The following is a 57,671-nucleotide window of genomic DNA, read 5'->3' on the forward strand; positions in this document are numbered from 1 at the left end:
CCCTGACAGGGGCCGGGCCGAGGCGCGCCATTCGAAGGAGCGACCGCGGGCGGGTGACGCTGCACGCGTGAGGTGTGCGGCGGCACCCGCCCGCCGGCTGCGGACACGCGCGCCCGCGGTTGTCTTCTTGATACGTGTGCGGCCGGCGGCCGTGCACGGCCGCCGGCGCTCGGGCCCAGGACCCGGCCGCGTCACCGGCCGCCGGCGGTGGCCGGGCGGCCGCCGTCGACGCCGGTGGGCACGGGCAGCACAAGGTCACGCCCGCGTGGGGCGCGGCGGATTCAGGCGCGGCGGTAGCTGTCGACCGGGCCGCCCCAGCCGCCGGAAGGCCCGTCGAACGCGATGGCGAGCTTCGATGCGTCGTCGCTCAGCTTCACGTGCCCCAGGCCGCGATCGCCGTCCTTGCCGCCCTCGCAGGTGTAGGTGATGGTCGCGGTTTCCTTGCCGTCCTTCTTCTCCGGCTTCAGGGTGCCGGTGCACGACAGCTTCGTGCCCTTCGCGGTCACCTTGCCGTCCTCGACGACGAGCGTGTCCAGCGAGTTGTCGCTGGGAGAGACGATGCTCTTCCAGGTGCCGGCGGCTCGCTCGACGAGTGTGCCCTGAGCCGGAGCCGTCCGGGCGGGCTTGTCCGCCACCTGTGTCGCGGAACTCTTCGCGCCGTCCGCGGCCTTGTCGTCCGCGTTCTCGCTGCCGCACCCGGCGGCCAGCATCACCACGGCGAACGTCGCGACCGCTGTCCATCGCGCCTTGCGCACAACACCACCCGTTCCGTATCTGCGTCGTGTTACGCCGGTAACCTAACAGGTGACGGAGGGTGAGCCGCCCGGTCTTCCCGCGGCCGGACCGTCGGCGCGGACCCGTCCGGTGCCCGGTGGTCGCACGCACGGTGCGGAAGCCCGGCGGGGCGGTGTGCGCGGTCGTGGCGTCAGCCGGCCGAGGGGATGAGGCAGGTGCGCTCGAAGGGCCCGCCGTGGGCGGCGGCGTGGGCGACGGCGTCGTTGACGGAGCCGAGGCCGAAGGTGCGGACCCGTTCGGGCGTCAGATCCACAGCGCCCGAGGCGAGCAGCCGGATGATGCCGGCGTTGGCGGTGCGCGGGTACATCCACTGCCCGCGCACGGTGACCGAGTTGCGCATGATCCACGGGTAGGGAAGGGCGAGGTCTTCGCCGCCGAGCATGCCCACGCCGCCCATGAGGACCACGCGGCCGTACTCCCGCACGGTCATGGCCGCCGCGCGTGTCACCGAGCTGGGTGCGCTGGGCGGAAGCAGATCGATCACCAGGTCGACCGGTCCGTCGGCCGCCGCGGACATCGCCGCGCGGTCGGTGGCCTCGTCCCCGGTCAGCTGAACGGGACGCAGCCGGGAACCGAACCGGTCGGCGAGAAGACCCAGCGCGGCCTGGTTGCGGCCCGGGGCGACGACGCGACCCGCTCCCATCGCGAACGCGACCGCGACCGCGCTGCTGCCGAGGTTGCCGGTGGCCCCGCTCACGAGCACCGTCTCCCCGGCCTCCAGTCCGCCCGCCAGCAGACCGCCGTAGGGGATGGAGTGCACACTGAGTGCGGCCCAGCGCGCCGGATCGTCCTCCGCCGCGGCGGGCAGCGGGAAGACGTTCTCCGTCGGCACCCGCATGAGTTCGGCGAAGGAACCGTCGTGCAGGTACCGGGCGAGGCGCGCACCGCCTTCACCGCGAGAACTCCAGCCCTGCAGGGCGATGTCGGGTGTCAGGGCGTCGTCGCGGGCACGCACCGTCGAGTCGCACCACACCAGGTCGCCGGCGCGCAGCCGGGTGGCGTCCGGGCCGACGTGGACGATCCGGCCCACCCCGCCGATGCCGGGCACGACCGGGGGAACGAGAGGGTACTTCCGCGTGCCGTCGAAGACCTCGGCCGCATAGGGCGCCACGAGGGAGGCGAGGACCTCGACCACCACCTCCCCTCCCCCGGCTACGGGATCGGGCACCTCCCGCACCGTGAGCGGGGCGCCGAACTGTGTGAGAACCGCTGCTCGCACGTGTGACCTCCGGGTTCGTCCGTGCTGATGGGCCGTGCCGGCGGGTTCGACCCTAGGGACCGGGACGGGTATGCGGGAAGCGACGGTTGTGCATGTGTGGTATGCGTATGCCGCATGGACCTCTCCAGTGCGGGACTGCGCGTCCTGCGGCAGATCGCCGAGTCCGGCAGCTTCACCGCGGCGGCCGCCCGCCTCGGCTACACGCAGTCGGCCGTGTCACGTCAGGCCGCCGCTCTCGAACGCAGCGCCGGCACCACCTTGTTCGAGCGCCGCCCGGACGGGGTGCGGCTCACCCCCGCCGGCCTGACCCTGCTGCGGCACGCCCACACGATCCTGGCCTCGCTGGCAGCGGCGGAGCGTGAACTGACCGGCGCCGCACCGCGGACGGAACGAGTACGGCTGGGGGTGTTCCTCAGCGCGGGCGCGGCGATCGTGCCCGCCGCCCTCGCACACCTCGCCGCGTCCGGCTCGCCGGTCTCGGTCACCACCCGTGAGGGCACGACGCCCGGTCTGATCCGGGCGCTGCGCGCGGGCTCGCTCGATCTCGCGCTGCTGACGTCCCGCCCGCCGCACCGGCCCTTCGACAACGACGCGCCCCGCCTGCACGTCGAGACCGTCACGGACACCGAACTGGTCGTGGCGGTGCCGTCGGCCGGTGCGTTCGCCGGACGTACCACGGTGCACGTCGACGAGCTGGTCGACGCCGCGTGGATCGCCGCCCCGTCGTCGCGGGCCGAGCCGCTGCTCGGTGTCTGGCCCGGGCTGCCCGGGCGGCCGCGTGTCGTCCACTCCGTGCGGGACTGGCTGACCAAGCTCCAGCTGGTCGCCGGCGGTTTCGGGGTGACGACGGTGCCGGAACGGCTCTCCCCGCTGCTGCCGCCCGGGGTGAGCCTGCTGCGCGTCGACGGCGCTCCGCCCGAGGTCCGCCGGGTGTGCGTGGCACGCCTCGCCGGCCGTCCCGCCGCCGCGGTCACGGCGGTCGCCCGGGCGATCGTGGCGGCCGCGTGAGCCGCCGCGCTGGCTCGCGCCGCACACCGCACGAAGGCCGTTCCTGGCGGTCGCCTGCCAAAGCCGGACCGAGCCGGGTACGACGAGCCCCAGCATGATCACCACGGTGGGGGCCGCCAGGCCCCGTCCTGTCGGGCCGGCCGCCGGGAATCGGCGAGCTGATTCCCGGTGTCGAGCCGACAACCGCGCGCAGTGTCGACGTGCCGGCGGATGACAGTCGACAGGGCGGACACCGAGCAGAGTGATACCTGTTGACCGTTCGAGCCGCCCGGCCGGGTACCGGCCGAAGAGAGGGGAGCACACCGTGCACGAGGTCGTGGCAGAGGTCTGGCGCGGAGATTTCCTGGAGTCCGTGCACCACGGAACGGTGTACGCGGCCGGCCCGGACGGCGAGACAGTGCTCAGCATCGGCGACGTGGACCGCCCGATGTATCCGCGGTCGTCCAACAAGCCGATGCAGGCGCTCGGCATGCTGCGGGCCGGGCTCGATCTGGACGGCGAGCTGCTGGCACTGGCGTGCGCGAGCCACTCCGGCGAGAGCTTCCACCTCGACGGTGTGCGCCGCATCCTCAAGGGTGCCGGACTCACCACGGAAGCTCTCCAGTGCACGGCCGCCCTCCCCATCGGTGAGGACGCGCTGCGTGCCCACCTCGCCGACGGCGGTGTTCCGACCCCGCTGACGATGAACTGCTCGGGCAAGCACGCCGCCATGCTCGCCACCTGCGTCGTCAACGGCTGGGACACCGAGACGTACCTGGACCCGGAGCACCCGCTGCAGCGCGCGCTGCGGGCGACGCTTGAGGACCTGGCCGGCGAGAAGGTCGCCTCGACCGGTGTGGACGGCTGCGGTGCGCCGCTGTTCGCCGTCACCTGCCGCGGCCTGGCGAGGGCGTTCGCGACGCTTGCGACCGGTGAGGCCGGTTCGCTGGAGCACCGGGTCGCCCAGGCGATGAACAGCCACCCCGACTACGTGGGCGGTACCGGGCGGGATGTGACCCGGCTCATGCGCGCGCTGCCCGGGTCGGTGGCCAAGGACGGCGCGGAGGGTGTGTACGCGATGGCTCTCCCCGACGGGTCGGCCGCTGTTCTGAAGATCGCCGACGGTTCTGCCCGTGCGCGCTCCGTGGTGATGATGGCCGCGCTTCGGCGGCTGGGCATCGACACGGCGGCCGACGAGACGCTGGCCAGCATGTCCACGACTCCGGTGCTGGGCCACGGCAAGCCGGTCGGGGCCGTGCGCCCCGCGGAGCGTCTGCGGTGACAGCAGCCCCGTCGGTGACGGTCCGTCTCCTTGCCGAGGGTGCCCGGTGCCGGACGCCTGGTCCGGCACCGGGCGGTCCGCCCCGCCGGGGCCTGCACGGGGCGCCGCCTGCCGCTGGGGCAGGCAGCGCCGCCCGGTCGCCGCTGCCTCAGCCGAGCCGGACGGGCGGCAGGGTGAGAGCCGTATGGGCCGGCCGCCCCTGGTCGACGGGGAGGCTGCTGAGGGTGCGCAGTCTGCTGTTGCGCCGCTCCAGGTCCTGGCGGGTGACCGGGAAGAGTGCGGCTTCGCCCTTGCCGACCAGCGCCTGGTTCTGGGTGACGAAGTCACGGGTGTCGCGCTCGTAGGCGGCGAAGCCCGCGACGTGGTCCCCGTCGGCCAGGGATGCCGCGAGCATGTAGGCGCCGACGAGCGCGATGCTGGTGCCCTGGCCGGTGAGGAACGACGGCGCGTAGGCGGCGTCGCCCACCAGGGCGACCCTGCCGCTGGACCAGCGGGGCAGATGGATCTGGCCGACGGTGTCGAAGAACGCGTCGTCGGACTCCCGCAGGGCGGCCAGCAGGCTCGGTACCTCCCATCCGGCGTCGGCGTAGACACTCTCGAACAGCTTCTGCCGGGCTTCCCTGTCGCCCAGGACGTCGACCGGCGGCTCCGGCCGGGCGAAGTTCAACAAGGCGTGCAGCTCCTCGTCGTCCTCGACGGCGTAGAGCGCCGCGGCTCTGCCCGGGCTGTTCCACACCACGCTCTCGCTGGAGAGCCCGAAGGTGTTCGGCACGTCGAACACGGCGAAGCAGTAGCCGAGGTAGCGGTGGTACTGCTCCTCGGGGCCGAACAGGAACCGCCGGGTGGGCGAATGCACGCCGTCCGCGCCGAACACCAGGTCGAACGTGTGGGTGGCACCGCTGCGGAAGGTGACGTCGACTCCGTGGCCGGACTGGTCCAAGGTCTCGATGGAGTCGTCGAACACGATCTCCATGTCGTCGCGGACCGCCCGGTACAGGATCTGGGTCAGGTCCCCACGCCGGATCTCCACGTCCCGCCCCGCGACGCTGCCGGTGACGGTGTGCGCAGGGACGGAGGCGACCTCGCTGCCGTCCGCGTCGAGGAAGGTGCTCCGGCGTATGTCGACCTGTGCCTCCCGCACGTTCGGGAGGATCCCCATCCTGTCCACGACGTCGAGTGCGGTGCCGCGCACATCGATGGGCTAACCACTGGCGCGGAGTCCTGCCGCCCTCTCCACCACCGTGACGGCGTATCCGCAGCGGTTCAGCCAGTACGCCAGGGTGAGGCCGGCGATGCCGGCTCCGGACACCAGAACACTGCGGCCCGCCGCGATGCGGCCGCCGGACCGCTGGTCAGAACGGTTCATTTCTCGACTCCTCGGTCATGTGGGGTGACGAGCAGGGCCGGCGCCGTGACGACACCGGACAACAGGAAGGAATGGGACGGTGGCTTCGGCCCCGGATCCGTGTCCGTCGTCGCCGAAGCATGCGTGGCTGGATGGCCGGAGACGCCGCACGCCGTTTGATGACCACCCGTCCCATGGTCCATGCGACAGGTGACATGACAATGCGGCGCGCCCAAGACGTCCGGTGACGCGTACGGCATCGGCACGGGTGCGGCACGCGACGCCGTGCCGGACACCCGAGCCGGCACCGGGCTGTGCCGACCGGTGCCTCACAGCGCGGCTCACAGCCGCAAACCCGGCCGTGGCGGACGCCACGGTCGCGCATATCGCCCAGCGGTTACGTGCGCCGGGGTCCCTTGTCGCTGCCGTCACCGCTCTCCCCCACGGTCACACGTGACGTCACGCACGACACCACGTGCCGCGGCGGTGCGATCGCGCGAGGAACGGCGCAGGCCGAGCACACCCGCTGAAGCCCTCTTCGCGTGTGCGCGTCCGCAACGCGGGCACGCCCGAGGTCCACCACGCCGGCTCGGGGACGAAGGCAGAGGCCTTGACAGGGGCCTGCGATCACCGCAGCCTATGGCTCGCCATGGCAACGTTGTCATGCCGCCCGCTCCGCACTGCGCCGGGCTCCTTCTCCCACCCCGTCAGCTGTGATTGGACGACTCATATGCCCGCTCAGGCGAGTCCCTCGCATCACCCGTCCCGGCGCTCCGTCGTCGCCACCGGTTCGACGCTGCTGGCCGGGCTCGGCCTCGGCACGGTCCTCGCCCCGGCGGCCGGTGCCGTCCAGCGCACGGCCGGCCGGACACCGGCCAAGGCCTCGAAATCCGCCGAACTCGCCGCGTACCGCCCGGTCGCGGTGTCGTCACAGGCGTACGCGCCCGCTCCGCCCGAATTCGTGGTCGACGGCATCCGCGCCCAGGGAGTGCGCGGCACCGGCTGGCGGGCCGAGGCGGGCGATCCGCAGTGGATCTCGGTCGATCTGCAGGCGGTCTGCCAGGTCGACCGTGTCCGGCTGACGTTCGAGGCCGATGCGAGCGACCCGGTGTTCACACCGCCGTCGACCGGCAATCCCTGGGACGGCACCACCGGCAAGGAGATCCTGTCCAGTTACGCGACGGAGTTCGTCGTCGAGACCTCCCGCGACCACACGTCCTGGAGCAGTGTGTACCGGACCACGGCCGGCACCGGCGGCGTGGTCGACATCCAGCTGCCCGACCCCGTCGAGGCGCGCTGGGTGCGCATGACCGCGCACCGGCGGTCCAGCGCCAACCCGCTGGGCGTCAACGGGTTCGAGGTGTACGGCACCGTCCGGGGGCATCGTCCCGAGGTCACCGGCTGGACGGACTGGGGCCGGCACCGTGCCGAGGCACCGAAGCTGACCGTCGACGCCGACGGCACCGTGCCGCTGGAGTCGGGGTGGACGCTCACCCTGGACGACTGGGCCGGCGGTGAGGGGGCCGAGCTGTCGGAACCCGGTGTGGACACCAGCGGTTGGCTGCCCGCGACCGTGCCCGGCACCGTCCTGGCGTCACTGGTCGAGCAGGGCAAGCTGCCCGACCCCGTGGCCGGTCTGAACAATCTGCACATTCCCGAGGCGCTGTCCCGTCACGCGTGGTGGTACCGTCGGGAGTTCGAGCTGCCGCGCGGTCTGCGCACGGGCGCCGGACGGCATGTGTGGCTGGAGTTCGACGGGGTCAACCACACGGCGGAGATCTGGCTCAACGGGCACGAGGCCGGGACGCTGACATATCCCTTCGCCCGTTCCGCGCACGACGTCACCGCATTCCTGAACGACCGGGGCGGCAACGCGCTCGCGGTGCGGATCACGCCGATGCCGGTGCCCGGCAGCCCCGGTGACAAGGGTCCCGCGGGCGAGTCGTGGGTGGACGCCGGCGCCCAGCAGATGAACCTCAACTCGCCCACGTATCTCGCCTCGTCGGGCTGGGACTGGATGCCGGCCGTGCGGGACCGCGCTGCCGGCATCTGGAACCATGTGCGGCTGCGGTCCACCGGTCACGTCGTCATCGGCGACCCGCGGGTGGACACCGTGCTCCCCGGCCTGCCCGACGACCTGTCGGTCGCCGAACTGACCATCACCGTCCCGGTCCGCAACGCCGACTCCGCCGGCCATCAGGCCACCGTCACCGCCTCCTTCGGCCACGTCCGTGTCTCCCGCACGGTGACGGTTCCGGCGGGCGCGAGCACGGAGGTGACCTTCGCACCGGACGCCTTCGACCGTCTGCGGGTGAAGAACCCCGCCCTGTGGTGGCCCAACGGCCTGGGCGAGCCCACCCTGCACGATCTCACCCTGGTCGCCGAGGCCGGCGGCGCCGTCAGCGACCGGCGCACCGTCCGGTTCGGCATACGGCAGTTCGGCTACGAGTACGACACTCCCCTGCCGTTCGTCCCTTCCTCCGACGCCTTCACCCAGTCCGTGGACCTCGGCCCACAGCACGCCCGTCACGTGCGGATCCGCTGCCTGACCCGGGCGACCGACTGGGGCTGCTCCCTGTGGAGCCTGTCGGTGTCCGACAGCTCCCGCCCGGGGGTCGACCTCGCCCTGCACGCCGACGCGGAGGCCTCCTCCGTGGACGAGGACGACCACCAGGCGGGCAACGTCACCGACGGCGACCCGGACACGCGGTGGTCGTCCACGTGGCAGGACGACCAGTGGATCCGGGTGGACCTCGGCTCCGCCCAGGACTTCGACCGGGTCGACCTGGTCTGGGAGCAGGCCTACGCCGCGACCTTCGTGGTGCAGGTCTCCCAGGACGGCGACCGGTGGACGGACGTGAAGTCCGTGGACAACACGGCGGTGCCGCTGCCGTTCGGCAACGGTGACGCCAGCCTGCGCGTGACGGACTTCGACCCGCTCACCGCCCGCTATGTCCGCATCGACTGCGGTGTGCGGGCCACCAGTTGGGGCAACTCCCTGTGGCAGCTGAGCGTCGTCGACAGCAGCGCCCCGGGCACCGACCTCGCCCTGCACCGGACGGCCACCGCGTCCACCGAGGATGCGGACCACCCGGCCGCGCACGCCACCGACGGCGACCCGCGCACCCGCTGGTCCTCGGCCTACGAGGACCATCAGTGGATCCAGGTCGACCTGGGCTCCGCCCGGCGCTTCGACCGGGTGGCCGTGCTGTGGGAGCAGGCGTACCCGAAGACGTACACCATCCGGGTCTCCGACGACGGCGACACCTGGACCGACGTGACGACCGTCTCGAACACCCCGGACCCGTTGAAGATCAGCGTCAACGGGGTCCGGGTCCTGGTCCGCGGCGGCAACTGGGGCTGGGACGAGCTGCTGCGCCGGATGCCGGCCGACCGGATGGACACGGCGGTGCGGATGCACCGCGACATGAACTTCACGATGATCCGCAACTGGGTCGGCAGCAGCAACCGCGAGGAGTTCTACGCCGCCTGCGACGAGCACGGCATCCTGGTCTGGAACGACTTCCCCAACGCCTGGAGCATGGACCCGCCGGACCACGACGCCTTCCTCTCCGTCGCGCGGGACACCGTCCTGCGGTACCGCATCCATCCGTGTGTCGCGGTCTGGTGCGGCGCCAACGAGGGCAATCCGCCGGCCGCGGTCGACACGGGCATGCGCAAGGCCGTCGAGGAGCAGGCCCCCGGCATCCTGTACCAGAACAACTCCGCCGGCGGCATCGTCACCGGCGGCGGCCCCTACGGCTGGGTGGAGCCGGCCCGGTACTTCGACCCGGCCACCTACGGCAGCAAGGACTTCGGCTTCCACACCGAGATCGGCATGCCGGTCGTCTCCACGGCCGCCGCCACCCGCGCCATGGTGGGCGACGAACCGGAGTGGCCGATCGGCGGGGCGTGGTACTACCACGACTGGAGCGAGCACGGCAATCAGGCGCCGCAGACCTACAAGGCCGCCATCGAGACCCGCCTGGGCACCGCACGAGACCTGGACGACTTCACGCGCAAGGCGCAGTTCGTCAACTACGAGAACCTGCGCGCCATGTTCGAGGCGTGGAACGCCAACCTGTGGGACGACGCCAGCGGTCTGATGCTGTGGATGTCCCACCCGGCCTGGCACAGCACCGTCTGGCAGACCTACGACTACGACTTCGACGTCAACGGCGCCTACTACGGGGCGCGCAGCGGTTGCGAGCCCCTGCACGTGCAGGCGGACCCGGTGGACTGGCGGGTCCTCGCGGTCAACCACACGCGCGCCGCGCTGAAGCAGGCGACGGTCACGGCGGAGACGTACGGTCTCGACGGCCGCCGTCTGGGCCGCGGGAGGACCGCCCGCGTCGACGTCGGGCCGGCCGCGACCGCACAGGCGTTCACGGTGCCGTTCACCGACGACCTGCCCGGCCTGCACCTGCTGCGGCTGACCCTGCGCAGCCGTGAGGGGCAGGTGCTGTCCGCCAACACCTACTGGCGGTACCGCACTCCCGAGGAGATGCAGGGCCTGAACCGGCTCGAGGCGGTGCGGCTGTCGGCCTCCGTCGGCCACGTCTCGCACGACGGCGACCGCCGTACGCTGTCCGTGACGGTCCGCAACCGGGGATCCGCCGTCGCCGCGATGGTCCGGCTCTCCCTGCTGGACGCGCCGGGCGGCGAACGGGTGCTTCCCGCCCTGTACGGCGACAACTACCTGTGGCTGCTGCCCGGCGAGAGCAGGACCCTGACGGTGTCCTGGCCCGCGAAGGCACTGCCGTCGGGCAGACCGGCGCTGCACGTCGAGGCCTACAACGCCGCCACGATCACGGTGCGCGCCTGAACCGGCCATGCTGCGTCGCGCCGTCCGCGTCCTCGCGGACGGCGCGATTGCGGGCCCGGGGCGGCCGTCACGCAAGCCTGCGGTCCGGCCGTCTCCCTACTTCTCGTTCCTCCCGCCGCCGGCTCGGCCTCCTGTGCACACCGATCTCGCGTTCAGACCTCTCGCACGGACCGCAGTCATGCGAGCATCGATGCGTCCTGAACCCTGGCTGACGGCATCGTCGCAGCTCACACGGCTGCATAGCGGTCCGCATCGATGCATGGGCCGACAATGCCCGCAGACCGTGGCGAGTCCTGTGGACCTTCCTGCACGCTTCTGGTGCGGTCGGCGATCACGCCCCGCACTGTTCGCATTCCGACGCCCGGCCGCGGGAGACCTCTGCCCGCATCGACCGGCCGGACCGGCGCATGCGCCCGTACATCCGTCTGTTGAGCGAAGAGGCGAGGAACACCTGTGTCCGAGTCCAGGACGACGATGCTGTCCGTACTGATCGCCGGCGCCGTCCTCGCCGGGGGAACCGCCGCCCTCCCGGCCCAGGCGGAGCCGCGCCCGGCCACCATGGCCGAGCAGAGCACCCCGCCTCGGCGGAGCTGTCCGCACCGGTGCTCAAGAAGAGCACCCGGCAGCAGACGCTGGCGCGTGCCCGCGTCTGGCTGACCGCCGACAACGGCCGGCCGGTGCCCTACAGCCAGACCGAGCGGTGGAAGGACGGCTACCGGCAGGACTGCTCGGGCTACGCGTCCATGGCGCTGGGCCTGTCGAAGCCCGGCCCGAACACCGTCGCCCTGGCCAACACCCGCAGCATCACCCGCCCCATCTCGATGAGCCGGCTCAAGCCGGGTGACCTCGTGATCGACGCGATCGGCGGCCCCAACTCCCGTCACGTCGTCATCTTCGAGGAATGGAACAACGCCGCCCACTCCTCCTACACCGCGTACGAGCAGCGCGGCGGCCACGGCACCGACCACCGCTCCCTGACGTACGGCCTGAAGAAGGGCAGCCAGTTCGAGGCCTACCGGCCGGTCCAGTACCGCGACTGACCCGGCGGTGACGTCGCCAGGGGCCGCCGGCTGCTGTGCCGGCGGCCCCTGCCGCGGGGTCGGTGCCGGCCCCTACTGCCACCACTGCGGGCTGAGAGCGATCTTCCGCAGCTGGGCGATGGTCAGGGCCGGGGTCTTGCGTGTGGCGGCGGCTTCCTGCGAGCCCGAGTTGAACGCGCTGACGACGACGCGCCGCCCGTCGGGCGTCATCGAGTCCACCGTCCACATCACGACACCCTTGCCGCCCTTCTCGCCGGGCTCCTTGTGGACGGCGACAAGGGTGCCGTCGGGCAGCTCCTCGGAACCGGAGTCGAACAGCTGGTCACGAACATCGTTCATGCCGGTCTGCACATTGACCTGGACGAGGCTCGCTCCCTTGCCGTCGTCGACGACGAGATAGCCGAACCCGGTCTCGTCGCTGGACCTGCCGACGACGGCCAGCCCCTTCGGCAGCAGAGAGGCGAGGGTGCTGCGGACGGGTGCGCCGGGCTCCTGGGTGTACGCGAGCCCATGGGACCGCCGCTGCGGGATCGCGTCCACGAGCGTGCGCCACTCGGGCGCCGCCGCGAGCCGGGTCAGGGCCGCACGGTCCAGCGGCGGCGTGGCCCGGCTGACCGGGGCGTCCTTCTCCTGAGCGGCGTTCCACTCGTTCACCGAGACGTGCTGCCCGGTCGGTGTGATCAGTTCGGCCGTCCAGCGCTTGGTGTCCGTACGCCGGTCCGGATACTCGTACCCCTGCAGCAGCATGACCACCGAGCCGTCCGCGAGCCGGTCCGTCGTGCAACTGTCGTACGGGATGTACACCTTGTCGGGGCACTGCACGGTCTGCTGGGCCTCGTCGGTGCCCGGCGGCACATGGTCGATGGCCACGTCGACGGCGGCCGGGCCCTTGCCGTCGTCGAAGACGAGCGAGGCCGTCGCCGAGTATCCCGGCTTCTCGCCGGAGCCCCGTCCGGTCTGCTCGCTGACCGTCCCGTGCGGCAGCAGCTTCTGCAGGGTCGTGATCATCTGCTGCTCGGTGACGCCGGAGTCGGAGGGCTTGGGCGTCGGGTTCACCGAGGTGCCCGGCGCGGCCGGCTGCCCGGCGGCGCCGCCTTCCCCGCCGGGAAGCACCAGCGTTCCGCCCACCACGGCGGCCACGGCGGTCACCGTGACGGCACCGAAGACGGACGCCTGCTGCCGCCGCCTGAGCCGCCGCCCGTGCGCGGCACCGGCCGCGGTGAGGGCGGCCCGGTCGGTGTCGAAGGAGGCGCCCGCGTCGTGCAGGGCAGAGGACAGGCGGGCCTCGAAGGGGTCGTCGGAGAAGTCAGGTTCTGCGTGCTGGTCGTGAGGCATGAAGGACCACCGTTTCGCTTCGCGAGGTCGAGGAGGGACGTGAGGGAGGGAGGCGGCGCCGAGGCCGGGGGGACCGTGGTGGCTCAGGGCCGTGCGTACTCGCCGATGTCCTCACCCAGCAGCGCCCGCAGCCGGGCGAGCGCGCGGACGCAGCGGGTGCGCACCGCGGCAGGGCTGGTGTCGAGCACGGCGGCGGTCTCCTGGACGGACCGGTCCTCCCAGTACCGCAGGACGACCACGGCCCGGTCCTTGACGGGCAGTTGGCCCAGCGCCTGGAGCAGGGTCAGCCGCAGCGGGGTGTCGGAGGTGGCGGCGGCCGTCTCCGGGAGCTCATCGGTGCTGCGCTCGCTGCTCCTGCGCAGCCGCTTGTGGGCGAGGAACGTGCGGGTGAGGGTCGTCCGCGCGTACGCCGCCGGGTTGTCGGCCCGGTCCACGCGCGACCACCGGACATAGAGCCGTCCGAGGGTTTCCTGGACCAGGTCCTCCGCGAGATGCGTGTCACCGGCGGTGAGCAGGCACGCGGACCGGTAGAGGTGACCGGCCTGGGCAGCGGCGAACTCCGCGTACTCGTCGGCGCGGACCTGTCTCATGTACTCCCCCTGGAACTGTGGACCGGCGGTGAGCCGGCTGTAGAAGAGATCTCACTTCCCTGATGGGATGGGCCGTGAGAAATGTTTCACCGGAGGTGATCCGTCTCGGCCCGGGCAGCGCCGTCCTCGCCCTCGCGGGCAGGCGACGCGGCCCGGGCCGGGCTTTCCGGCGGTGGCTCAGGCCTGTGGTCCGGCCGTCTCGGTCAGCTCGCCGCCGTCCAGGCTCAGCCACCGGTCGACGCCGATGTCACGCAGGAACCGCTCGTCGTGGCTGACCACCACGAAGGCGCCCCGGTAGGAGTTCAGGGCGCTGACGAGCTGGCCCGTGCTGACCAGGTCGAGGTTGTTGGTCGGCTCGTCCAGGAGCAGCAGGTGCGGGGCCGGTTCGGCGCACAGGACGCAGGCGAGGGTGGCGCGGAGCAGTTCGCCGCCGGAGAGCACCCGGACCGGCAGATGGGCGCCGTCGCCCCGGAACAGGAAGCGGGCGAGCAGGTTCATGCGCTCGGCCTGGGTGCGGTGCGGGGTGTACGCGGTGAAGTTCTCGGCGACCGTGCGGTCCGGTCGCAGCAGGTCGAGTCGCTGCGAGAGGTAGGCGATGCGTCCGTCAGCGCGGCGGACGTGGCCGTCGTGCGGGGTCAGGTCGCCGAGGACCAGGCGCAGCAGGGTGCTCTTGCCGGCGCCGTTGGGGCCGGTCAGCGCGATCCGTTCGGGGCCGCGGACGGAGAAGTCGATGCCGGGCCCGGCGAACAGGTCCGTGTCATCGTGGCGGATCCGCAGCCGTTCGCCGTGGAAGAGGGTGCGTCCGGCGGGGACGTCGGTGTCCGGCAGGTCGATGACGAGGCGCTGGTCGTCGCGCAGTGCCCGCGCCGCCGCGTCCAGCCGGGCCTTGGCCTCGGCGGCCCGGTCGGCGTGCATCCGGCCGGCCCGGCCCGCGGACTCCTGCGCGGAGCGTTTCATGGCTCCGGCGACGATCTTCGGCAGTCCGGCGCTCTTGAGGTTGCGGGCGGCGTCGTGGGCGCGCCGTTCGGCGCGCTCGCGGGCCAGCTGCATCTCCCGCTTCTCGCGTTTAAGTTCCAGTTCCGCGGTGCGGACCGTGCGTTCGGCGGCTTCCTGCTCGGCCCGCACGGTTTCCTCGTAGGCGCTGAAGTTGCCGCCGTACTGGCGCAGTTCGCCTTCTGTGAGTTCGGCGATGCGTTCCATGCGGTCCAGCAGCGCCCGGTCGTGGCTGACGAGGAGCAGACATCCGTGGAAGTCGTCCAGTGCGTCGTACAGCTTGCGGCGGGCGTGGCGGTCGAGGTTGTTCGTGGGCTCGTCGAGAAGCAGTACGTCCGGCCGTTTGACCAGCTGGGCGGCCAGGCCCAGGGACACGACCTGGCCGCCGCTGAGGGTGCCCAGGCGGCGGTCGAGCGGGATGCCGCCGAGTCCGAGGCGGTCGAGCTGGGCGCGGGTGCGCTCCTCGATGTCCCAGTCGTCGCCGATGGTGGTGAAGTGCTCCTCGCTGACGTCGCCGGACTCGACGGCGTCGAGCGCGCGGATCACCGCGTCGACGCCGAGCACCTCGGCCACGGTCAGGTCGGCGGTGAGCGGCAGGTGCTGCGGGAGGTGTCCGAGGGTGCCGTTCACGGTCACCGAGCCGGTGGTGGGTTTGAGTTCACCGGTGATCAGGCGCAGCAGGGTGCTCTTGCCGGAGCCGTTGGGTGCGACCAGGCCGGTGCGGCCGGTGCCCACGGTGAAGGACAGGTCCCGGAAGACAGGGGTGTCGTCGGGCCAGGAGAAGGACAGGCGGGTGCAGACGATGGAAGCGTCGGACATGGGAAGACCTCGGACCTCTGTGAGGCAAGGGGCAGGGCGACACCTGTGCGGGCGACACCTGCACCCCGGTGGAAGAGAAGGGAAAAGGGGACGACGAAGCAGGCCACCGGGGCGGGCGCTCCTTCGGCGCGGGCCGGCGACCGGTCGGGTCCGGGTATCACCCGGAGATGTCGTCGTCCACCACCATGTCTGGTCTCCTCGACGCTCTGATGACAGCGCCACCGAGGTTAGCAGACCACCGGGCCGTCGTGTCCGATCGCCCCGGGTGTGCGGGCCTCGGCGTCTGTTTCCGGCGGCAGCGCTTACTAAATTAGTAATTAATATTGACAGCGTTCGTGCGGCGGTCCACAGTCTTCGCCGTGACGCCGACGACGCTCCCCCGCGTCGCGTCCGCATCACGCCCTCCTTGCTTCCCAACTCGTCGGAGAGGCACGTGACTTCACACTCACCCGCGCGAAGACGATCCCCTCTCACCACGGCGGCACGACGGGCCGCCGCCGTTGCCGCTGCTGCGCTGCTCGTCCCGGCGACGGCCTCGGCCGCCCACGCGGACGAACCCGTCGACCAGGGCGCACCCGCCCTGTACGACAGCGGGCTCGCCCCGGTGCCCTACATGGGCTGGAACACCTACTACGGACTGGGCGCACCGACCGAGCAGGAGGTGCGCGCCGTCGCCGACCGGCTGGTCAGCAGCGGGCTGCGCGACAGCGGCTACGACATCGTGTGGCTGGACGGCGGCTGGCAGGCCGACGATCCCCGGGACGCGCAGGGGAACCTGGTGGCGAACCCGGACCGCTTCCCCTCGGGCATCCCCGCGCTCGTCTCCTACCTCCACAGCCGCGGCCTGAAGGCGGGCATCTACACCGATGCCGGCACCTACGACGGCGGGAAGAGCTGCGGTCTCGGCAGCCGCGGCCACTATCAGCAGGACGCACGGCAGTTCGCCGCCTGGAAGATCGACGCGATCAAGGTGGACTTCCTGTGCGGGATCGCGGAGAAGCTCGATCCGGGCACCGCGTTCAAGGAGTTCGGCGACGCGGTCGCCAAGTCCGGCCGGCGCATGCTGCTCAATTTGTGCAACCCGCTGACCGACGACTGGGGTGTGCCGCACACCCCGGAGCAGGACGCCCACAACACCTACGTGTACGCACCGGCGATCGCCGACTCCTGGCGCACCGGCACCGACATCGCCTGGGGCACGCCCAGCCCCGGACAGTGGCCCGATGTGCTGCGCAACATGGACGCCAACGCCTGGCATCCGGAGGCGCAGGGCCCCGGTCACTACAACGACCCGGACTACCTGATCCCGATGCGCCGGATGGCCGACGGGACCCTGGAGCTGACGCAGGAGGAGTCCACGACGCAGTTCGTGATGTGGGCGGAGATGGCGTCACCGCTGGTGATCGGCTCCGATCCGCGCACCCTGCCGCAGTCGATGATCGACACCTTGCGCAATCCGGAGATCATCGCCGTCGACCAGGATCCGCTCGCCGTGCAGGGTGTGCGAGTGGCCACCGACGCTGTCGGGGATGTGTACAGCAAGGTCCTGTCCGGGCACGGCAAGCGCGCGGTCGTGCTGCTGAACCGCTCCGATCGGCCGGCCCTGCGCACCGTCCGCTTCGCCGACACCGGGCTCGGCGGGCCGGTCGAGGTCCGTGACCTGCGGGCCCGCGCCGACCGGGGCACGTACACGGACTCGTACACCGTCGAGGTCCCGGCGCACGGCACGGCGATGCTGAAGCTGACCGGCACGGACGCCCTGCCGGGGGCCGACCTGGAGGTGCGGACCACGGCGAGCCCGGCGGTGGTGCGCGACGGCGGCACGCTGCACACCTTCCTGCGGGGCCCGGGCGGTTCGCTCGTCGAGCGGACGGCCGCCGACGGCACCGGCCGGCCGCGCACCCGTGACCTGGGCGGTCCCGCGAAGGGCGGGATCCTGGGGCAGCCGGCCGCGTACGCCTCCGCCGGCGGCCGTATCGACGTGTTCGTGCGCGGCGCGGACGCGCGGGCCTACCGGCGGGTGTTCGCGGACGGCCGCTGGGGTGCCTGGCAGAGCCTGGACGGGCGACTGACGGACGCGCCGTCCGTGGCGTTCACCGATCCGGGGCACTGGACACTTTTCGCACGTGGCGCCGGCGGTGACGTCGTCCAGCGCGGCCCGGACACGGGCTGGTCGTCCCTGGGAGCGCCGGGCGGCACACCGGTGTACGGGCGTCCGTCCGCCGTCGTCGACGCCGACGGGCAGGTGCATGTGGCCGTGCGGACTCCGGCGGACGAGGTGTGGACCCGCACCCGCGACACGTCGGGACAGTGGTCGGCGTGGACCTCGCTCGGCGGGACCGTCAGCGGCAGTCCGACGCTGGTGACCGTGGGCGACGCGGTGGTGCTGTACGCGCGGGCCGGCGACTACACCCTCTGGCAGCAGCGGTACGAGGGCGGTGCCTGGCAGGGCTGGACGAAGCGGCAGGAGTTCCCCAGTGCTGCCTTCTCCGGTGCGCTGGGTGCGGCCGCGGGGCCGGACGGCACGGTCGACGCGGTGTACCGCGGCGTCGACGGGCACGTCCACCGCACCCAGTTCAAATAAATTAGTAATTAATCTTGACGTGGCCTGCGTGCCACGCGAATCTGGATCCGCCGCGGGCGGGGATCCCGCCCCTTCCGGGCCGTTCCCCGCCCGCGCGGACCCGACAGGGAGTTCCCCATGACGATCCAACAGCCCAGCAGACGCCGGTTCCTCGCCGGGCTCGGTGCCGCGGGGACCGCGGCGCTGCTCAGCGGCTGCGTGACCGCCGGCTCCTCCGGCACCGGCTCCTCCGAGGGAGCGGTGACCCTGCAGTCCAACCTGTCCTCGCCGCTGGCCAAGGCCGCCATGGAGGACCTGGTCGCCGCCTACGGCAAGCAGGGCAAGGGGCGGGTCAGTCTCAACACCGTGGCCGCGGAGACGTTCCGCACCCAGCTGCCCACCTACCTGACCTCGGCCAACCCGCCGGACGTCTACACCTGGTACCCCGGGTCGGTCGCGGACTCCTACGCGCGGAAGAACCTGCTGCTCGGCCTCGACGAGGTGTGGCAGTCCTCCCCCGACCTCAAGCGCTACTCCAAGGCGCTGAACACCCTGTGCACGGCGGGCTCGGGCACGAAGGTGTTCGTGCCGACCACCACCTACTGGTGGGGCATGTTCTACCGGAAGTCCCACTTCGCCCAGTGGGGTGTGCGCGAGCCGAAGACCTGGGACGACTTCCTCGGCCTGTGCGACCGGCTGAAGTCCCGGGGTGTCACCCCCGTCGGGCTGGGCGCGGGCGGCAACACCGCGTGGGTGGCCTCCGCCTGGTTCGACTACCTGAACATCCGGATCAACGGCGCCCGCTATCACCGGGACCTGCTCGCCGGGAGGCACCGGTTCGACGACCCCGAGGTGCACAAGGTCTTCGACCGCTGGCGGGAGGTGCTGCCGTACTTCGACCCCGACGGCACCGCCGTCGCCTTCCAGGACGCGACGACCTCGCTGCTCAACGGCCGCACCGGCATGATGCTCATCGGCACTTTCTTCGCCGACGCGGCGCCCAAGGACGCCCTGGACGACATCGACTTCTTCCGCTTCCCGGTCATCGACCCGAAGGTGCCGCTCGCCGAGGAGGCACCCACCGACGGTTTCTTCGCCAGCGCCCGCACCGGACGCCGCGAGCAGGTGTTCGACGTGATGCGCTACCTGGCGACCGCCGAGGCCCAGGAGACCTACATCAAGGGGTCCTCGGGCACGGTCCTGCCCTGTCACCCCGACGCCGAGGACGCCGGCACTCCCCTGGTGAAGAAGGGCCGCCGCCACATCGAACAGGCCGCGGAACTCACCCAGTTCTTCAACCGCGACTCCAGCGACGCCCTGCAGCCCACCGCGGACACCGCGCTGACGAAGTTCCTCGCCCGGCCCGGCTCCGTCGGCTCCGTCCTCGCCGACTGGCAGCGCGACGCCGAGAAGATCTGGAAGGCCTGACGTGGCCGTCGTGACCGCCTCCGCACGCAAGTCCCCGGCCCTGGCGCACGGCTCCCGGCGGGCCCGGGGTCCCCGCCGCACCCCGCCGCTGGTGCTCGCCTTCGTCCTTCTCCCGCTGCTCGTCGAGTCCGTGTGGGTGTTCTGGCCCGCGCTGCAGGGTTTCTACCTGTCGCTGACCCGCTGGGACGGTGTGTCCGCGCCGGCGTTCGTGGGCCTCGGCAACTTCCGGGAGATGGCCCACGACCACGTCTTCCTCGGCGCGGCCGGTCACACCGTGCTGTGGCTGGTGCTGTTCGGGGGCCTGTCGGCGGTGCTGGGCCTGGCCGCCGCGCTGCTGCTGCAGCAGGAGCGGCGCGGCGTCGGCTTCTACCGGGCCGCGCTGTTCCTGCCGGTGGTGTTCTCGCTCGTGGCGACCGCCCTGGTCTGGCAGGCGATCTACCAGCCCGACGGGGTCCTCAACCACCTGCTGGCCTCGGTCGGCCTCGGCGACCTGCGGCACGCCTGGCTCGCCGACCAGGACACGGCCCTGTACGCGGTGATCGTGCCGGCCCTGTGGCGGCAGATCGGGTATGTGATGGTGCTGTACCTGGCCGGGCTGAAGGGCATCGATCCCGCCCTGTACGAGGCGGCCAAGGTCGACGGCACAAGCCGCCGGCAGCGTTTCCGGCACGTCACCCTGCCCCAGCTGCGCAGCGTCAACGCGGTCGTCCTGTCCGTCATCGTCATCGACTCGCTGCGCTCCTTCGACGTCGTGTGGTCGCTGACCCGCGGCGGCCCCTACCACTCGTCCGAGCTGCTGAGCACCTACATGTACTCCACCGCCTTCCAGTCCCTGCGGCTGGGCTACGGCTCCGCCCTCGCCGTGGTGATCTTCGTTCTCGCCTTCGGGGTCATCGCGTCCTACCTCGTCCGCGCCTTCCGGGAGGCCGAGTGATGGCGAACGTTCCGCACACCACCGCACCACGCCGCCGCAGGGCAGCGACCGCCGGGTTCCATCTGAGCGCCACGGCGCTGGCCGTGCTGTGGCTGCTGCCGATCGCCCTGGTGCTGGTGACCAGCGTGCGCTCCTTCGACGACATCGCCGCGCACGGCCTGGGCAGCCGGCCCCGCTCCTTCACCCTGGACGCCTTCCGCCAGGCCTGGGTGGACGGCGGCCAGCAGCGCGCCCTGATCAACAGCCTGCTCGTCACCGTTCCCTGTGTGCTGGTCACCCTGGCGCTGGCCGCCATGGCCGCCTTCGGGCTCAGCCGCTACGAGCTGCCCCTGCGCCGCTCGCTGCTGCTGCTCATGCTCGGCGGCAACCTGCTGCCGCCGCAGATCCTGCTCATCCCGGTGTCCAAGCTGAGCGAGCTGATGGGCGCGTACGACACGCTGCCCGCCCTGATCGGGGTGCAGATCGGTTTCGGTGTCGGCTTCTACGTGTTCGTGCTGCACGGCTTCATGCGGGCGATCCCGGCGGAGATCCAGCAGGCGGCCGTGGTCGACGGCGCCGGGCCGTGGCAGATCTTCTGGCGGATCGTTCTGCCGCTCACCCGTCCGGCGCTCGCCGCGCTCAGCGCGCTGTCCTTCACCTGGATCTTCAACGACCTGCTGTGGGCCATCACCGTGCTGCGCAGCGACACCAAGATGCCCATCACCGCCGCGCTGATCGGCCTGCAGGGACAGTACGTGTCCATGTGGAACGTGATCGCCGCCGGCTCCGTCGTCGCCGCCGCGCCCACCGTGGCCGTGTTCCTGCGGTTCCAACGGCACTTCGTGGCGGGCCTGAACCTGGGAGCGGTCAAGTGACGTTGCCCGCACGCTGGATTCTGCGCACCGCGCACACCGTCTACGCCGTACGCCTCTCCCCCGACGGTCCGTGGGCCGAGCTCGACGCCTGGGGACCGCACGGCGCCGAGGACGGCCCCTCGGCTCTCGACTGGTCGCGGCGCACCCACTTTCTCACCCCCGCCGACGCCGCGCCCGCCGAGTATCTGCCGTCCGGGCTGCGGCCGTTCACCGGCTCGGAGCTGATCGCCGCCCGGGAGGGCGCGGAACGCGGCGTGTGGTGGGAGTTCGAGGGCGCCGAGGAGCAACCGGACGGCCTGCGCCTCGCCTTCGCCGACCGGGTGCTCGGGCTGCGGACCGTGCTGTGCTACGCCACGGTCCCCGGCACGGACGTCGTGCTGCGCTGGGCCGAACACACCTGCACGGGCGGCGAGCCGCTGCGCCTGGAGCGGTTCGACTCGGGCGCCGTGACCGTCCCGGCACCCGACGGTGTGCGGCTGACGTATCTCGCGGGACAGTGGTCGCAGGAGTTCCAGCGCACCCAGCTGGAACTGGCCCGGGGCACGTTCACCCTCGGCAGTGTGCAGGGCGTGCCCGGGCATGCCTACGCGCCCTGGCTGGCCGTCCAGGACCGGACGGCGCCGCCCGACGGGCCGTCGCCCGCCTACGGCCTTGCGCTTGAGTGGCCCGGCAACTGGCACATCACCGCCGAGGCCGAACCCGGCGGCGCGGTGCGCGTCCGGGCCGGCCGTGTCCCGCACGAGGGCGTGGTGTGGCTGGCCCCCGGGGAGACCCTCACCACGCCGCGTCTGGCCCTGGCGTTCAGTCCCGACGGGCTCGACGGACTGGCCCGCGTCTGGCACCGCTGGGAGCGGCACCTGGCCGGGCCGCGCCTGGAGCGCACCCGGCGGGTGCTGTACAACTCCTGGGAGGCCACCGGGTTCGACGTGGACGCCGCCGGCCAGCTCGAACTGGCGCGGGCCGCTGCGGACATCGGCGCCGAACTGTTCGTCGTGGACGACGGCTGGTTCACCGGCCGCGGCGACGACACCGGCGGGCTGGGCGACTGGTGTCCCGACCCGGACGCCTTCCCGCAGGGTTTCGGCCGGTTCGTCGCCGAGGTGCGCGCCCTCGGCCTGGACCTCGGTCTGTGGGTGGAACCGGAGGCCGTCAGCCCCGGCAGCCGTCTGTACGCCGAACACCCCGACTGGGTCTACCGGATCGACGACCGGCCCGCCCGGCTCGTCCGCAACCAGCTGCTGCTCGACCTGGGCCGTGCCGACGTCCAGGACTTCGTGATCACCACCTTGGACCGGCTGCTGTCCGAGTACGACATCAGCTATCTGAAGTGGGACATGAACCGGCCGCCGACCGAACGGGGCCGTCCCGGCGCCGGCCCGGCCGACCGGCTGGACCTGGACGCCCAGCATGTCGCCGGGTATCTGCGGGTCCTGGACCATCTGCGCGCGGCCCACCCCGGCGTCGCGGTGGAGGGCTGCGCGGGCGGCGGCGGGCGCGTGGACCACGCGACGCTCGCCCGCACCGACGTCGTCTGGCCCAGCGACAACACCGCGCCGCTGGACCGGCTGCGGATCCAGTTCGGGTTCCTGCACGCGCACGCGCCGCATGTGATGAGTTCCTGGGTCACCGACGCGCCCGGCGTGTTCGACCCGCGTCCGCGCAGCCTCGCGTTCCGTTTCGTGGCGGCCTGCTGCGGGGTGCTCGGCATCGGCGCGGACCTGCGGGCCTGGGGAGCGGAGCAGCGCGCCGAGGCCGCCCGCTGGATCGCGCGCTACAAGCAGGTGCGCGAGGTGATCCACCACGGCGAGATCCACCTGCTCGGCACTCCTGACGACCCCACCTGCGGGGTGCAGTTCACCGCGCCGGACGGCGGCCGCGTCGTGGTCGCCGCCTTCAGCACCGGTCGCCTGGACGGGGCGCCGCTGGTGCCCGGCCGTCCCTCCCGGCTGCGGCTGCGCGGCCTGGACCCGGCGGCCCGCTACCACGACCCGGCCGGCAAGACGGTGTACCGCGGTGCCCATCTGCTGCACTACGGACTGCCGTCGCAGTGGAGCGCCGGATGCGACGCCGACCTGGTGAGCCTGACCCGGCTGGAGGACCGGTGAGGCACACGTCCCCGGCCGGCCCGCCGTCCGGTCCCGTCTCGTGAAGGAGCAGAATTCCACGATGGATCAGCCCGAACGACGCCACGGTGCCCGATTCGAGGGCCGTACGGCCGTGGTGACCGGAGCGGCCTCCGGCATCGGCGCCGCGACGGCACGGCGCCTGGCACAGGAAGGAGCCGCGGTCGTGCTCGTCGACGTCGCCGAGGACCGCGGACGGGCCGTCGCCGAGCGGATCGGCGAGGACGGCGGCCGGGCCCGTTTCGTGCGGGCCGACGTGGCCGCCGAGGAGGACTGGATCCGGGTCGTGGCCGCCGCGCACGGCTTCGGCCCGGTGGGTGTCCTGGTCAGCAACGCCTACACCGTCGACGTCACACCCGCGCACGCGATGTCGCACATCTCCTGGCAGCGGCAGCTCGACGTCAACCTCACCGGTGCGTTCCTCGGTTTCCGCGCGGTGCTGCCCGACCTGCGGTCGTCCGCCGGGGCGGTGGTGCTGACCTCCTCCGTCCACGCCCACCGCGGGATTCCCGGGCACCCGGCGTATGCCGCCTCCAAGGGGGCGCTGCTGTCGTTGTGCGGGCAGCTCGCCGTCGAGTACGGGCCCGAGGTGCGGGTCAACGCCGTGCTGCCCGGCCCGATCCTGACGGCGGCCTGGGACCGGGTGGCACAGGCCGACCGGGAGCGCAGTGTCGCCGAGACGGCGGCCGGCCGCTTCGGCACCCCGAAGGAGGTGGCCGCGGCCATCGCGTTCCTCGCCTCGGCCGAGGCCTCCTACATCACCGGCTCGCACCTCCTCGTGGACGGCGGCTGGAGCGTCGTGAAGGCTTCCGCATGACCCGTTCGCTCCGAAGCAGAAAGGCTCCGACGACATGACGCCCTACGGCCGCCGCGGTGTGCACGGCCAGACCGTGGAAGCGCTGGCCCGCCGCATCCTGGGCGGGCAGATCCCCGAGGGGGCGACGCTCGACCTGGTGGCGTTGCAGAGCGAACTGGACGTGAGCCTCACCGCCCTGCGCGAGTCGTTGAAGGTGCTCGCCGCCAAGGGCATGGTCGACGCCCGTCAGCGCCGCGGCACCTTCGTGCGGGCCCGCTCCGACTGGAACCTGCTCGACGCCGATGTGCTGCGTTGGCAGTTCGAGGGCGGCAGCACCACCGGCGCCGACCGGGCGCTGCTGCGCAATCTCGCCGAGGTGCGCGCCATCGTCGAGCCCGCGGCCGCCCGGCTGGCCGCCGAGCGGCGCACCGACGAGGATCTCGCCGCGCTGGAGGAGGCGCTCCAGGCGATGGCTCTCGACGGTGCGGACGCGGCGCACGCCGTCGAGGCCGACCTCGCCTTCCACCGCGGCCTGCTCGCCGCCACCCACAACGAACTGCTTCAGCGCATGGAGATGGTCATCGAGTCGGGCCTCGCCCACCGGGACCGCATCGTGCACAGCGCCCCGCACAGCGAGGACCCGGTCCCGGCCCACCGCCGGGTCCTGGACGCCGTGCGCGCGGGCGACCCCGACGCCGCCGAGTCCGCCATGCGCGCCCTGCTGGAGCAGGCGGGACGCGACCTGGAACGGCTCGGCACCCAGGACGAGACGAAAGGCCCCGGCCCCAAGTGAAGATCGCCCGTGTCGAAACCTTCCTGGTCCCGCCGCGCTGGCTGTTCTGCCGCGTGGAGACCGACGACGGCGTCGTCGGCTGGGGCGAGCCCGTCGTCGAGGGCCGCGCCGAAGTGGTCCGCGGCGCGGTGGACGTCCTGGCCGAACACCTCCTCGGGCAGGACCCGTTGCGCATCCAGGACCACTGGCAGGTGCTCACCAAGGGCGGCTTCTACCGCGGCGGCCCGGTCCTGTCCAGCGCCGTCGCCGGCCTCGACCAGGCCCTGTGGGACATCGCCGGCCAGGTCTACGGCGCACCGGTGCACGCCCTGCTCGGCGGGCCGGTGCGGGACCGGGTGCGGGTGTACTCCTGGGTCGGCGGCGACGAGCCGGGCCGGCTGCGCGAGCAGGTCACCGAGCAGGTCGAGGCGGGGTTCACGGCGGTGAAGATGAACGCCGCCGGTGCCACGTCGCCGATCGCCACCGCCGCCGAGACCGCCGCGGTGGTCGAGCGGGTGGCCGCGGTCCGCGAGGTGCTGGGCCCCGGACGCGACGTCGCCGTGGACTTCCACGGCCGTCTCGGCGCGGCCACCGCACGCAGAGTCCTGGCCGAGCTCGCCCCGCTGCACCCGCTGTTCGTGGAGGAGCCGGTGCTTCCCGAGCACGGTCACCTGCTGCCCGGGCTGGTCGCGGCCGGCCCGGTGCCGCTGGCCACCGGTGAACGGCTGTACGGGCGCGCCGAGTTCCTTCCGGTGCTCACCGCCGGTGTGGCCGTGGTCCAGCCCGATCTGTCGCACGCGGGCGGCATCTCCGAGGTGCACCGCATCGCCTCGCTCGCCGAGACCTACGGCGCCCTGCTGGCCCCGCACTGCCCGCTCGGCCCGATCTCGCTCGCGGCCAGCCTCCAGGTCGCGTTCGCCACCCCGAACTTCCTGATCCAGGAGCAGAGCCGCGGCATCCACTACAACAAGGACGCCGATCTGCTCTCCTACGTCGTCGACCCCACGCCGTTCCGTTTCGTGGACGGTCACGCGGTGCGCGGCGACGCGCCCGGTCTCGGAATCACCGTCGACGAGAAGGCGGTGCGCGCCGCCGACCGCCGCGGGCACACCTGGCGCAACCCGGTGTGGCGGCACCCCGACGGTTCCTTCGCGGAGTGGTGAGCCGATGCCGCTGCACATCGTCACCGACCCCGGTCACGGCGGCCGCTGGATCTCGCTCCACACCGGTGCCAGGGAGTGGCTGTGGCATCGCGCGGCGCCCGAGCGCGCGCAGGTCGCGCCGGGCGACGCGTTCGTGGACGCGGGCGGTCTGGAGGAGTGCCTGCCGACCGTGCGGGGCACACCGGACCACGGCGAGGTGTGGTCCCGCCGCTGGACACGCGACGGCGGTGCCGAACGGGTCCACGGCGACCGCTTCGTGCTCACCCGGATCCTGCGCACCACCGCGAGCGGCGCCGTCGCCGACTACACCCTGAACGCCGAGCCGGGCTACCGCTTCGTCTGGGCCGCCCACGCCCTGCTGGACCTGACCCCGCAGGCCACGCTGCACCTGCCGCACGGCGCCCGTACCCGGCTGTTCCCGGAGGCAGCCCCGCTGCTGGACCGGCCGTGGCCCGACGGCGCGCCCTGGGTCGAGGGTGCCTGGCCCGCACCGCTGGGCCTTCCGCTGGACCGGCTGGGTCCCGACGACGGGACGGCGGCCGGGGCCGTGGTGGACGCCGCCCGCTGCTGCGTTCACGACGGGCCGGACCGGCTGGGCCTGGAGCTGGAGGCGGACGGGCAGCCCGCGTCCGTCGCCCTGTGGCGCAACCTCGGGGGCTTCCCCGCCGACGCGCCCTACCGCAGCATCGGGGTCGAACCGATGCTCGGCCGGGTGTTCGACCTCGCCGACGCGGGTGCGGGAGACGCCGCGCGCGTACCGGCCTCGGGCGAGCTGCGCTGGAGGCTGACGCTGACCGACGGCTGCCGCTGCCCTGACGCCGCCGGGGCACGGCAGTGACCGCGGGCGCCCCACCCCTGTCCGGCAACCGTTGAAGAAAGGACGACCACGTCGTGGATCTGCAGGCCGCCCTGGCCTCCCACCGCCTCCTCGCCATCGTGCGCGGCACCGACGCCGATGCCGCGCTGCGCACCGTGCTGACCCTGGCCGAGGAGGGCATCGACCTCATCGAGGTGTCCCTGACGGGCACGAACGCCCTGACCGTCATCGAGCGGGCGCGCGCCGAGCTGGGCCCGGGCCGGGCGCTGGGCGCGGGCACGGTGCTGACCGCCGAGGACGCCCGCGCCGCGCACCGGGCGGGCGCCGATTTCGCGGTCACTCCCGGTCTCGGTGAGGGGGTCACGGCCGCACGAGACCTGGGCATGCCCGTCCTCGCCGGGGTGCTGACACCCACCGAGATCGTCACCGCCCGCACCCTCGGCGCCGCCGCGCTGAAGATCTTCCCGGCGGCGCAGGCCGGTGGCCCCGCCTGTCTGGGGGCGCTGCGCGGGCCGTTCCCGCACGAGGTGTTCGTGCCGGTGGGCGGTGTCGACGAGGCCGCCGCCCGGGAGTGGCTGGCCGCGGGGGCGGCCGCCGTGGGGGTCGGCTCGCCCCTGGTGGGAGACGCGGCCGACGGCGGCAGCCTCACCGCGCTGCGTGCCCGTGCCCGCGCCTTCCGCGCCGTGGCCGAGGAGGCCGGACGGTGACCGCCGGGCCGCGTCCCGTACACCCCGACCGGCTGGAGCTCGGCGAGGGCATCCGCTGGACCGGGGGCGGGCTGGTCCTGGTCGACATCCTCGCCGGGCGTCTGCTGTCGGCGCCGGACGATCCCGCCGCCCCGTTGCGGACGCTGGCCGAACTGCCCGTGCCGCTGGGCGCGGTGGCCCCGGTCGCCGGCCGTCCGGGCAGCTGGATCGCCGCCGCGGGCACCGGCGTCTGCCTGCTCCATCCGGACGGCACCGTCCACTGGCCGGCCCGGCCCGAGGCGGACGCCCCGGTCGCGATGCGCATGAACGACGCGACCGCCGACCCGGCCGGGCGTTTCTGGGCGGGCAGCATGGGCCACGACGCCGACGAGGGCGCCGGTTCGCTGTACCGGGTCGGCCACGACGGGACGGTGACGCGGGTGCTGGACGGGATCACCGTGCCCAACGGGCCCGCGTTCACCGCCGACGGACGTCTGATGTACCTCGCGGACAGCGCGCGGGGCGTGGTGCGGCGCTACCCGGTCGATCCGGCCACGGGCCGGCTGGGCGCGCCGGAGATCTTCCTCACCGTGCCCGAGGGCAGCCCGGACGGCATGGCGGTCGACGCGGAAGGCGCCGTGTGGATCGCCGTGTGGGGCACCGGAACGGTGCGCCGCTACCGTGCCGACGGCACGCTCGACCGTGCGCTGCGGCTGCCCGCGCGCCAGCCGGCCGGGGTGTGCCTGCGGGACGACGTCCTGTACGTCACCACCGCCCGGGTGGGCCTGGCCTCGCCGGGCCCGTACGACGGCGCGGTGTTCCGCGTCCCGGTGGAGGTGCCCGGCACACCGGCCGCGTCGTACCGGCCCGGCGGCCCGGTGCCGTCTCCGGCCGGAAGGGAGCGGGCATGAGGGGCGGCTGGACACCGGCGGGCCGTGTGGTGTGCGTCGGCGAGACGATGGCGGCGCTGGCCCCCGACCCGCCGGGCCGGCTGGAGGACGCCGAGGGGCTGCGGTTGTCGGTGGCCGGCGCGGAGTCCAACGTCGCCATGTATCTGGCCGGCCACGGCATCGACGTGGCCTGGGTGTCGGCGCTGGGCGACGACCCGCTGGGCCGCCGGGTGCGTGCCGCCGTCGCGGCCGCCGGGGTGGACGTCTCCGCCGTCCGCTGCGACCCCGGCCGCCCCACGGGTGTGCTGGTGAAGGACCCCGGCCCGGACGGCACCCGGGTGCACTACTACCGGCGTGGTTCGGCGGCGAGCGCCCTCGGTCCTCGGCTGCTGGAGCAGGAGCCGGTGCGTTCGGCCGGGCTGCTGCATCTGACCGGGGTCACCCCGGCGCTGTCCCCGTCCTGCCGGGAGCTGGTCGCCCGTGCCCTGGACGTGCCGGCGGGCGGGCGCCGCCACGCGGTCAGCTTCGACGTCAACCATCGTGCCGCGCTGTGGCCGGAGGGCGAAGCGGCGACGGTGCTGCGGGAGCTGGCCGGCCGGGCCGACATCGTCTTCGTCGGCCTCGACGAGGCGCAGGCGCTGTGGGGCGAGGACCTGACGACGGCCGGGATACGCCGTCTGCTGCCCCGTCCGCGCATTCTCGTGGTCAAGGACGGGGCGCGGGCTGCGAGCGCCGTCACCGAGGACGGCATCTGCACGGTGCCCGCCCTGCGCACGACGGTGGTGGAACCGGTGGGGGCCGGTGACGCGTTCGCCGCCGGGTTTCTCGCCGGTCTGCTGCGGGGCCTCGGCCTGCGGCGGGCGCTGCGGCTGGGCCACTGCACGGCGGTGTCCGCGCTGCGGGTGACCGGGGACCACGGTCCCCTGCCCGAACCGGCTGAGCTGGAACACCTGGTGAACCTTCCGGACGAGGAGTGGGCCACGGCATCCGTCCGGGAGTGACGCCCGGGCGCTTCCGCCCGACCCCTCGGACGGGCCCACACCTCGGGGCGCACACCTACCGGCGCACACTCGCCCCGCACCGGGACGCGCACCGGGTGCGGGGCGACGGCGGGCCCGTCAGTCGGCCCGGACCAGGTGCACCGCGGTGCTCGCCCAGTCCCCGGGTTCCAGGTCGGGCAGGTATCCGTACCCGGCGAGCACGGTGGCGTGGTGCACCTGGCCGGTCCGGGTGTCGCGGTAGCGGGCGCCGGGTGTGAGGCCGCGCAGCCGCACCGGAGGCTGCGGCACCCCGTGGCGGGGGCCGCGCCGCCAGGCCAGCACCAGGGTCTCGGAGCCGTCCGGGGCGGTGTACTGCACCACGGTCGGCTGCTCGCCGTGCGGTCCGGACAGGCGGTACAGGTCACCGTGCTGGACGAGGTGGCGCACCTGCTTGTACGCGGCCACCAGCTCGGCGGCTTCGGCGAGTTCCTCCTCCGGCCAGCGGGTCAGGTCGCCGCCGATGCCGAGCAGCCCGGACATCGCGGTGTGGAAACGGAACCGCAGCGGCACGGTGCGCGCGGTGAGCTGGTTGGGCACGTCCGTCACCCAGGCCGACATCACCCGTGCCGGGAACACCTGGCCGAAGCCGTGCTGGATGACCAGCCGGTCGACGGCGTCGGTGTTGTCCGACACCCACGCCTGGTCGGTGCGGCGCAGGATGCCGAGGTCGATGCGTCCGCCGCCGCCGCCGCACGTCTCCACCCGCAGGCCGGGATGGTCATCGCGCAGCCGGTCCAGGACGCCGTACAGGTTGGTCACGTACCGCGTCCACAGCCGGTCGTGGCCGTCGGCCGTGCCGGGCCAGCCGGCTTCGCTGAGGGAGCGGTTCATGTCCCACTTGAGGAAGTCGATCCCGTTGTCGGCGACCGTGCGGGTCAGCCAGCCGTACGCCCAGTCGGCCACGTCGTCGCGGGCGAAGTTCAGCACGAGCTGGTTGCGCAGTTCGCTGCGGGTGCGGCCGGGAATGTGCAGCACCCAGTCCGGGTGGGCGCGGTAGAGGTCGCTGTCGGGGTTGACCATCTCGGGTTCCACCCACAGGCCGAAGCGCATGCCGAGCCGGTGCACGGTGTCCGCGAGGGGTTCGAGTCCGTCCGGGAAGCGGTCGGGGGACGGGGTCCAGTCGCCGAGGCCGGCCCGGTCGTCGCGCCGGGCGCCGAACCAGCCGTCGTCGACGACGTACAGTTCGACGCCGAGCGCGGCGGCCCGCTCGGCGAGGGCCTTCTGGCCGGTCTCGTCGACGTCGAAGCCGGTGGCTTCCCAGGAGTTGTAGAGCACGGGTGCCGTCTCGTCCGCGTGCGGCAGGACGTGGTCGCGGACGTAGCGGTGCCAGGCGCGGCTGGCCGCGCCGAACCCCTGGTCCGTGAACAGCCCGGCGAACACGGGGGTGGTGTGCTCCTCGCCGGGTGCGAGCGGCACGACGGTGCCCTCGTGGCCGGTGCCTCCGGTGAATCCGGCCCGGCCGCCGGGGGTGCGCTGCACGGTGATGCGCCAGCTGCCGCTCCAGGCCAGGGCCGCGCTCCACACCCGGCCGTGCTCCTCGTCCGCCTCTCCGTCGTCCAGCATCACCCACGGGGAGGCATGGTGGCTGGTGATGCCGCGCCGGCTGGTGAGCACGGTCTCGCCGTGCGGCAGCGGGTCGCGGCGCAGCTGGTTCTCGGCGGACCACTGGCCGGTGACATGGCTGAGCCGGTAGCCGGGCAGGGGCGGCAGCGACCAGGCGGCCGAGTCGGCCCGTAGCAGGGACAGCGGCCGGTCCCCGGCGTTGCGCAGCACCGTGTGGCGTTCGATGACGTCGGTGTCGTCACGGACGGTGTAGTGCAGGGCGACGTGCAGGGGGTGGAGGCGGTCGCGGAACAACAGGACCAGGACGGCCACGCCGGGCGCGGGCTGAAGGAGCCGGTGTCCGGTGTGCTGCCATTCGAAGGCGCGGGAGCCGTCGGGATACCGGACCTGCAGTGAAGGCGGCCCGTAGCGGGTGCCGCCGTCTACCGGGAGTTCCTCGCCCACCTCGGGCCGGCCCTCGAAGCTGCTGGCGACGGGCGGCTGAGGGGCCGCCAGCTCCTCCGCTTCCCGCAGGGTCAGCCGTGGGCCCCACGCGAGGTGGCAGGGTGCGCCCGTGTCGTCGACGCGCAGGGCGTACGACGTGCGGGGGGTGCTCAGCAGCCAGACCCCGGTGTCGGGGGCACGGGAGATCATCGGCATCGGGCCTCACGTTCGCGGGTCGGGGGAGGGCGGCACACGGGCACGCGCCGCCAAGCCAAACCTGACCTTCGATCACATGTCAACACCCGTGCCCGGACTTTGATTTGCACAGTGACATGCGTCCACAGCGAATCTTCAAAAAGGTCGTGCTTCTTTCATTGACAGCGGAAAATAACCGCCTTAGGTTCCCGGCCATGTCCTCGCCTTCCTCCGCCGAGACCTTTCCGGTCAGCACACCGGCCGCCGCGCAGATCTTCACCACGCTCCTGTCCCAAGGTCCCCTGACGCGGCTGGAGGTGGGCCGGCGGGCCGGGCTGTCCGCGGCGGCCGTCACCAAGGCGGTCCGTCCGCTGATCGAGGCGGGTTATCTGGTGGAGGACACGGACGAGGACGCGCGTCCGGCGCCGGGCAGGCCGGCGAGCCTGGTCCGTGTCGACGGCGGCCGTGCGCTGTTCATCGGGCTGAAGGTGACCGGCGAGGAGATCATCGGCGTGCTGACCGACCTGTGCTGCCGGATCCTGCTCGCCCGGCATCTGCCGCTGCCCGCTCCCCATCCCGAGGCCGTACTGGCCGCGGCCGGCGACCTGGTGCAGGAACTGCTCACCGAGGCGGACGGTTTCGGGGTGCGGGTCGCGGGTCTCGGCATCGCCGTCTCCGGTGACGTGGACCGGTCCGAGGGCGTCGTGCGGTACTCGCCGTTCCTGGACTGGCGCGAGGTGCCGCTCGGCGAACTCGCCGCGACGACCACCGGGTTGCCGGTGACCGTGGACAACGACGTGCGCGCCCTCACCGTCGCCGAGCAGTGGTTCGGCGCGGGTGTGGGCCTGTCCGACTTCGCCGTGGTGACGGTGGGCGCGGGCATCGGCTGCGGTCTGGTCGTGCACGGCCGGGTGGTGGCCGGCGCGCACGGTGTGGCCGGTGAGATCGGGCATGTCACCGTCGACCCGGCCGGTCCCCCGTGTCACTGCGGCAACCGCGGCTGTGTCGAGGCGATCGCCGGGGACGCGGCCATCGTGCAGCGGGTCCGGGAGGCCACCGGGCTGGAGGTCACCGACGCCGCCCATGCCGCGGCCCTGGCCCATCAGGGTGTGGCCGCGGCCCGGGAGGCGTACGCGCGGGCCGGCGAGGCCATCGGGCGGGGCATCGCCACCGTGGCCAACCTGCTCGGACCCGAACGTGTGATCATCTCCGGCGAGGGGCTGGCCGCCTACGACCTGTTCGCCGAGCAGATCCGCGAGGCCTTCGCCGAGGCCGCCTTCGGCTCCGCCGCCCAGTGCGACGTCCAGACCCGCCCGCTGCCGTTCGAGGAGTGGGCCCGCGGGGCGGCGGCCACCGCCATCCAGTCGTTCACCGGCTCGCACCCGCGGTAGCCGGCCGGTCCGCCTCCAGCCGCAGCCCCGGCGGCATCACCCAGTTCTCCCCCACCACCCCTGAAACCCGATCCACACGCACGAGGAGCAACCATGACGCAGCAGAGCCGCACTCCCCTGGCTGCGCCCGGCCCGGGTCGGCGCCAGGTCGTCGGCAGACTGTTCGGGCTCGGCGCCGCCGCGCTGGCGGCCCCCGTCCTGACCGCCTGCGGCGGCGCGACAGCGGCGTCGGATCCCAAGACGGTCACCTTCGGCTCCAACGGCGCCGACGCCACTCCCAAGGCCGCCTACGCGGCCGTCACCGAGGCGTTCACCGCGCAGTCCGGTCTGAAGGTGAAGACGAACACCGTCGACCACGACACGTTCCAGAAGACCATCACCAGCTATCTGCAGGGCACCCCGGACGACGTGTTCACATGGTTCGCCGGGTACCGCATGCAGTACTTCGCCAAGAAGGGACTGTGCTCCCCGGTCGACGACGTGTGGGAGAAGATAGGCGACGGCTTCAGCGAGGCCACCAAGCAGCTGTCCCGCGGCGCGGACGGCACGTACTACTTCGTGCCGCTGTACACGTACCCGTGGGCCGTCTTCTACCGCAAGAGCCTGTTCCGGGAGCGCGGCTACGAGGTGCCGCGCACCTGGGACCAGTTCGTCGCGCTGGCCAAGCGGATGAAGAAGGACGGCCTGTTCCCGATCGCCTCCGGATACGGCGGCGGCGACACCTGGTCGGTCCTCGGCGCCTTCGACTACCTGAACCTGCGGGCCAACGGCTACGACTTCCACACGTCGCTGATGCGCGGCCAGGTGTCCTTCACCGACCGGCGCGCCGCCCGCGTCCTGGATCTGTGGCGTGAGCTGACGCCGTACTACCAGCCGAGCGGCGGCGGACGGTCCTGGCAGGACGCCGCGCAGACGCTGTTGGACAAGAAGTCCGGGATGGCGGTCATCGGCCTGTTCCTCGGCCAGCAGATCACCGACGACGCCGTCCGCGCCGACATCGACTTCTTCCCCTTCCCCGAGGTGGAGCCGTCGCACGGCCAGGACACCGTGGAGGCGCCCACCGACGGTTTCATGCTCAGCCGCCGGCCGAAGAACGAGGAGGGCGCGAAGAAGTTCCTGGAGTTCCTCGGCAGTGCCCGGGCCGAGGAGACGTACATGCGTGCCGACCCGAGCAACCTGGCCGCCAACGAGCAGGCCGGCACCGGCTCGTACAACGCGCTGCAGAAGAAGTCCGCGCAGCTCATCGAATCCGCGCGGCACATCAGCCAGTTCGCCGACCGGGACAGCGACCCGGGTTTCGTCTCGACCGTGCTGCTGCCCGGCCTGACCGAGTGGCTCAGCCATCCCGACGACGGCTCCGCCACCTTGAAGAAGATCGAGTCCCAGCGCTCGCGCTTCTTCACGGCCTGACCAGGACCGTGAAAGGGCCGACCGTGTCCGCCGCCTCCTCCCCCTCGCGTCTCGGCCGCGGCGACCGCCTGTTCCTGGCGGCCGTCATCGGCCTGCCCCTGCTCGCCCTGCTGGTCTTCGTCTGGCTGCCCGCGCTCGCCTCGATCGTGCTGTCCTTCACCACCTGGGACGGCATCGGCCTGTCCGGCATCCATGTCACCGGCATCGACAACTACCGGCAGATCTTCACCAACTACCCGCCGTTCTGGCCGGCCGTGTGGCACAACGTGCTGTGGCTGCTGTTCACGGCGCTGCTGCCGACACCCTTCGGGGTCTTCCTCGCCTACCAGCTCGACCGGAAGATCCGGTTCACACGTGTCTACCAGACGGCGATCTTCCTGCCGATGGTGCTGTCCCTGGCGGTCGTCGGATTCATCTGGGAGATCATCTACAACCCGGACACCGGACTGCTCAACAGCCTGCTGTCGGCGGCGGGTTCCGCCCACCACATCGACTGGCTCGGCAATCCGCACCTGAACCTGTGGGCGGTGCTCGTCGCCTCGGGCTGGCGGCACACCGGCTACATCATGATTCTCTACCTGGCCGGTCTGAGGAGCTTCGACCCGGCGCTGAAGGAGGCCGCGGCCCTGGACGGGGCAGGCGGCAGGCAGACCTTCTTCCGCATCGTGCTGCCCGCGCTGAAACCGGTCAACATCATCATCGTCGTGGTGACCGTCATGGAGTCGCTGCGCGCCTTCGACATCGTCTACGTCCTGGGCGGCGGCACCGGCAGCAAGCCCGGCATGGAGCTGCTGTCCCTGCTCATCACGGACAACATCATCGGTGAGTCCGGCCACATCGGGTACGGCTCGGCGCTCGCCGTGGTCCTGCTGCTGGTCTCGCTGGCCGCGATCGGCACCTTCCTCGTGCAGACTTTCCGCAAGGAGGACTCGTGACCACGACGGCACACCGGCCCGCGGTGCGCACCCGGGACGACGGCTCCCCCGTCCCCGGCCGTCCCCGGCCGGCCCGGAACACCCGCGCCCACCTGCTGCTCGGTACGGTCAGTGTGCTGTGGCTGGTGCCGCTGCTGTGGGCCGTGTACACCTCGCTGCGCTCCTACGAGGACACCAGCCGGCACGGCTACTTCTCGCTGCCGCACAGTTTCGGCCTGGAGAACTTCACGGACGCCTGGACCCAGTCCGGCATGCCGCACTTCTTCCTCAACTCCGTGCTCATCACCGTCCCGGCGGTGCTCGGCACCCTGCTGTTCTCCGCCGCCGTCGCGTTCTTCGTCACCCGCTTCGACTTCCGCTGGAACCTCGCGCTGCTGATCCTGTTCACCGCGGGCAACCTGCTGCCTCCCCAGGTGCTGATCACCCCGCTGTACCGGCTCTACCTGCTGATCCCGCTGCCGCAGTGGATGAGCGACTCGCTGCTGCTGTACAACTCCGCCTGGGGCATCATCGCCATCAACGTCGCCTACCAGTGCGGCTTCTGCACCTTCGTCCTCAGCAACTACATGAAGACGATCCCCAAGGAGATCTCCGAGGCAGCCGCCGTGGACGGCGCCCCGGTGTGGCGGCAGTTCTTCCAGATCATCCTGCCGCTGTGCCGGCCGGCCTTCGCCGCGCTGGCCACGCTGGAGTCCATCTGGATCTACAACGACTTCTTCTGGCCCCTCACCCTCGTCGAGACCGGCGACAAACGCCCCATCACCTCCGCGCTGGCCAACCTCCAGGGCCAGTACTTCACCAACCCCAACCTGATCGCGGCCGGCGCCCTGATGACCGCGATCCCCACGCTGCTGGTGTACTTCGCGCTCCAGCGCCAGTTCATCAGCGGGCTCACCCTCGGCTCGGGCAAGGGCTGAACCGCCGCCCGCAGTCCCCCGCACACCCCACCGTCAGGAGGCACGCCCCATGCGGTCTTCCCCTCGCTCCGCCCTGCCCGCACGCGGCCTGAGAGCCATGGTCGTCCTGGCCCTCGCCGCGGGCCTGGCCACGACCGCCCACAGCACGCCCGCACACGCCGCGGACACACCCACGGCCCCCGCCGCCCGCCATACGGCGTCCGCCCCGGCCCTGGCCGCCAAGCCCTACATGGGCTGGTCCAGCTGGAGCATGCAGTCCTCGAAGTATCCCGGGCTCAACCCGGATGGCGACTACAGCTACCTCACCGAGGCAAACGTCCTCGAGCAGGCCGACGCCCTGGCCGCGAAGCTGAAGAAGTACGGCTACGAGTACGTCAACATCGACGCCGGCTGGTGGCGCGACAACACCTGGACCCCCGAGTTCGACACCTACGCCCGGCAGAAGCCGGACCCGGTCCGCTTCCCGCACGGCATGAAGGCGGTCGCCGACCACATCCACGCCAAAGGTCTCAAGGCCGGCATCTACCTGCCCGTCGGCCTGGAGAAGGAGGCGTACCACGACGGCACGTCGCCGATCTGGAACGCCCCCGGCTGCACCACCGCCGACATCGTCTACAGCGACCTGCGCACCACCAACGGCTGGGACAGCGCCTACAAGCTGGACTTCTCCCGTCCCTGCACGCAGAAGTACATCGACTCCCAGGCGCAGCTGCTGGCCGACTGGGGGTACGACTTCCTCAAGCTCGACGGGGTCGGCCCGGGCTCCTTCAAGAGCGGCGACAACTACGACAACGTCCCCGACGTGGCCGCCTGGCACCAGGCGATCGCCGCCACCGGCCGGCCCATCCACCTGGAGCTGTCCTGGTCCCTGGACATCCAGCACGCCGCCGACTGGAAGAAGTACTCCAACGGCTGGCGCGTCGACACCGATGTCGAGTGCTACTGCAACACCCTGGTCAGCTGGGAGAACTCCGTCGACGACCGGTTCGCCGACGCCCCGGCCTGGACCCGTCACGCGGGCCCCGGCGGCTGGAACGATCTGGACTCCCTGGACGTCGGCAACGGGACGATGGACGGCCTGACCAAGGCCGAGCGGCAGAGCTACGCCACCTTGTGGGCCATCGCCAAGTCCCCGCTGTACACCGGCGACGACCTGACCCGGCTCGACTCCTACGGCGTGTCCCTGCTCACCAACCGTGAGGTCATCGCCGTCGACCAGGGCGACGGCCCGCCCGCGCAGCCCGTGACCGCGTCCGACCCGCAGCAGGTGTGGGCGGCGAAGAACCCCGACGGCAGCTACACCGTCGCCCTGTTCAACCTCGCCGACGCGCCCGCCGCCGTGACCGCCGACTGGTCCGCTCTCGGTTTCACCGGCCAGGCCGCCGTGCGCGACCTGTGGAACCACGAGAACCTCGGCGATCACAGGAACCGGATCACCGAGGCCCTGCCCGCGCACGGCTCCCGTCTGTTCACCGTCACCCCGCGCCGGAGCAGCCACACCGTGCACTACACCGGCTACGAGGCCGAGGCGCCGGCCAACACCCTGTCCGGCAACGCCTCCGTCGCCGACTGCGCCGCCTGCTCCGGTGGCAAGAAGGCGGGCAACCTCTACCTCGGCGGCAAACTCACCATCACCAATGTGGTCGTCGACAAGCCCGGCACCTACCAGGTGAAGGTGACGTATGTCAGCGGCGACGCCCGCTCGGCACTGATCTCCGCCAACGGCGGCGGCGCCGTGCGTCACACCTTCGCCTCCACCGGTGACTGGGGAACCACCGGCACCGTCAGCGTCCCCGTCACCCTGAAGGCCGGCTCCAACACCCTCACCATCGACAGCGGCTCCGACTACGCCCCGGACATCGACCGCATCGACGTACCGCAGTCGTCCTGAACCGCAGCGGCCCGGCCGGCCGGCCGACGTCCGGCCGGGCCGCGCCCCTGCCCTCAGGAGCAGCCATGACGTCCCGCACACCCGAACCGAGCAGAAGAACCCTGCTGTCCCTGGCCGCCAGCACCTCCCTCGCCGGCGCGCTCGGCACCCTGCCCGCCTTCGCCGCCTCAGCGGCACCCCTGCGTCCGCCGGCCGAGTCCGAGGCACCCGCGGACGACCGTCACGTCCTGTGGTGGCGGGCACCGGCCGACGAGCACTCGATGATCGAACAGGGCCTGCCCGTCGGCAACGGCCGCCTCGGTGCCCTGGCGAGCAACGACCCCGGCCGGGAACTGCTGCTCGTCACCGACGCCACGATGTGGACCGGCGGCCTCAACGACACCCTGGACGCCGACGGCCAGTTCCCCTACGGCCGCGACGACTTCGGCTCCTTCACCCTCCTCGCCCGGCTCACCGTCGACCTTCCCGGCCACGACCTGTCCGCGGTGCACGACTACCGCCGCACCCTCGACCTCGCCCGGGGCCTGGTGACCACCAGCTATGTGCGCTCGGGCGTCACCTACCGCCGGGAGATCTTCGCCAGCCGCCCCGACGACGTGATCGTCGTGCACTTCACCGCGAGCGGCGGCGGCCGCTACACGGGTTCCCTCACGCTGGACGGCACGCACGGCGAGACACCCACGTCGACGTCGTTCGGCGCGTCCTTCCCCAACGGGCTGCGCTACGGTGCGGCCGTCACCGCGTCCACCAGCGGCCCCGGACGGGTGACGGTACGCGGGGCGCGGATCGACTTCTCCGGCTGCGCCGATCTGACCGTGGTGGTCAGCGGCGGCACCGATTACGCCCCGGACGCCTCGGCCGGCTACCGCGATCCCTCGCTCGACCCGGAGGACCTCGCCCGCACCAAGGTGCGCGCGGCGGCCACCCACCCCGTGGGCACGCTGCGGAGCACCCACATCGCGGACCACCGGGCCCTGTACGGCCGTCTCGGCCTCGACCTCGGCACCTCCACCGCCCGGCAGCGTGCCCTGGACACCTGGGAGCGGATCCAGGAGCGGCACGCGAGCGGCGAACCCGACCCCGAACTCGAGGCCGCCTACTTGCAGTTCGGCCGCTACCTGATGATCTCCGGCTCGCGGGGCAGCCTGCCCATGGGCCTGCAAGGGCTGTGGCTGGACGGCAACGACCCGGACTGGATGGGCGACTACCACACGGACATCAACATCCAGATGAACTACTGGATGGCGGACCGGACCGCGCTGCCTTCGTGCTTCGACGCCCTCGCCGACTACTGCCTGGCCCAGCTGCCGTCCTGGACGGAGCTGACGGGCCGGCTGTTCCAGGATCCGCGCAACCGCTTCCGCAACTCCAGTGGCGTCATCGCCGGCTGGACCGTCGCGTTCTCCACCGACCCGCACGGCGGGCTGGGCTGGTGGTGGCATCCGGCGGGCAATGCCTGGCTGTGCAACACCCTCTACGAGCACTACGAGTACACCCTCTCCCGCGCGTACCTGGAGAAGATCCACCCGCTGCTCAAGGGCGCCTGTGCGTTCTGGGAGGCGCGGCTGCTCCCGGTCTCCCTGCCCGGCAGCGGCGAGGAGGTCCTGATCGCCGACGCCGGCTGGTCGCCCGAGCACGGCCCGCAGGACGGCAAGGGCAACACCTATGACCAGGAGCTGGTCTGGGCGCTGTTCGGCAACTACCACGCCGCGTGCACTCGGCTGGGCAAGGACACCGCGCACGCCCAGCGGATCGCGGCGCTGCGCGAGAAGCTGTATCTGCCCCGGGTCAGCCCCACGACGGGCTGGCTGGAGGAGTGGATGTCGCCGGACAACCTCGGCGAGACCACGCACCGTCATCTCTCCCCGCTCGTGGGTCTCTTCCCCGGCGACCGGATCCGGCCCGACGGCTCCACCCCGCAGGAGATCGTCGACGGGGCCACCGCGCTGCTCACCGCGCGCGGCATGGACAGCTACGGCTGGGCGAACGCCTGGCGCGCCCTGTGCTGGGCCCGGCTGAAGAACGCCGGCACGGCCTACCAGCTCGTCGTGAACAATCTGCGGCCCTCCACCGGGGGGAGCAACGGCACGGCCTTCAATCTGTTCGACATCTACCAGACCGAGCCCGGCCGGGGCATCTTCCAGATCGACGCCAACTTCGGCACCCCGGCGGCGATGATCGAGATGCTGCTGTACGCACGGCCCGGTCACATCGAGCTGCTGCCCGCCCTGCCCGACGCCTGGGCCGCCTCCGGCGCGCTCACGGGCGCTGCTGTCCGCGGCGGTTTCACCGTGGACCTGCACTGGCGGGACGGCAGACCCTCACTGGTGCGCCTGCACAGCACAGGTGGCCGAACGACGACGGTGACGTACGGCGGTCTTTCCCGCAAGGTGGTTCTGGAACCCGGCGCGTCCGTCACGTTGAAGGGATTCACCGGATGAGAGCTGGAACGATCAGATGGGCGGGTCTGCTGGCCGCCGCGCTGACGGCCACCGCGGTGCATGTCGCCGTCCCCGACCGGGCGGCCGCGGCACCCCGGCAGCACGAGGTCGTCACCTGGGCGGCGAGCGCCGACCGCCTCGGCGACGGCACACCCGACCTGGCGTACCGCATGGTGGTGCACACCAGCGCCGCCGGAAGCGACCTGCGGATCCGGCTGTCCAACGCCTTCGGCGACCGGCCGGTCTCCTTCGACAGCGTCTGGGCCGGAGCGCGGAAGACGGGGGCCGAACTGCGCCCCGGCAGCAACCGGCGGCTGACCTTCGGCGACCGGACCTTTGTCACCGTGCCGGCCGGACAGACCGTTTTCAGCGACCCGCTGCCCGGGCGGCTGCCCGCCGCCACCGACCTGGTGGTCAGCCTGCACAGCCCGGACGCGGCCGGTCCCGCGACCGGCCACAGCATGGCCCTTCAGACGTCCTACCTCGCCCAGGGCGACCACACCGCCGAGGAGAGCGCCGACCACTGGACGCAGACCACCAGCTCGTGGTTCTACCTGGACGCCGTCGTGGTGCGTACCGGTGCCCGCACCGGCGCGGTGGCCGCGCTCGGCGACTCCATCACGGACGGCTGGGCGTCCACCGCCGACCTCAACCGCCGCTGGCCCGACTATCTCGCCCGCCGCCTCCAGCAGGCCCGTACCGCCGTCAAGGGCGTGGCGAACGAGGGGATCTCCGGCAACAAGGTGCTGGCGGACGGCGCGGGTCAGAGCGCGCTGAACCGGCTCGACCGGGACGTGCTCTCTCTGCCGGGTGTGCGGACGGTGTTCCTGTTCGAGGGCGTCAACGACATCAAAGCCCACACCGGGGTGACGGCCGCCGACATGATCGCCGGGTACCGGCAGATCATCGCGCGGGCGCACGCCGCCGGGAAGTGTGTCGTCGGCGCCACCGTGGGGCCGTTCAAGGGCTGGTCGGAGTGGGACGAGGCGGCCGAGGATGTTCGGCAGCAGGTCAACGACTTCATACGGGACAGCGGAGAGTTCGACGCGGTGGCCGACTTCGACCGCGTGCTGCGCAGCCCCTACGACCCGGCACGCATGCTGCCGTCCTTCGACGGCGGCGACCATCTGCACCCCGGCGACAAGGGCATGCAGGCGATGGCGGACGCGGTGGACCTGACGGCGCTGGACTGCGCCGGCGGCCCGCACACCGCCGCCGGCTGAGTCCCCGTCCGCCCGCCGCGGGACGGGCACACGTGTCCCGGGGCGGGCACCGTGCGGGCCCGAGAGGTGCGGCTCTGTGACGTCCGGGCTCCGTGCACGGGCGGGTGCGGGGTCAGCGGCGCGGCGGTAAGTCAGGCGGTCCCGTGCCGGCGGGCCGGCTCGTCGCGTCGTGTGTCAACGCATCGTGTGTCAAGGGGGTGGTGCGACGGGAGGGTTGAAGCGGGAGAGCTGCGGCGCGCTCCAGCGCAGCGGACTGGCGTGGGCGATCTCCACCACCGCGGTGACGGTGAAGTCGACGACCCGCTGCGCACCGGGCAGGGCAGCAGCGGCCGCGGAATCCCAGTCGGTGCGTGCCGTGCCCGTCAGCTGCACGGTGGTGCCCGTACCCCAGTCCAGGAACAGCAGGCCGGCTCTCGCGTCGGCCTCCAGGTTGCCCAGGGTGTTGAACATGGCGTTGCCGGTGTAGTCCGGCCAGCGCAGCCGGGTGGGTGACAGCACCTGGACGAAGCCGGGGTTGCCGCCGCGGTGCGAGGCGTCGGCACGGCCGTCCCGGTCCGCGGTCGCGATGAAGAAGGTGTCGGCTCCGGCGATGAGGGACTGCAAACGGGCCGGCAGCTGCGCCGAGGTCGCCCCGGGTGCGGGGGTGGCCGGTCGCCATCGCGGGTGCCGTTGCTGGATGTGTTTCGGGCAGTTGGCGTACACCTGGTCGAGGGTGACCCGCACCCCTTCTCCGTCGGGCACGCTTCGGCCGTTCAGGCGCATCCGTCTGCGGGTCGCGAAGTCGACGGCGATCGTTCCGACCGGTGCGGGTGTGCCCAGCCGGGCCCGCAGCGGGTCTCCGGGGGCGGGGAGCCCCGAGACGGCGAGCACCGTGTCGCTCTCCGCCCGCAGGAACCCGGGTCTCCCGGAGATTGGCGAGGCCCACATCCGGCCCTGTGCGTCCGCGGCGCCCAGCACGATCAGCATCTGCCCGGCGAGGAAGTCCCGGGCGACGGCGGGGATCGCCGAGCGGACGATCCGGGAGGCGGACTCGCCCTGGCGGTGCAGGCCCGCGCGCCGCTGGGCGGTGCGCTCGCCCTCGTGGTAGACGTCGACCGCCATGGCGGCCTCCTTCCCTCCGGCAGGTGTCCGGGGTGCGTCAGGTGTGTCGGGGTGTGTCAGAAGAAGCCGCAGGTGGGTGCGGTGCCGTAGGGGGCGGTGGCGGTCCGGGCGTCGTCCGGTGCGTAGATCTCCAGGCGGATGCCGTCCGGGTCGGTGAAGAAGATCCCTCCGGAGGCCGTGTCCTCGCCGTGCGGGACGACGCCGCCGTGCAGGATCTCGGCGCCGAGGTCGCGCAGGACCGCCTCGGCCGCCCGTACCTCGTCCATGGAGGCCGCCTGGAAGGACAGGTGGTGCAGGCCGGCCGAGGTCGCGGCGAAGGACGTGTCGCTCTGCTGCCACAACGTCAGCACGAGTCGCCCGTCACGTTCCAGGAACGCCCAGCGCCGGCCGTGGTCCTCCCCCTGGGTTAGCACCTGGAGTCCGAAGACACGTGTGTAGAAGGGCACCGAACGGTCCAGGTCGGTGACGTTCAACCCGACGTGCCCGGTCTGCAGGACGTCACTGGCGGCTGCGGTCATGATCCACCTCCACGTTGTCCGTTTCTAACCACTGAAACGACCGTAGACGGTAGACATGACGAGCGTCAACCAGCGAAAGAGCGATTGGGGGATAGAATGACGGTGCCGCAGGGGGCTCAGGAGAAGACAGGAGGAGACGCGCAGTGCCGAAGTCGTCACCGCAGGTGTCCACGGATCCTCGTCCGCTGACCGGGGAGCCGCTGTGCCTGGACCTGCTCAACACCCGGTGGGTCGGCAGCGCGGGCGAGGAGGATCTCCTGGACTGTGTCGACGGGCTGGCCGTCTGGCTGCACTCGGCGGGACTGGCCGACCGGGCCACGGCCGACGAGGCGACGCTCGCCGCCCTGCGGGAGACCCGCGGCGCGCTTCTCGCTGTGGTGGACGACGGTTCCGGCGCGGCGCGCGACGCCCTCAACCGTGTCCTCGCCCACGGTGTGCTGCGCCAGAGCCTCGGGCCCGAAGGGCCGCAGACCTGTCCGGAGACCGACGACGCGGCCTGGCTGCCCGCGTGGCTCGCCGCGAGCGACTATCTCCGGCTCGTCGCCGTCGATCCCCGCCGGATCAAACGATGCGCCGCACACCCGCAGTGCATCCTGCACTTCCACGACACCAGCAAGAACAACACCCGCCGGTGGTGCTCCATGGCCGCGTGCGGGAACCGGGCCAAAGCCGCACGCCACTACGCCCGCAGCAAGAACAGCGGCAGCGGGTCGTCGGCGTGAGGCTTCGTCGTCAGGAACGACCGAGCACGTCAGTGCCCGCCTGCCGTACGCCGGGTGCTTGTCGGATCACGACGCGGTGGTGTCCTGGGCCAGCCGGGTGAGCCACTCGGCCAGCAGAGCGCGCTCGGCCGGGGTGAAGGACTTCGGTGGGTCGGAACGCAGCAAGGCCGCGAGCGTGGTGGCGGCCTGAGGGACGGTCACGGACTCGGTCGAAGTCCGGTGGGCGGGTTCGGGGGTGAGGACGCCCGCGAGGACGACCTCTCTCATCTGCCGCGAGAGGGCGAGGTCGCGCTGCTCGTCGGGACGGGCGAGCAGCGCCAGGGCGACGCCGGTGTTGGCCGCCATCACGATCTCGACGGCGCGGTCCGGTGCGACGGCCAGCCGTCCGGCCTGGGCCACGCGTTCGAGGACGCCGTGCAGCAGCGTGCGCATCTCGCCGATGGCCCGGGGCGCCACGGTCAGTCCGGGCGCGGTCATCAGGTGGTAGAGGTTGGGGTGTTCGAGGGCGAACTGGGTGTGCTGGTCCCAGCCGCGGCGCAGGTCGGCCACGGGATCCGCGCTCACCTCGGCGGCGCGCTTGGCGGCGAGGTACTGCTCGAAGCCGTGGTCGACGACCGCGGCCAGCAGGCGGTCCTTGTCACCGAAGAGACGGTAGATGACCGGCTGCTGCACACCGGCCTTCTCCGCGACGCTGCGCGTGGCCACCTGACCGGTGGGAGAGGCCTCGAGCAGCTCGGCCGCCGCTTCGATGATCTTCGACCTGTTGTCCATGATGTCAACGCTATCAAGCGAGGTGAACGGCCTTGTCGGCCTGCGAAGTCGGCGTCGTGGGCGGCCGGGACTGCGGGGAGCGGGCCCGAAAGGCCCGTTCCCCTCTGCCGGTGGGAGGCACCGCGACGGGGGTGCCGGGTGGGGTCACTTCCGGACGGTGAGCAGGTCGGCCAGCCCCACCCGGGTGAGCAGCTCGCGGCGGACCCGGTCGGCGACCTGGGACACCTCCTCCGAGCCGTCGTTCGACGGGTCGATGTGCACGCGGTAGGGACGCTCGCCGTGAGGCAGTGCGACGATCCGGGCGATCTCCTCGGCGACCATCGAGGCGTCGGCGTCCTCCGGCTCCAGCGCGGCCAGCTTGTCCGCGACCTGCTCGACCAGCCCCGGGTAGCGGGTCTGGTACTCGGCCTCCACCGCGGTGTCGGCGGGGCGGCCGGAGTTGGCGAAGTGGTTGGTGCCGGAGGTGAAGGCACCGGGCACGACGATGGAGGTCTCCACGCCCCAGCGGGCGAGCTCACCGGCGTAGCTGACGGCCAGTGAGTCCATGCCGGCCTTGGCCGCGAAGTACGGGGCGAGGTACGGCGGGGTGCCACCCTTGACGCTGGAGCTGGACACCCACACCACGAGCCCTCGTCCCCGGCGCCGCATCCCGGGCAACGCGGCCCGGTTGACGCGCTGGGTGCTGAGGACGTTGACGTCGTACAGCTCGGCCAGCTGCTCGGGGGTGAAGGCTTCGGCGGGGCCGGTGACCATGTGGCCGGCGTTGTGGATCAGGACGTCGATGCGTCCGTGTTCCCCCTCGACCCGTGCGACCGCGGCGTCGACGGAGGCCTGGGAGGTCACGTCGAGTTCGACGGGGCGCAGGTCCACCCCGTGTTCCTTCGCGTAGTCCAGGGCCTCCCGCACCCGCGGGGCGTTGCGGCCCTCGGTGTGCCGCATGCCGGCCCAGACCGTGTGGCCCGCGTCCGCGAGGGCGCGTGCCGTCAGGGCGCCGAAGCCGCTGGAGGCCCCGGTGATGAGGACGACGGTGCCGGTGCTGGTCATGACGTACTCCTTGTGGTGAGCGGCGTGAACGAGCCGCGAGGAACAATCCCGGCCCGCAGGAGCACGCCCGGCGAGGTCGCGCGACGGGTCAGGGGGAGGGAGCGGGACTGGGGAACGGAGCCGGCCAGAAGGCTGGCGGGGCGGACGGCGGATCGCTGCGTGGGGGCACCTGTCATGCGGCGCCGCCGTTGGCGAAGAGCGTCTGACCGTTGATCCAGCGCCCGGGACCGGCCAGGAGGGAGACAACCTCGGCGACGTCCTGCGGGGTGCCGAGGCGCTCCAGCGGGGTCATCTTGGTGAACCGCTCGATCGTCGCCTCGTCCTTGCCCTTGTAGAACAGGTCGGTGGCCACCGGGCCGGGGGCGACCGCGTTGACGGTGATGTCACGGCCGCGCAGTTCCCTGGCCAGCACCAGGTTCATCGCTTCGACGGCGGCCTTGGAGGCGGCGTACGGGGCGTAGCCGGGGCTGGCGAGGCGGGTCTGCGAGGTGGAGAAGGTGATGATCGCGCCGCCGCTGCGCAGCCGGCGTGCAGCCTGCTGGGCCACGACGAAGGTGCCGCGGATGTTGGTGCGGTGCATGCGGTCCAGGTCGTCGAGGTTCACCTCGGCGACCGGCGACAGGATCATGATCCCGGCCGCGTGCACCACGACGTCGACTCCGCCGAAGGCGGCCTCGACCGCCTCGAAGGCCGCGGTCATGTCGCCCTCGTCCGCCACGTCGCCGCCCACGGCGACGGCCCGGCCTCCGGCCGCGTCGATCTTCGCGGCCAGCTCCTCGGCGGCGGCCTTGTTTCCCGCGTAGTGGACGGCGACGGCGAGACCGTCGGCGGCCAGCCGCTCGACGACGGCCCGGCCGATGCCTCCGCTGCCACCGGTGACGAGGGCGACACGGGGGGTGCTGTTCTCAACAGTCATGGGGAAGCTCCTGAGACGTAAGAAGTGAGATCACTGATCTCCGCGATGCGTAATCGACGATAACACTGCTTCGAATCAACGACAACACAGCCTCGTTATCAACGAACCACGGGCGGTCGGTCGTCCTCGATGCCCGCTGGGGCGCCACGGAGACGGAGCCGATCGAGCAGCGGCCCGCACGGCGGTCGCGGCAGGGGGGAGGGCCTTCCGCGGCTCCGGAGCCTTCGCGCGGCCGGGAGCGAAGCGCGCCCGCGCCGTGCCCGCGGGAACGGGAAGTGGCCGACGTACCGCTGGACTGCGCGGGCTTGCCTGTGTCAGGTTCGACGCCGCTGAGGGGTGACGTGAGTTCTCGGGGGTGGGGCATGCTGGTGACCGACTTCAGCACGGACGTCGTGGCGGCACCGGAGCGGTTCGCGCTGTTCGAGGAGGTGGCGGCGCAGTCGCACATGCGCAACCGGCTGCGCAGCAATGATCAGGACGACTTCCGTTCGCGGATGCGCATCGTCGATCTGGGTCAGGTCCAGGTGTCCGCGCTGTCCTATCCGCATCTGCAGATCGCGCGGACGGCGAAGCTGATCCGGCAGTCCGACCCGGAGGTGTATCAGATCAACTATTTCGCCGGCGGAGAGGGGACCATCTCACTGGCCGGGCACGACACGGCCCTGCGCACCGGTGACCTTGTGGTGATGGACAGCAGCCGCTCCTATCTGGGCGACGTCCGTGCCCTTCCGGACAGACCGTCGCATCTGACGGTGCAGATTCCTCGCGGTCTGCTGTCGCTGCCGGACAGAACGGTGCGCGATCTGGTCGCCGTTCCGATCGACACGAGCCGTGGCATGGGTGCCGTGTTCGCCCGCTGGCTGGCCGATCTCGCCGCGCGCGCCGACCAGTTCACTCCCGCGGACGTCCCCACCCTGGCCTCGGTCACCCTGGATCTTCTGACGTCCCTGCTCGGCCGGTGTCTGGACGCCGAGGACACGCTGGACCCTCAGGCCCGCAGACACGCCCTGCGGATACGCGTGCTCGACCACATACGGCAGCGGCTCGCCGACCCCGGTCTCACCCCCGAGTCCATCGCCGCCGCCCACCACATCTCCGTGCGCCATCTGTACACGCTCTTCCACGACCAGGGCGTCACCGTCGCGGCCTTGATACGGCAACGCCGTCTGGAGCGCTGCCGCCGCGACCTCGGCGACCCCCTCCAGTCCTCCCGTTCCGTCCAGGAGATCGCCGCCCGCTGGGGTTTCGCCGACCCCGCGCACTTCAGCCGCGCCTTCCGCGCGGCCTACGGCACGTCCCCGCGGGAGTACCGCCATCAGTGCATGCGCGCGCGGCGTGCGCAGAAGGCGACAAGTGATGAGCAGGGATAGTCAAGAGCCGGCCGTGCCCGGCGCGGCATCCTGATCGGGCACCGCGCCGCACCGTGGCTCACCGGCCCGGGCGTGGGCGTGCGGCAGCAGTGCGCCACCATCACCACCGGCACTCCACGAACGGAGAATCGATGTCCGCCCCACGTCGTCTGGTCACCGTCCTTGCGGCCACCGCCGCCTGTGCGGCCATGGTCGCCGGCCCCGCGCACGCGGCGGCCTCCGACACCGGGGCCGAGCGCGCTCCGGCCGCCTTCTCCTGCAGGTCCATCGTCGCCGAGTACATGGCGTTCGCGTCAGGCGCCCCCGTGCACACGCAGCCGGCGGCCAGCGCCACGGTCACCGACTACCTCACCGGCGGCTGGTACCTGGTCGACCAGTCATGCGTCAGCGCTGCCGGCAATCAGTGGTGGCACCTGAGCGACTGGGGATACGTCTACGACAACTACCGGACCGTCTGACCGGCCGACACGGCGTCCGCACATGCGGACCGGTCCGAGGGGGAGGGGCCCGGTACCGGCCGGCAGCAGTCGGCCGGTACCGGGCCGTCGGCACATGTCCACGGGCGGGCGGGCCCGGCATCCGGCCCGGTGCGGGGGTGCGGGTCGATGCCGTGGCCTGAAACGTCGTCAGGCGGGGTTCCGCCTCGGCCGTCGGTATCCGGCACTCATGGCCTGGAACACCTTCTTCGGTTCCCAGGCGGTCTCGTCGAGCATGCGCACGACGCCGTAGGAGGCGAGGTCGCGGTCACCGGGTTTGTCGTAATCGGCGAACGAGAACCACAGCGCGGTGTCCACCCCCTCCTCCTCGAAGATGCCGAGGAGTTCTTCGAAGTACCGGACCTGCTCGTCCTCGTCCGGGACCGCTCCGTGCGGCGGCTGCCAGGCCATGCCGCCCAGGTCGCCCGCGCCGCGGTAGGCGCAGGTTCCGTACTCGGTGACGGCGACCGGTTTGCCGTGACGGCGGGCCTCACGCAGAAGTGCGCGGAACGTGTCCGCGTTCTGCGCGCTGCGGTAGGCGTCGATGCCGACCAGGTCGAACGGGGTCCAGTCGACGGGCTCCCAGGAGCCGGAGGCGTAGGTGACCGGCCCGCCGAAGTGGGCACGGACCGTCGTCGCGGCCTCGCCGAGGAAGCGGTTGAGGCGTTCGGGGACCGGCCCGAGGGACATCCACCATGCGAGGTCGGCGGTGGCCATGGCGAGGAGGCGGTCGCGGTAGGTGTCGCCGGGGAGGAACCCGTGGGCGAAGGCGCTGAGTTCGCAGCCGGCGACGAACACCACCGAGGCGCCGTCCCGCCGCAGGGCCTCCGCGCGCCGCGCGCAGTCGGCGAAGAACGGCAGGATCCGCTCGGGAGGAAGGTCGGCAGGGAAGGGAGAGAACCACACCTCGAGACCGGCGTCGGCCGCATGCCGGGCCGCGATGCCCAGCCGCTCGGCGTCGCCGCCGGAGACACGCACGGCGTCGCAGTGCAGCTCGTCGGCGATCACGGTCATCTCGCGCCGGACTTGCTCAAAGGTGAAGGTCTTCCGGGTGAGCAGACGGCCGGGGAAGGTTCCGGTGTCGTAGGTGATGCCTCGCGCGCGCACCGTCATCGCCCTTCCGCCTGACCGATACCGTGTTCCAGCAGGTCGAAGGCCAGCTCGACGTCCCGGGCCAGAGCACGGGCGGCGTCCTGGGCACCGGCACCGGTGAGCAGATGCTGGAAGTAGCTTTCCTGCAGGGTGGTCAGACACGCGGCGATCTGGGCGGCCGCCAACGCGGCCACCGTCGGGCCGTAGTCGTCGGTCAGGACCTGCGTCAGAGCCTGACGCTGCTGGTAGAGCAGGTTGTTGGCGGCATCGCGCAGGGCCGGGCTGTCCTGGATCACACGCACCCGGGCGAGCAGGGCGTCGAGATGCGTGTCCGGCCCCTGCCCGGCGGCGAACGCACGGTAGTGGGCGCGGAGCGCCTCCAGCGGCGTCCGGCCGGCCGGGCGCCGGGCGACGATCCCGGCCAGGTCGTCGCCGCCCACACCGTCCAGGGCGAGTGATTCCTTGGTCGGGAAGTAGCCGAAGAGGGTCGCCTTGGCCACGTCGGCGGCCTCGGCGATCTCGTTCACGGTGACGGCGTCGAAGCCTCGCTCGGCGAACATCCGCGCCGCCACCTCGGCGATCCGCTGTCTGGTCTGTTGCTTCTTGCGCTCACGCAGCCCTGACATGAAGACCACGATACCCATACTCGGTTCAGAAATGAACTCGGTATGTTTTCTCTCGGGCGGGCCGCGCACTCCTCGCTGCGCGATGCGGTGCGGTCAGCGCGGGTCGGCGGGTACCGGTACGAGCCGGTAGGCACCCTGGTGGGTGACGACGCGGCCGGCGGTGGGCGGCGCGAAGTGGGTGCCCAGGAGGAGGGTGTCGGTGCCGGCGAGCGATCCGAGCACCTCACGGCGGGTGGCTTCGGACCGCTCGGGGTCGATGTCGACACAGGCGCCGATGGCGGGGCGGGAGAGCTGGATCGGGTGATGGATGCAGTCGCCGGTGATCAGCGCCGTCCTGCCCCGGCTGGTCAGTTCGACGGCGAGGTGGCCGGGGGTGTGCCCCGGGGTGGGCACCAGACGCAGACCGGGGACGATCTCCACTCCGCCGCCGGGAACGTCGACGAGGTCGAGCAGCCCCGCTTCCTCGACGGGGATCACGGAGTCGCGGAACACCTGCGCACGCGCCTCGTCCATCGGGTATCCGGCCCAGAACTCCCGCTCGGTGCGGGCGGTGAGGTAGCGAGCGACAGGAAAGGTGGGGACCCAGGATCCCTCCACCAGGCGAGTGTTCCAGCCGACGTGGTCGGTGTGCAGGTGGGTGAGGATCACCAGGTCGACCGAGTCCGGTGAGAATCCGGCGGCGGTCAGGCGCTGGAGATAGTCGGTGTCGAGGTCGCGCCAGGCGGGATCGGCCCGCTTCTTGCCGTTGCCGATGCCGGTGTCCACCAGGATGCGCCGCCCGCCGACGGTGACCGCGAAGCTGTGGCTGTCGATGCGGAGGGCACCCTGGTCGTCGGCGAAATCGGGGCACAACCAGTCCTGTTCCGCGACGGCGTACGGGGTGGCGCCGGGCAGCAGCCACGCTCCGGTGGCGGGCGGCAGCGCAACCTCGTCGATGCGCTGGGCGGTGATCTCACCCACGGTCCAGGAGGGGATGGCGGCCGGACCGGACACCGGTCGAGCGGTCATGACGTCTTCTCCTCACCTGCGCTAAACGCAATTCGTTTGCTTTAGGGCCCCGTAGGCCCTACAGTCCACTAACGCAAACACTGAGCTTTTACGGCTGCGTGGTCGCTCCCCCGCAGCACCCGAGAAGGGAACCCCTCGAACCCATGTCCTCACCCGGACTCACCCCGTGGGAGACGGCCCGCTGGGCCGCCCGCGCCGGGGTGCCGCTGCCGCCCGGCCGGCATGACGCGGTCGCGGCCGTCGTCCTGCACATCCACCGTGTCGTCGCGATCCTGCGCGAACTGGACTTCGGCGACACCCCACCGGCCTCCGTCTACCACGCGGAAGAGGAGACACACCGTGCAGCCGTATGAGCTGACCCTGGCCCAGGCCGCCGAAGCACTGCGGTCCCGGCGGCTGTCCCCCGTCGAACTGCTGGACTCCGTCCTGGACCGCATGGAACAGGTGGAGCCGCACCTGCAGGCCTATGTCACCGTCACCGCCGACCGCGCCCGCCGGGCCGCACGTGCGGCCGAGAAGGAGATCGCGGCCGGCCGCCACCGCGGTCCGCTGCACGGCATACCGATGGGGCTCAAAGACCTGATCGACGTCGTCGGCATGCCGACGTCGGCCGGTTCCCGGGTCAGGGCCGGACATCGCGCGCGGAGCGACAGCACGGTCGCCGCACGGCTGTCCGCGGCCGGAGCCGTCCTGGTCGGCAAGACCCACACCCACGAGTTCGCCTACGGCCTGATCACGCCGCAGACCCGCAACGCCTGGAGGGGCGACCGGGTGGCCGGCGGCTCCAGCGGCGGTTCCGCCGTCGCCGTCGCCGCGGGCACGGCCACCTTCGCCCTGGGCACCGACACCGGCGGCTCGATCCGCGTGCCCGCCGCGCTCAACGGAGTCGTCGGTCTCAAGCCGACCTACGGCCTGGTCCCGCTGCACGGCGTCACCCCCCTGTCCTGGTCGCTGGACCATGTCGGCCCGCTCACCCGCACCGTCGAGGACGCCGCCCTGGTGCTGACCGCCCTGGCGGGACACGACCCCCGCGACCCGACCTCCGTGGCCGGTCCCTCCGAGGACTACCGGCCCGGGGCGGATGCCGACCTGACCGGCCTGCGGGTGGGTGTGCCGCGCTCCTACTACTTCGACCACGTCGACCCCGAGGTCGAAGCCGCCGTCCGCGGCGCCCTCGACCGGCTGCAGGACCTCGGCGCACAGCTCGTCGAGATCGAGATCCCCCTGTCCCGCTACCTCCAGGCCACCCACTGGGGCCTGATGGTGCCCGAGGCCACCGCCTGCCACGAGGGCACCCTGCGCACCGTCCCCGACCACTATCAGGCCGACGTCCGCGTCCTGCTGGAGGCCGGTGCGCTGATGTCCGCCGCCGACTACCTGCGGGCCCAGCGCGCCCGCGCCCTGATGCGCCAGGAGTGGGCGCGCGTCCTGGCCGAGGTGGACCTGCTGGCCGCCCCCACCGTCCCGGTGACCGCGGTGAAGGCCGGCCAGGAGACGGTCACCTGGGCCGACGGCACCGTCGAAGGGGTCGCCGACGCCTATGTACGCCTGTGCTCCCCCGCCAACATCACCGGGTTCCCCTCCCTGTCCGTCCCCGTCGGCCACGACACGGCGGGGCTTCCGATCGGCATGCAGCTCCTCGCCCGCCCCCTCGGCGAGCGGGTGCTGCTGCGGGCCGGCCACGCCTACGAGCAGACACAGCCGGCACCGGCAGGGGCGCTCGCACCGGTCACCTGAAGCCGCACGCCGGCCGGAGGCGTGCGGCACATGCGGCGCACGGCGGCCGGGGCGTTGCGGCACATGCGGCCGTCACACTGTCACCAGCAGACGCAAAGACGTGGCTCTTAAGATGAGCCCCATGAGCAGGCAGATGGTGCGTCCCGGCGGGCGCAGCGCCCGGGTCCAGGCGGCCGTGCACGCGGCCGTGCGGGACCTGTCCGCGGAGGTGGGGCGCGACGCCCTGACGGTCCCGCTGGTCGCCCAGCGCGCCGGGGTGACCCCGTCGACGATCTACCGCCGCTGGGGGGATCTGCGCGAACTGCTGTCGGACGTCGCCGTCGAACGCCTGCGGCCCGAGGGGACTCCCGAGGACCACGGGTCTCTCGGCCGCGACCTGACCGCCTGGGCCGAGCAGTTCCTCGACGAGATGGCCTCCCCCACCGGCCGCGCCTACATCCGGGACGCCCTGCTCGGCGACCCCGACGGCGGCAACGCGGGCCGCTGCTCCGCCTACGCCGCCGACCATATCCGGGCCATCGTCACCCGTGCGGCCGAGCGCGGGGAGGAGGCCCCGGACGTCGAGACGGTCATGGACGTCGTCGTCGCCCCGCTGATGTATCGCATCCTCTTCCGCCCCGACGGACTGGACACCGCCTTCGCGCGGCGCCTCGTCGCACGGCTTCTCGGCTCGGACGAGGTGTGAACGTGCGTGACTCGCCCGGTGGCTGGGCACCGGGTGGCGGGGTGTCCCCACGCAGCCGGGCCGCCGAGGTTCACGCGGTGGCCGGCTTCACCTCGTGCCGGACCCACACGTTCGGCTCGACGTAGACCGCCCGGTCGTGTCCGGTGTCGCAGTGCACCGGGACGAGGGCGCCCGGCACGTCGACGGGACCGTCCTCGGTGAAGGGCAGGCCGGTCCACTCCCGCCACTGGGCCAGCGACCCGCTGACCGTCATCGAGGCCGGAGCGATCTTTACGATGCTGCCGCCCGCTTTGACGTGCACCCGGAGCCACGGGTCGGCCGGCAGCAGGTCGTCGCGCCGCCGGCGGAGGTAGTCGGCCATGGGAACACGCGGTGCGCGATGCTTGGCGTTGGGACGGACCGGAGCCATCAGCACGTCGTGCCCCTGCCGGGCGACGGCGTCCTTCATCGCGGCCAGCATGCGGGAGGACAGTCCGCGGCCGAGGTAGTCGGTGTCGATGGTGATCTCCAGCGCACTGGCCGCGGTCGTCCGGCACGCGCGGCGCCGGTCGCGGAACGCCCACACCAGTACCTGGTCCCAGCCCGTGTCCGGCGTCGCGGAACGGCCGTCGCCGTCGGCGTCGAACGGCACACTCAGTCCGCGGGCCACCACACGCTCACCGTCCGTCGCGACCACGCAGTAGTCCGGGAACTCCCCGGCCACCTGGTTCAGGAGCGCCGCCCCGGCCTGGTCGTGCGCTATGAACTCCGGCCAGATGTGCGTGATCTCGTAGATCCGGGGCACCAGCGACGGGCGCTCGGCCAGCGAGGTGATCACGATGTCGTCCACAACCGTCATGCGAGGACGATGGCATGCCGACAGGCACGGCTGCTACGGAGTTTCGTGTGCGGCCGGGTGACCGTGCGACACGTGCGACCAGGGCCGGATGCGGTGCGCCGCATCCGGCCGGACGACGGGCGCGGCCCAGGAGTGCGAGCCGGCCGGGTGTCCGTCACCTCACACGTGGTTGCCGTGGGCTTCGGCCACAGCATGCCCAGCGGCGGGTGCGGGCGGCGAACTCGTCGCCGTCGGGGTCGAGCGGCATCGTCCGGCCGTCCTCGCCTCCCGGGCTGCCGGTGCGCGTCGCGCCGAAGGCGAGCAGGTGGTCCAGCTGTGCGTTCCGGTCCGCGCCGACGGGGAGTGCCGGCTCGAAGCGCAGCCGGTCGGTGCCGGTTTCCGGCGCGACCGGAGGGCCGCCCCAGGTGATCTTCGTGCCGCCGTCCGGCGACTGGATCGCGGTCTCCTCGTCCTGGCCGCGGCACGCGAGGCGACCGCAGCGGCGTGGGTGCACCCGGCGGTCGTCGCAGGCCAGGCGGTGTTCCGAGGGACACGGGAGGCCGGCGGGACGCGACATCAGTCGGGGAGACTCCGCATTGTCCCAGGTTGGCTTGCAGGAAAGTTGAGTTGCGTCGTATAAGAAATCCCGGTCGAATCGTCTTTCTCCTGGGGAAGGTGATCGATGGGCGAGGGCTGGACGTTCGCCGGCGAGGCGTCAGGCAGCAGCGACCTGGTGACGCTGCTCGAAGGGTCGTCGTTCTGCCTGTCCGAGCGGGGCGGGGATATCGTGGCGGGCACCCCTCAGGGGCTCTTCCACCGCGACACCCGCATCCTGTCCGCCTGGCACCTGCGGCTGGACGACGAGGAGGTCGATCCCCTCACCGTCATCGCGCAGGAGCCGTACGAGGCGCTGTTCCTCGGCCGGGCCCGGCCCCGCCCGGGACGCAGCGAGGCCACCGTGCTGGTGGAGCGTCACCGGTTCGTGGGGGCGGGCATGCGTGAGGACCTGGTGCTGCGCAATCTCGGCAACGAGGCCGCCGCCTGTCATCTCACGCTGCGTGTCGAGGCCGACTTCGCCGACCTGTTCGAGGTGAAGGAGGGCCGGGTCCAGCCGCGCGGCCAGTACGGTGTCGACTACGGCGACGGCGTGCTGGCGATGACCCGTCACCATCACGGACAGAGCCGCGGGGTGCGCATCGTGGCGCAGGACGCCGTGTGCTGCCCCGGGCAGCTCACCTTCCGTCCCGTGGTGCCGCCGCGGGGCACCTGGCGGGCGTCCGTGCTGGTCACGCCCGTCGTCGACGGTGCGGAGACGCCGACCTCGTTCCCGCTGGAGAGCCCGCTGGAGCAGGCCGCGCCGTCCGTGCGGACCAGCGCCTGGCGCCAGTCCGGTCCCCGCGTCCACACCCGCGACGAGTCGCTGTCGCACACCCTGCGCCGCAGCTGCCAGGACCTCGGAGCGCTGCGGATCTTCGACCCGGAGCGTCCGGACACCCCCGTGGTGGCGGCCGGAGCGCCCTGGTTCATGGCGCTGTTCGGCCGTGACTCCGTCCTCACCGCGCTGATGGCGCTGCCGCTGGATCCCCAGCTGGCGCTCGGCACCGCACGTGTCCTCGCCCGTCACCAGGGCACCGCCAGCGACCCGGTCACCGAGGAGGAGCCCGGGAAGATCCCGCACGAGCTGCGGTTCGGGGTGGAGGCGTCCCTCGCGCTCGGCGGCACGGTGTACTACGGCACCGTCGACGCCACCCCGCTGTTCGTGATGCTGCTCGGCGAGCTGTGCCGGTGGGGCGTCGACGCGGACGCGGTACGGGAGTTGCTGCCGCACGCGGACCGGGCGCTGGCCTGGATCGAGAAGTACGGCGACCGCGACGGCGACGGGTTCGTGGAGTACCGCAGGTCCACCGACCGGGGCCTGGCCAACCAGGGCTGGAAGGACTCCTGGGACGGCGTCAACGGTGCCGACGGCAGGATCGCCGAACCGCCGGTCGCCCTGTGCGAGGTGCAGGGGTATGTGCACGCCGCCTACCGTGCGCGGGCTCTGCTCGCCGAGCACCTGGAGCACGACACCGCGGGGGCGGCCCGCTGGCGGGAGCGGGCGCGGCAGCTCAGGGAGCGTTTCGACGCGGCGTTCTGGCTGCCCGGCCGCGGCTGGTACGCCGAGGCGCTCGACGGCGCCAAACGTCCGGTCGACGCGCTCGCGTCCAACATGGGGCACTGTCTGTGGACCGGCATCGCCGGCCCCGGGCGCGCGCGGACCGTGGCCGAGAAGCTGCTGTCGCCCGAGATGTTCAGCGGCTGGGGTGTGCGCACCATCGCCACCACGATGGCCGCCTACAACCCGATGAGCTACCACAACGGCTCGGTGTGGCCGCACGACAGCGGCATCGTCGCCGCCGGGCTGATGCGCTACGGCTTCACCGCTCACGCCCGCCGCATCGCCGAGGCCGTGCTGGACGCGGCGGCGGCCTTCGGCGGGCGGCTGCCGGAGCTGCTGTGCGGCTTCGACCGGGCCGAGTACGCGCGCCCGGTGCCCTACCCCGCGGCGTGCTCGCCGCAGGCCTGGGCCTCGGCCACCCCGCTGCATCTGCTGCGGGTGCTGCTGGGCGCCGAGGTGTGCCTGCCCCACGGCGTGCTGCGGGTGCGCCCGAACCTGCCCGATGCCTTCCTGCCCCTGCGCATCACCGACATCCCGCTCGGTGTGGCCCGCGCGAGCCTCACCGTGCGCCGCGGCGGCCGGGTGGAGATCAGCGGCCTGCCGTCCGGGCTGCGGCTCACGGACGAGGCCTGCCCGTGCACGGCCGTCGACCCTCCGCCCGCCTCCTGACGGCCCTCGCCTCAGACCTTCTGTCCCTGTCGCATCCGTGATCCGGCGCCGGCCGGCCGTGTGCGACCCGCGCCGCGGCCGACGCCGTCCGCGGCCCGCTTACTCACCATCCACTCGCCCCTGCTCGCGGACAGGCCACGGCACGCCGTGGCGCGGCGGAACCGTGCCCTGCCCGCGGTCGGCGGGCGCGCGTCCGCCGACTCGTGGTCCTCCGACGGCTCCGACGACGCCCCGGAGCACCCGGCCGGCGGGCCGAGGACGAAAGGAGTCTTCCCG

General features: G+C 72.2%; 47 protein-coding genes and 1 pseudogene (1 of these 48 running past the window's edge). 31 read left to right on the forward strand and 17 right to left on the reverse strand.

Annotated elements, in window-relative coordinates; all coding sequences use genetic code 11:
• Window positions 1-281: 281 nt before the first annotated feature.
• Both IE286_RS14600 and IE286_RS14605 read right to left on the reverse strand, forming a co-directional pair.
• Window positions 282-755 carry a hypothetical protein gene (locus tag IE286_RS14600; RefSeq protein ID WP_189797141.1) on the reverse strand — a complete coding sequence of 158 codons (474 nt, stop codon included), beginning with the start codon at window positions 753-755 and terminating at the stop codon, window positions 282-284.
• Between the two features lie 170 nt (window positions 756-925).
• On the reverse strand, window positions 926-2,014 hold the full coding sequence (locus IE286_RS14605) for an alcohol dehydrogenase catalytic domain-containing protein (protein WP_189797142.1): 1,089 nt from the start codon (window positions 2,012-2,014) through the stop codon (window positions 926-928).
• 114 nt (window positions 2,015-2,128) lie between these two features.
• On the opposite strand from IE286_RS14605, the gene IE286_RS14610 reads away from it, so the two are divergent.
• Both IE286_RS14610 and IE286_RS14615 read left to right on the forward strand, forming a co-directional pair.
• Window positions 2,129-3,022, forward strand: coding sequence for a LysR family transcriptional regulator (locus IE286_RS14610; RefSeq protein ID WP_189797143.1), 894 nt, complete (start codon window positions 2,129-2,131; stop codon window positions 3,020-3,022).
• Between the two features lie 304 nt (window positions 3,023-3,326).
• Entirely contained in the window at window positions 3,327-4,283 is a 957-nt protein-coding gene (locus tag IE286_RS14615) for an asparaginase (RefSeq protein WP_189797144.1), read from the forward strand.
• A gap of 148 nt (window positions 4,284-4,431) precedes the next feature.
• Here the strand turns inward: IE286_RS14615 and IE286_RS14620 are convergent.
• Window positions 4,432-5,649: pseudogene (locus tag IE286_RS14620) on the reverse strand (FAD-dependent monooxygenase).
• Between the two features lie 709 nt (window positions 5,650-6,358).
• Between IE286_RS14620 and IE286_RS14625 the strand changes: the two are divergent.
• Both IE286_RS14625 and IE286_RS14630 read left to right on the forward strand, forming a co-directional pair.
• Window positions 6,359-10,453: a discoidin domain-containing protein gene (locus IE286_RS14625; RefSeq protein ID WP_189797145.1), complete on the forward strand. Its 4,095-nt coding sequence runs from the start codon at window positions 6,359-6,361 to the stop codon at window positions 10,451-10,453.
• A 602-nt stretch (window positions 10,454-11,055) separates the two neighbouring features.
• The gene (locus IE286_RS14630; RefSeq protein ID WP_189797146.1) at window positions 11,056-11,493 is read left to right on the forward strand and encodes an NlpC/P60 family protein; all 438 of its coding nucleotides are present in this window, start codon (window positions 11,056-11,058) and stop codon (window positions 11,491-11,493) included.
• A gap of 72 nt (window positions 11,494-11,565) precedes the next feature.
• Here IE286_RS14630 and IE286_RS14635 read toward each other — a convergent pair whose 3' ends face one another.
• The 3 genes from IE286_RS14635 to IE286_RS14645 all read right to left on the reverse strand — a co-directional run bounded on the left by IE286_RS14635 (window position 11,566) and on the right by IE286_RS14645 (window position 15,230).
• On the reverse strand, window positions 11,566-12,828 hold the full coding sequence (locus IE286_RS14635) for a hypothetical protein (protein ID WP_189797147.1): 1,263 nt from the start codon (window positions 12,826-12,828) through the stop codon (window positions 11,566-11,568).
• A gap of 83 nt (window positions 12,829-12,911) precedes the next feature.
• Entirely contained in the window at window positions 12,912-13,418 is a 507-nt protein-coding gene (locus IE286_RS14640) for a SigE family RNA polymerase sigma factor (protein WP_189797148.1), read from the reverse strand.
• A gap of 177 nt (window positions 13,419-13,595) precedes the next feature.
• Entirely contained in the window at window positions 13,596-15,230 is a 1,635-nt protein-coding gene (locus IE286_RS14645) for an ABC-F family ATP-binding cassette domain-containing protein (RefSeq protein ID WP_189797149.1), read from the reverse strand.
• A 433-nt stretch (window positions 15,231-15,663) separates the two neighbouring features.
• On the opposite strand from IE286_RS14645, the gene IE286_RS14650 reads away from it, so the two are divergent.
• The 12 genes from IE286_RS14650 to IE286_RS14705 all read left to right on the forward strand — a co-directional run bounded on the left by IE286_RS14650 (window position 15,664) and on the right by IE286_RS14705 (window position 29,257).
• Window positions 15,664-17,814 (forward strand): DUF8189 domain-containing protein, encoded by a 2,151-nt coding sequence (locus IE286_RS14650; protein ID WP_189797150.1) that lies wholly within the window; start codon window positions 15,664-15,666, stop codon window positions 17,812-17,814.
• A 117-nt stretch (window positions 17,815-17,931) separates the two neighbouring features.
• Window positions 17,932-19,221, forward strand: a complete 1,290-nt coding sequence (locus IE286_RS14655; protein ID WP_189797151.1) for an ABC transporter substrate-binding protein — start codon at window positions 17,932-17,934, stop codon at window positions 19,219-19,221.
• Between the two features lies 1 nt (window position 19,222).
• The gene (locus IE286_RS14660) at window positions 19,223-20,155 is read left to right on the forward strand and encodes a carbohydrate ABC transporter permease (RefSeq protein ID WP_189797152.1); all 933 of its coding nucleotides are present in this window, start codon (window positions 19,223-19,225) and stop codon (window positions 20,153-20,155) included.
• Window positions 20,155-21,009, forward strand: a complete 855-nt coding sequence (locus tag IE286_RS14665) for a carbohydrate ABC transporter permease (protein ID WP_189797153.1) — start codon at window positions 20,155-20,157, stop codon at window positions 21,007-21,009. Before IE286_RS14660 ends, IE286_RS14665 begins: the two co-directional genes overlap by 1 nt.
• The gene (locus IE286_RS14670) at window positions 21,006-23,114 is read left to right on the forward strand and encodes an alpha-galactosidase (RefSeq protein ID WP_189797154.1); all 2,109 of its coding nucleotides are present in this window, start codon (window positions 21,006-21,008) and stop codon (window positions 23,112-23,114) included. Before IE286_RS14665 ends, IE286_RS14670 begins: the two co-directional genes overlap by 4 nt.
• A gap of 61 nt (window positions 23,115-23,175) precedes the next feature.
• Window positions 23,176-23,949 (forward strand): SDR family NAD(P)-dependent oxidoreductase, encoded by a 774-nt coding sequence (locus IE286_RS14675; protein WP_189797155.1) that lies wholly within the window; start codon window positions 23,176-23,178, stop codon window positions 23,947-23,949.
• A 34-nt stretch (window positions 23,950-23,983) separates the two neighbouring features.
• The gene (locus tag IE286_RS14680) at window positions 23,984-24,721 is read left to right on the forward strand and encodes a FadR/GntR family transcriptional regulator (RefSeq protein ID WP_189797156.1); all 738 of its coding nucleotides are present in this window, start codon (window positions 23,984-23,986) and stop codon (window positions 24,719-24,721) included.
• Complete coding sequence (gene dgoD, locus IE286_RS14685; protein WP_189797157.1) at window positions 24,718-25,863, forward strand: galactonate dehydratase; 1,146 nt, start codon at window positions 24,718-24,720, stop codon at window positions 25,861-25,863. The genes IE286_RS14680 and dgoD overlap by 4 nt, the downstream gene beginning before the upstream one ends.
• 4 nt (window positions 25,864-25,867) lie before the next feature.
• Window positions 25,868-26,701, forward strand: coding sequence for a hypothetical protein (locus IE286_RS14690; RefSeq protein ID WP_189797158.1), 834 nt, complete (start codon window positions 25,868-25,870; stop codon window positions 26,699-26,701).
• A 53-nt stretch (window positions 26,702-26,754) separates the two neighbouring features.
• On the forward strand, window positions 26,755-27,387 hold the full coding sequence (locus IE286_RS14695) for a bifunctional 4-hydroxy-2-oxoglutarate aldolase/2-dehydro-3-deoxy-phosphogluconate aldolase (RefSeq protein ID WP_189797159.1): 633 nt from the start codon (window positions 26,755-26,757) through the stop codon (window positions 27,385-27,387).
• Window positions 27,384-28,277 carry an SMP-30/gluconolactonase/LRE family protein gene (locus tag IE286_RS14700; RefSeq protein ID WP_189797160.1) on the forward strand — a complete coding sequence of 298 codons (894 nt, stop codon included), beginning with the start codon at window positions 27,384-27,386 and terminating at the stop codon, window positions 28,275-28,277. The genes IE286_RS14695 and IE286_RS14700 overlap by 4 nt, the downstream gene beginning before the upstream one ends.
• Window positions 28,274-29,257, forward strand: a complete 984-nt coding sequence (locus IE286_RS14705; protein WP_189797161.1) for a sugar kinase — start codon at window positions 28,274-28,276, stop codon at window positions 29,255-29,257. Before IE286_RS14700 ends, IE286_RS14705 begins: the two co-directional genes overlap by 4 nt.
• Window positions 29,258-29,374: 117 nt before the next feature.
• Here IE286_RS14705 and IE286_RS14710 read toward each other — a convergent pair whose 3' ends face one another.
• Window positions 29,375-31,498, reverse strand: coding sequence for an alpha-galactosidase (locus IE286_RS14710; RefSeq protein ID WP_189797162.1), 2,124 nt, complete (start codon window positions 31,496-31,498; stop codon window positions 29,375-29,377).
• Between the two features lie 194 nt (window positions 31,499-31,692).
• Between IE286_RS14710 and IE286_RS14715 the strand changes: the two genes are divergently transcribed.
• The 7 genes from IE286_RS14715 (at window position 31,693) to IE286_RS14745 (ending at window position 41,685) form a co-directional block, all read left to right on the forward strand.
• Window positions 31,693-32,868 (forward strand): ROK family transcriptional regulator, encoded by a 1,176-nt coding sequence (locus tag IE286_RS14715; protein WP_189797163.1) that lies wholly within the window; start codon window positions 31,693-31,695, stop codon window positions 32,866-32,868.
• 93 nt (window positions 32,869-32,961) lie between these two features.
• Window positions 32,962-34,278 carry an ABC transporter substrate-binding protein gene (locus IE286_RS14720; protein WP_189797164.1) on the forward strand — a complete coding sequence of 439 codons (1,317 nt, stop codon included), beginning with the start codon at window positions 32,962-32,964 and terminating at the stop codon, window positions 34,276-34,278.
• Between the two features lie 23 nt (window positions 34,279-34,301).
• Entirely contained in the window at window positions 34,302-35,213 is a 912-nt protein-coding gene (locus IE286_RS14725) for a carbohydrate ABC transporter permease (RefSeq protein WP_229862730.1), read from the forward strand.
• On the forward strand, window positions 35,210-36,130 hold the full coding sequence (locus tag IE286_RS14730) for a carbohydrate ABC transporter permease (RefSeq protein WP_372462553.1): 921 nt from the start codon (window positions 35,210-35,212) through the stop codon (window positions 36,128-36,130). The genes IE286_RS14725 and IE286_RS14730 overlap by 4 nt, the downstream gene beginning before the upstream one ends.
• Window positions 36,131-36,179: 49 nt before the next feature.
• Window positions 36,180-38,021: an alpha-galactosidase D gene (locus IE286_RS14735; protein ID WP_189797165.1), complete on the forward strand. Its 1,842-nt coding sequence runs from the start codon at window positions 36,180-36,182 to the stop codon at window positions 38,019-38,021.
• 65 nt (window positions 38,022-38,086) lie between these two features.
• Window positions 38,087-40,462, forward strand: a complete 2,376-nt coding sequence (locus tag IE286_RS14740; protein ID WP_189797166.1) for a glycosyl hydrolase family 95 catalytic domain-containing protein — start codon at window positions 38,087-38,089, stop codon at window positions 40,460-40,462.
• Window positions 40,459-41,685 carry an SGNH/GDSL hydrolase family protein gene (locus tag IE286_RS14745; protein ID WP_189797167.1) on the forward strand — a complete coding sequence of 409 codons (1,227 nt, stop codon included), beginning with the start codon at window positions 40,459-40,461 and terminating at the stop codon, window positions 41,683-41,685. The genes IE286_RS14740 and IE286_RS14745 overlap by 4 nt, the downstream gene beginning before the upstream one ends.
• A 189-nt stretch (window positions 41,686-41,874) precedes the next feature.
• Here the strand turns inward: IE286_RS14745 and IE286_RS14750 are convergent, their stop codons facing one another.
• Together IE286_RS14750 and IE286_RS14755 are read right to left on the reverse strand one after the other, a co-directional pair.
• Window positions 41,875-42,786 (reverse strand): pyridoxamine 5'-phosphate oxidase family protein, encoded by a 912-nt coding sequence (locus tag IE286_RS14750; protein ID WP_189797168.1) that lies wholly within the window; start codon window positions 42,784-42,786, stop codon window positions 41,875-41,877.
• 56 nt (window positions 42,787-42,842) lie between these two features.
• Window positions 42,843-43,304: a VOC family protein gene (locus IE286_RS14755; RefSeq protein ID WP_189797169.1), complete on the reverse strand. Its 462-nt coding sequence runs from the start codon at window positions 43,302-43,304 to the stop codon at window positions 42,843-42,845.
• 143 nt (window positions 43,305-43,447) lie between these two features.
• On the opposite strand from IE286_RS14755, the gene IE286_RS14760 reads away from it, so the two are divergent.
• Complete coding sequence (locus tag IE286_RS14760) at window positions 43,448-44,026, forward strand: CGNR zinc finger domain-containing protein (protein ID WP_189797170.1); 579 nt, start codon at window positions 43,448-43,450, stop codon at window positions 44,024-44,026.
• Window positions 44,027-44,092: 66 nt separating this feature from the next.
• Here IE286_RS14760 and IE286_RS14765 read toward each other — a convergent pair whose 3' ends face one another.
• The 3 genes from IE286_RS14765 to IE286_RS14775 form a co-directional block, all read right to left on the reverse strand.
• Window positions 44,093-44,797, reverse strand: a complete 705-nt coding sequence (locus IE286_RS14765) for a TetR/AcrR family transcriptional regulator (RefSeq protein ID WP_189797171.1) — start codon at window positions 44,795-44,797, stop codon at window positions 44,093-44,095.
• 144 nt (window positions 44,798-44,941) lie between these two features.
• Window positions 44,942-45,841: an SDR family oxidoreductase gene (locus IE286_RS14770; RefSeq protein WP_189797172.1), complete on the reverse strand. Its 900-nt coding sequence runs from the start codon at window positions 45,839-45,841 to the stop codon at window positions 44,942-44,944.
• A gap of 172 nt (window positions 45,842-46,013) precedes the next feature.
• Entirely contained in the window at window positions 46,014-46,757 is a 744-nt protein-coding gene (locus tag IE286_RS14775; protein WP_189797173.1) for an SDR family oxidoreductase, read from the reverse strand.
• A 362-nt stretch (window positions 46,758-47,119) separates the two neighbouring features.
• On the opposite strand from IE286_RS14775, the gene IE286_RS14780 reads away from it, so the two are divergent.
• Together IE286_RS14780 and IE286_RS14785 are read left to right on the forward strand one after the other, a co-directional pair.
• Entirely contained in the window at window positions 47,120-48,127 is a 1,008-nt protein-coding gene (locus IE286_RS14780; RefSeq protein ID WP_189797174.1) for an AraC-like ligand-binding domain-containing protein, read from the forward strand.
• A 131-nt stretch (window positions 48,128-48,258) separates the two neighbouring features.
• Window positions 48,259-48,585: a hypothetical protein gene (locus tag IE286_RS14785; RefSeq protein ID WP_189797175.1), complete on the forward strand. Its 327-nt coding sequence runs from the start codon at window positions 48,259-48,261 to the stop codon at window positions 48,583-48,585.
• A gap of 168 nt (window positions 48,586-48,753) precedes the next feature.
• Here the strand turns inward: IE286_RS14785 and IE286_RS14790 are convergent, their stop codons facing one another.
• The 3 genes from IE286_RS14790 to IE286_RS14800 form a co-directional block, all read right to left on the reverse strand.
• Entirely contained in the window at window positions 48,754-49,710 is a 957-nt protein-coding gene (locus tag IE286_RS14790) for a glycoside hydrolase family 113 protein (RefSeq protein ID WP_189797234.1), read from the reverse strand.
• A 2-nt stretch (window positions 49,711-49,712) separates the two neighbouring features.
• On the reverse strand, window positions 49,713-50,321 hold the full coding sequence (locus IE286_RS14795; RefSeq protein ID WP_189797176.1) for a TetR/AcrR family transcriptional regulator: 609 nt from the start codon (window positions 50,319-50,321) through the stop codon (window positions 49,713-49,715).
• 93 nt (window positions 50,322-50,414) lie between these two features.
• On the reverse strand, window positions 50,415-51,329 hold the full coding sequence (locus IE286_RS14800; protein ID WP_189797177.1) for an MBL fold metallo-hydrolase: 915 nt from the start codon (window positions 51,327-51,329) through the stop codon (window positions 50,415-50,417).
• Window positions 51,330-51,472: 143 nt separating this feature from the next.
• Here IE286_RS14800 and IE286_RS14805 point away from each other — a divergent pair, with 143 nt between their 5' ends.
• From IE286_RS14805 to IE286_RS14815, 3 genes are all read left to right on the forward strand, one after another.
• Window positions 51,473-51,682, forward strand: a complete 210-nt coding sequence (locus tag IE286_RS14805; RefSeq protein ID WP_189797178.1) for a hypothetical protein — start codon at window positions 51,473-51,475, stop codon at window positions 51,680-51,682.
• Complete coding sequence (locus IE286_RS14810; RefSeq protein WP_189797179.1) at window positions 51,669-53,066, forward strand: amidase; 1,398 nt, start codon at window positions 51,669-51,671, stop codon at window positions 53,064-53,066. Before IE286_RS14805 ends, IE286_RS14810 begins: the two co-directional genes overlap by 14 nt.
• A 121-nt stretch (window positions 53,067-53,187) precedes the next feature.
• A complete protein-coding gene (locus IE286_RS14815; protein ID WP_189797180.1) occupies window positions 53,188-53,751 on the forward strand; it encodes a TetR/AcrR family transcriptional regulator in 564 nt (187 codons plus the stop codon).
• Window positions 53,752-53,821: 70 nt separating this feature from the next.
• Here the strand turns inward: IE286_RS14815 and IE286_RS14820 are convergent, their stop codons facing one another.
• Both IE286_RS14820 and IE286_RS14825 read right to left on the reverse strand, forming a co-directional pair.
• Window positions 53,822-54,589 carry an N-acetyltransferase gene (locus IE286_RS14820; protein ID WP_189797181.1) on the reverse strand — a complete coding sequence of 256 codons (768 nt, stop codon included), beginning with the start codon at window positions 54,587-54,589 and terminating at the stop codon, window positions 53,822-53,824.
• Window positions 54,590-54,743: 154 nt separating this feature from the next.
• Window positions 54,744-55,082, reverse strand: coding sequence for a VOC family protein (locus tag IE286_RS14825; RefSeq protein ID WP_189797182.1), 339 nt, complete (start codon window positions 55,080-55,082; stop codon window positions 54,744-54,746).
• A gap of 168 nt (window positions 55,083-55,250) precedes the next feature.
• On the opposite strand from IE286_RS14825, the gene IE286_RS14830 reads away from it, so the two are divergent.
• On the forward strand, window positions 55,251-57,395 hold the full coding sequence (locus IE286_RS14830) for an amylo-alpha-1,6-glucosidase (RefSeq protein ID WP_189797183.1): 2,145 nt from the start codon (window positions 55,251-55,253) through the stop codon (window positions 57,393-57,395).
• A 275-nt stretch (window positions 57,396-57,670) separates the two neighbouring features.
• Window position 57,671 carries a 1-nt sliver of a glycosyltransferase family 4 protein gene (locus tag IE286_RS14835; protein ID WP_229862733.1) on the forward strand. It continues 1,103 nt past the right edge of the window, so just 1 of its 1,104 coding nucleotides falls inside the window; only part of the start codon is in view: it crosses the right edge, with 1 base visible at window position 57,671; its stop codon lies beyond the right edge, outside the window.

The sequence above is a fragment of the Streptomyces thermodiastaticus genome, from assembly GCF_014656135.1.
In the GTDB taxonomy this organism is placed as follows: domain Bacteria; phylum Actinomycetota; class Actinomycetes; order Streptomycetales; family Streptomycetaceae; genus Streptomyces; species Streptomyces thermodiastaticus.

What these genes read in the sequence shown, in the direction of transcription:
- IE286_RS14680 (WP_189797156.1), top strand. Translation starts at nt 23,984, where the DNA reads ATGACGCCCTACGGCCGCCGCGGTGTGCACGGCCAGACCGTGGAAGCG.
- IE286_RS14610 (WP_189797143.1), top strand. Translation starts at nt 2,129, where the DNA reads ATGGACCTCTCCAGTGCGGGACTGCGCGTCCTGCGGCAGATCGCCGAG.
- IE286_RS14710 (WP_189797162.1), bottom strand. Translation starts at nt 31,498, where the DNA reads ATGCCGATGATCTCCCGTGCCCCCGACACCGGGGTCTGGCTGCTGAGC.
- IE286_RS14655 (WP_189797151.1), top strand. Translation starts at nt 17,932, where the DNA reads ATGACGATCCAACAGCCCAGCAGACGCCGGTTCCTCGCCGGGCTCGGT.
- IE286_RS14740 (WP_189797166.1), top strand. Translation starts at nt 38,087, where the DNA reads ATGACGTCCCGCACACCCGAACCGAGCAGAAGAACCCTGCTGTCCCTG.
- IE286_RS14745 (WP_189797167.1), top strand. Translation starts at nt 40,459, where the DNA reads ATGAGAGCTGGAACGATCAGATGGGCGGGTCTGCTGGCCGCCGCGCTG.
- IE286_RS14715 (WP_189797163.1), top strand. Translation starts at nt 31,693, where the DNA reads ATGTCCTCGCCTTCCTCCGCCGAGACCTTTCCGGTCAGCACACCGGCC.
- IE286_RS14765 (WP_189797171.1), bottom strand. Translation starts at nt 44,797, where the DNA reads ATGGACAACAGGTCGAAGATCATCGAAGCGGCGGCCGAGCTGCTCGAG.
- IE286_RS14665 (WP_189797153.1), top strand. Translation starts at nt 20,155, where the DNA reads ATGGCGAACGTTCCGCACACCACCGCACCACGCCGCCGCAGGGCAGCG.
- IE286_RS14780 (WP_189797174.1), top strand. Translation starts at nt 47,120, where the DNA reads ATGCTGGTGACCGACTTCAGCACGGACGTCGTGGCGGCACCGGAGCGG.
- IE286_RS14770 (WP_189797172.1), bottom strand. Translation starts at nt 45,841, where the DNA reads ATGACCAGCACCGGCACCGTCGTCCTCATCACCGGGGCCTCCAGCGGC.
- IE286_RS14805 (WP_189797178.1), top strand. Translation starts at nt 51,473, where the DNA reads ATGTCCTCACCCGGACTCACCCCGTGGGAGACGGCCCGCTGGGCCGCC.
- IE286_RS14830 (WP_189797183.1), top strand. Translation starts at nt 55,251, where the DNA reads ATGGGCGAGGGCTGGACGTTCGCCGGCGAGGCGTCAGGCAGCAGCGAC.
- IE286_RS14690 (WP_189797158.1), top strand. Translation starts at nt 25,868, where the DNA reads ATGCCGCTGCACATCGTCACCGACCCCGGTCACGGCGGCCGCTGGATC.
- IE286_RS14635 (WP_189797147.1), bottom strand. Translation starts at nt 12,828, where the DNA reads ATGCCTCACGACCAGCACGCAGAACCTGACTTCTCCGACGACCCCTTC.
- IE286_RS14640 (WP_189797148.1), bottom strand. Translation starts at nt 13,418, where the DNA reads ATGAGACAGGTCCGCGCCGACGAGTACGCGGAGTTCGCCGCTGCCCAG.
- IE286_RS14720 (WP_189797164.1), top strand. Translation starts at nt 32,962, where the DNA reads ATGACGCAGCAGAGCCGCACTCCCCTGGCTGCGCCCGGCCCGGGTCGG.
- IE286_RS14800 (WP_189797177.1), bottom strand. Translation starts at nt 51,329, where the DNA reads ATGACCGCTCGACCGGTGTCCGGTCCGGCCGCCATCCCCTCCTGGACC.
- IE286_RS14675 (WP_189797155.1), top strand. Translation starts at nt 23,176, where the DNA reads ATGGATCAGCCCGAACGACGCCACGGTGCCCGATTCGAGGGCCGTACG.
- IE286_RS14815 (WP_189797180.1), top strand. Translation starts at nt 53,188, where the DNA reads ATGAGCAGGCAGATGGTGCGTCCCGGCGGGCGCAGCGCCCGGGTCCAG.
- IE286_RS14750 (WP_189797168.1), bottom strand. Translation starts at nt 42,786, where the DNA reads ATGGCGGTCGACGTCTACCACGAGGGCGAGCGCACCGCCCAGCGGCGC.
- IE286_RS14625 (WP_189797145.1), top strand. Translation starts at nt 6,359, where the DNA reads ATGCCCGCTCAGGCGAGTCCCTCGCATCACCCGTCCCGGCGCTCCGTC.
- IE286_RS14645 (WP_189797149.1), bottom strand. Translation starts at nt 15,230, where the DNA reads ATGTCCGACGCTTCCATCGTCTGCACCCGCCTGTCCTTCTCCTGGCCC.
- IE286_RS14755 (WP_189797169.1), bottom strand. Translation starts at nt 43,304, where the DNA reads ATGACCGCAGCCGCCAGTGACGTCCTGCAGACCGGGCACGTCGGGTTG.
- IE286_RS14820 (WP_189797181.1), bottom strand. Translation starts at nt 54,589, where the DNA reads ATGACGGTTGTGGACGACATCGTGATCACCTCGCTGGCCGAGCGCCCG.
- IE286_RS14775 (WP_189797173.1), bottom strand. Translation starts at nt 46,757, where the DNA reads ATGACTGTTGAGAACAGCACCCCCCGTGTCGCCCTCGTCACCGGTGGC.
- IE286_RS14735 (WP_189797165.1), top strand. Translation starts at nt 36,180, where the DNA reads ATGCGGTCTTCCCCTCGCTCCGCCCTGCCCGCACGCGGCCTGAGAGCC.
- IE286_RS14785 (WP_189797175.1), top strand. Translation starts at nt 48,259, where the DNA reads ATGTCCGCCCCACGTCGTCTGGTCACCGTCCTTGCGGCCACCGCCGCC.
- IE286_RS14705 (WP_189797161.1), top strand. Translation starts at nt 28,274, where the DNA reads ATGAGGGGCGGCTGGACACCGGCGGGCCGTGTGGTGTGCGTCGGCGAG.
- IE286_RS14795 (WP_189797176.1), bottom strand. Translation starts at nt 50,321, where the DNA reads ATGTCAGGGCTGCGTGAGCGCAAGAAGCAACAGACCAGACAGCGGATC.